The organism is Psychromonas sp. Urea-02u-13 (assembly GCF_002835995.1).
Classification (GTDB): domain Bacteria; phylum Pseudomonadota; class Gammaproteobacteria; order Enterobacterales; family Psychromonadaceae; genus Psychromonas.
The window spans coordinates 1-55,045 of record NZ_PJBZ01000058.1 but is presented as its reverse complement, the minus strand read 5'-3'; the positions used below and the strand labels follow the sequence as shown (position 1 = coordinate 55,045).

Sequence of the window (55,045 nt, the reverse complement as noted above, 5' to 3'; positions counted from 1 at the left end):
CCATTTTCTAATGTTGCTATCCGCCGTTTTAATCCACTTAACACGGCTTTAACATTCAGGTAAATCTATGAGTATTCGAGTAGCAAATGAAAATGATGTTTCCAAAATATGCTCCCTTGTAATATCTCTTTCGCATTTTTACTTAGAAAGTATTGAAAGCGAGTTACCTGATTGGTTTGCTGAAACGCTGACGGAAAAAGCATTTTTAAATAGAATCATAAACGAAGAATATCAAAACTTTGTTTATGAAATTCATGGGGAAATAGTGGGTTATTTGGCATTAAAAGGAAATAGTCATTTATACCATCTATTTGTTGCCGAAAATCATCAAGGCAAAGGCATTTCTAAGAGCCTGTGGAGCTATGCTCGAAATGTCTGCATAGCTGAAATATATACGCTCAGATCATCCCTATTCGCAATTCCAATTTATCAAAACTTTGGTTTCAAAATGGTTGGTGATGCAGGAGAAAAAGATGGCATTGGCTTTCAATCAATGGAATTACGAGTATGAAACGTTAGTAGGGATTTAAACGCAGTGTGATGTGCCATTGGCGTGACGGAGAAACTATTCTATTTTCTAATTTATTGAGCAGGCAATGAAAAATGAAATAAAAAAAGATACACGTAGAGCTGATTATTTAAGTTATGACCAGATTGCGACTAGAGTGGAAGCATTCGTTTCAGATGTTAAAACTAAAGATTTTGATGGGATTCTTATCTTGCTTAGAGGCGGTAGCTTTGCAGGTATGCATTTGTCATTTTTGACGGGGCTGAATGTCTACTTTGTCGAATATCATCGCCCAACTAGAAAGGTTTCGTGGAAGGGAGATCCTCCACCTCTTTATTCTAATGTTTTAGTTGTTGAAGACTTCGCCGGTAGTGGCACAACGCTACAGGATACCCTTACTTTTTTAGAGCAAAAGTATACCTCCTCCACGTTTGTGGTTTGTAAAGACAGATTATCTCGCTTACAAGACCCCACATATTGTTGCTTTGAATTAGAGGATGAAGAAAAACGATTTATTGTCCCATGGGAGAAGCATGAGTACGAAAACAATGTTTGCTAGTGGTGATTTTTCAGTTCATTCTCCACTATAAGCAATAGTTTCAGTCCGTTTAAACCTCCGTGAGTTATCTTTCCATTATTTATTTTCCTGCCTACAGGTCACTTTTTCTTGATGTTTATGTTGCTTTTTTGATCTTTGGGCATATTATGCCTGAAGCGTATTTAAGTTAATCATTTCGACTATTTGAATAAATCATGGGAGTTATGTATGGATAGTTTCTTAAAAAAATCAGCTCGATTGTTCAAAACTATATTTTATTATCAAGCTGATACAACCGATAATATTGATAACAAGTGGGACAAACTGCCGACTGTTAGTGAATATATCGTTCAATATCCAGAGCATTCGGATGCAGCTAATGAAACGATTAAATGCCGATTTTGTAGTTCATCGAATATTAAATTTCAACCTCTAATGCATAGTCGAGATCGCAGAGAGAAGCATTTTTGTGGCGCTTGTAAACGAACGCTGTATAAAAGTTTTGCAGATGTTTAGTGAAGGGAGTCGCTATTTGAAGATATCGTTGAAGCACTTCGTATATAAATTCGATACAGTTAATAAGGCTATTAAACGGAAAGCTATCAGTTGGTCATCACACTGCCATGATAGCGAGTTATTCCTTTCGACTTAGCAATGCACTATGCAGTTTCAATATGGGGCACTTTAAATGGAATTAATTGTAGGTACAGACTCAACCTGGTCTGTAAGAGCTTGGATATGTTTACAACTGGTCAATATAGATGTGTCAGAGCAGGTTATTGATTTGGGATCGGCTAATTATAAATCTGACATTTTAAAATACTCATCGGTAGGTTTAGTGCCTGTGTTAATTGATGAAACGCTTGTTATACATGATTCATTAGCGATAACAGAATATATAAATGAGTCTTCGAATGGTGGCTTATACCCTCGCAATATAAAGGATCGTGCATTAGCCAGAAGCTTATGTGCCGAAATGCACTCGGGTTTTTCGAGTCTTCGTAATCAATGTCCTTTTACGCTGAAACACATCGTCAATAACGTTGAGATAAGTAGCGCGCTTAGCAATGAACTCACGAGAGTTGAAGCGATATTTGAACTGGCAGAGGGCCCATATATGTTTGAGTCTGCTAGTGCGGTAGATGCCTTCTACTCCATTTTGGCATTTCGTCTCAAAAGTTACGGTTTTATCTTTGAAGGAAAAGCAGGGGAATATCAGTATAGTCTTTTAAATTGGTCGCTATTAAAAAAGGCGATCACACAAGCGAAGCACTGGGAAAGCGCATCATAAAAATTTAAACAGAACAAAAGCAGTTGGTTTTTTCTGTTTATTAACACGTTTAGGCGACAATTTTTGTCCGCTAAGGTGGGCGTTATGTATAAATTTAAACTAAGGATGGAACATGCAATTAATTAATGAAGAAGCTAAAACTTATCAGTTTTTAAATGATATGTATGAAGATGGATATTTTCCCAATTATCTTGTTGATAAAGGCAAGAGTATCTTAATCCATTTGTGTTACAAGATTGAAGATGTTCAACCCTCTAGCCTTGAAGATTTATATGAATTAACAAATCAATCCACTAATGAATTCAATGAACTTCAAGTGGAATTTGAGGAAAACGAAAGCGAGATTGAAACGCTTGCAAGAGATTGTATTGCTGTCGATTTTGAGAAAATAGCTAAGATTTATGGCTTTGACGCTGACATTGAAGCATTGACGGCGACTCGTGATTGGTAAGCCGATTCATTGAGAGAAGAGTGAACTTGTACTTGAAAAAATTTCACGAGAAACAATTTGAGGAATTATTTTAGTATTACGCGAGTTAATAAGCACAGTAAGCATTCATTAGTGTAAAACGCTAATGAGTGCTCTGGTCATACAATGGCTGGTGGGCGAAATAACGTGAGTTCGCTTAACACTAGGTCCTCCAAAAAACACTAAACATCAAAAATTCCAGTTTACGTTTAGTGGACACCTGAATGAGCGGAGATGAAAGATCAATTTTTTCGCTATTTTATAAAGCACTGGCTACTCATTTAGAGAAAAATAACCCACCAAAGGCGCAACAACTACCTAGTCAATTTAGCGATCACATCAATAAATACAGTAAACAATGTTAGTCCACTGAGTCCTGTGTTAGCTTTAGATTAATCACTCTATTTCAGAGAAAATAAAGGGTTATATTTCATTGTTAGTGAAACCTCATTTCAAAGAAAAACTCGCTTTATATCAAAAATTATAACCACTACTTTTGACGCTTAATATGAGCATTTATATTTACAGGGAACATTTATGAGTTACGTAGGAATCGCATCAAAGGCAGGAACAACAACGGGCAATATTAAAAAGTTACTTCACACTGGGCATGCTTGCCCAAGCGTAAGTCGCCGACTTGGTACGACCTCGGCTAATATTACCGCCTTTATTAATGGCAAAGTGACACCAAGTATTGCCAAGGTGCTGGGTGCAACAACACCTCACGCACAATTATTAAGAGATGAAATCAGTAAAGAAGCCTCCATTGGTATCATTCTTGGTTTAGCCTGCGGTATTTCAGAAAAGAAATAAGTCCCACGGGTCACTTTTCCTTTACTGACTTTCCTTTGGCTATTCAAAGGAAAGTTCACGCCACCGCTGAAACCACTGCGGTATAAGCTTAATTACCGTATCAACGAGTGATAGACGACCTACGAACCAATGTATTCCAATAATCCTCTAAAAACTTTATCGCGGACATAAAAAAACAGCGACTCAATGAGGCGCTGTTTTTGAATTTACTAATCACTGACAGCTAACCGCTGAAAGCCTGTTTGTTAACCCTTATAAATCTTCGGATTAAACACGTCACGTAACCAGTCACCCAGTAAGTTAATCACTAATACTAAGCTGATTAATACTGCGCCAGGGAAGATTGTTATCCACCATGCACCTGAGAAAATGTATTTAAAACCAATACTGATCAGTGCGCCTAACGAAGGTTGGTCAACGGGCAAACCTAGACCTAAGAACGACAGGGCTGCTTCAGACATAATGGCGTTAGCCACTTGTACCGTTGAGATAACCAAAATAGGTGATAAACAGTTAGGTAGAATATGACGGAACATAATACGTCCCGCTTTAAAACCCATTACTTGGGCCGCTTCTACATACTCTTTTTTCTTTTCTGCTAATACAGAGGCGCGAATGGTACGTGCATATTGTGGCCATTCTGCAACACCAATAATCACCACTAGCATGACCACAGCGTATTCAGCAAAGAACTCAGCACCAAAGCTGGCTTTGAAAATAGCGGTGATAATAATCGCTACCATCATCGTTGAAAACGACAGTTGTACATCGGCAAAACGCATCAAGAAGCTATCAACACGGCCACCAAAATAACCGGCTGATAAACCAATCACGATACCTAAGACTAGCTGTACGGCAACCGCAAGAAAACCAATCATTAGTGATAAACGTGAACCATATAAAATGGTTGATAACACATCACGACCTTGGTCATCGGTACCAAATAAGAAACGTGCATCACCGTCTTCTAACCAAGAAGGTGGTAACTCAGAATCCATAATGTCGATAGCCATTAAGTCGTAAGGGTTAGTCGGGGCAATAATAGGTGCAAATAATGCAGCAATAAAAAAGGCCATAAATAACGCAAAACTAAACATCGCCACTTTGTCACGCTTAAAGTGGTAGATGAAGTCTGAGTTTTTAAAGCTTTCCCAACGGCTAGGAACATGCGAAGAAGTAACAGTATTCATAATTATGCTCCCTTACCAGTAATGTCGACAGTCGGGTTAATAACCCCGTATAACAGATCCACAATGGTATTTGTGGTCACGAAGATAAGGCCAACAAAAATAACATAAGCGGTAATGAGTGGCGTATCAACACGGTTAATCGCTTCTAAGAAGATAAACCCAGTGCCTGGCCATTGGAAAACCGTTTCCGTTAAAATGGTGTAAGCGACCATCGTACCTATTTGTACACCACCGACGGTTAATACCGGCAGCATTGTATTTTTTAGGGCATGTTGGTAATAAATTTTGTTGCTTGCTAACCCTTTTGCTTTAGCAAATTTAATGTATTCAGAGCTTAATGCTTCGAGCATTTCTGAACGTACTAAACGAATGAACAGTGGCATCATAATAGAGGCCAATGAGATACACGGTAAAACAAGGTGTAACAGTCCATCTTTAGTGAGGAAACCTGTTTCCCAGCCTAATATGTTGATCGTGTCACCACGTCCGTAGGAGGGGAGCCAATTGAGTTCGATTGAGAATAAGAACATGAGCATGATAGCGGTTAAGAAAACCGGTACCGAGATGCCTATGCTACTAAGCGCCATGATGATTTTTGTCCAGGTGCTTTTAGGATGAATCGCGGAGTACACGCCGAGTGGAATCGCTAAGAATATAATAATCAGCGTGGCGCCAAATACTAACTCTAGTGTTGCGGGTAGTTTATCTAATATCACCTCTAATGCAGGGCGTTTAAAGAAATAAGATGTGCCTAAGTCACCTTGTACGGCATTACCGATAAAGCGCGTATATTTTTCCATGTACGAGTCATTTAACCCAAGCTCGTCACGCAGTACTTGTCGTTCTTCTTCCGATACTGATTGGCCTACCATCTCGCGCAGTGGATCACCGAGATTATCTTGAATTGCAAATGCCACCAAACTGATGACAAACATCACTATTAGCGCTTGAAAGAGTCGATTGACCAGAAATGTAAACATTCCTTGTTCCCTATAAAATATAAAAATGGGTGGCTTACTGTGTTTTGATTTTCTGTTTTTACAACAGACTAAAACACGGCAAGCTCCCTATTTGTTAATGCCTTGCTAACTGAGCCAAAGCATTAACCTGTACTGCCGTCGTTAGATAACATTATTTACGATATTGTTTAACGACGTTATTTAATCACACTATTTCACTACTTTATTTAACCACTAGGTCGCCAAAGTATGGGAAGTTAAGTGCGTTAACAATAGGTGCTACATCTAGGTTAGATTTTGCGCCCCAAGCAAGGTTCTGCCAGTGAAGTGGTACAAATGCAGCATCTTTATAAAGGATCTGTTCTACTTCTTGTAACATCACTTTACGTTTTGCTGGATCTGTTTCCGCATTTGCTTGGTTAACTAATGCGTCCATTTTTGGATTTGAGTAATGACCACAGTTATAAGCGCCTTTACCAGACTCTTTATCACGTGTCATGGTTAAGAACTCAGAGAGGTTCGCAGAATCTTCTGTATCTGAATGCCAACCGATCATCATCATATCTGCAGAACATTTATCAAACTCAGGCCAGTATTGTGCTTTTGGCATCGTTTTAAGGTCTACTTTAATACCGATTTTAGCGAGCATTGAAGCAGAGGCTTGTGCGATTTGAGCATCATTTACGTAACGGTTATTAGGCGCCATCATCGTTAACGTAAAGCCTTTTTCGTAACCAGCTTCTTTCATTAACTGTTTTGCTTTTTTAAGGTTGTAACGTGGCACTAATGAATCATCGTGACCAGGGTAACCAGCAGGGCTTAATTGACCCGCGGTTGTTGCAAAACCTTTCATGATTTTTTTAACAATACCTTCATTGTTAATAGCATGCACAATCGCTTGGCGAACGCGCACATCTTTTAAAGCTTCATGTGAGTTTTGGTTCATTTGTAATTGAATAATACGTGTACCAGCAACCGTAGTTAAATCGATGTTTTTAGTTTTGATAACACGTTTTTGATCGTTTGGTGCAACAGGATGAATCAAATCAACGTCACCAGAAAGCAGGGCTGCAACACGTGTTGCGTTCTCTTTAATTGGCACCATTGTTAACTTATCAACATTACCTGGTGATTTTGTATCCCAGTAATCTTCAAAACGTTCAAATACCACTTTTACGCCTTGCTCACGTGAAGTCACGATGAATGGGCCTGTACCTGATACGTTTGTTGATGCAAATGAGCTACCGTGCTTAACGATAATTGATTTGTCTTTACCGTCTTTCTCGCCCGAATAGAACTTGCTGTCCATTGGGAAGATATAAGTCGCTGTTTGTAAAACCAGTGGGTAAGGTTCAAATGAAGTAATTTCAACCGTGTAATCGTCGATTTTAACTAATTTTTCGTAAGGGCTAAAAATCGCTTTAAAGTCACCTGATGTTTTTAAACGGTTAAATGTCCACACGACATCATCTGCAGTTAGTTTGTTGCCTGAGTGGAATTTAACGTCTTTGCGTAATGTAAAACGGAAAGTATTATCATCGATACGTTCCCATTTATCAGCAATACGAGCTTCAAAATCAAAGTCTTTTGTAAAACGAACTAGTGGATCAAATAACATATGCGACATTTGCATTACGCCGCCTGATAACTGCTCATGCGGGTCAAGCGTCACTGGGTCTGAATCATAAGCAACTGTTATATCTGCAGCTGCTGCTGAAAAGCTTAATCCTGTCGCTAATAGTGCGATAGCTAGTTTAGTTTTTAAGAACTTCATTTATCTACTCCTGTATGAAAATAAGTTTGGAAATAATTTCCGTTGTCATAATAAGATCGCAGAGTGTTAGGCCTGCGACCACGGCAATTGCCGATTATAGTTTAGTGCGTAGCCCTTTAAATTCAGGCATTAACGAGATCAGATGTTTACTGTAGTCATGTTGCGGGTTAGTAAACAGTTGCTCGGTAGGTGAGACTTCTAATAACGTGCCTTGTTTCATCACACCAATACGATCACATACCTGGCGAATCACCGGTAAATCGTGGCTGATAAATAACATGGTCAGGTTAAGTTCATCCTGTAAGTCTTTTAGTAGGTTTAATATTTGCGCTTGAACTGACACATCTAATGCTGAGGTCGGTTCATCACAAATTAATAGACGTGGGCGTGTAGCAAGTGCACGGGCAATCGAAATACGTTGACGTTGACCACCAGAAAATTCATGGGGATATTTCACGCCAGCCATTTTACCCAGGCCAACATGGTCTAATAAATCATGCACGATAGAGCGAATTTGTGCTTCTGAGCTAGCCTGTTTATGGAAACGAATCGGTTCAGAAATGATGTCGTATATCTTCATACGTGGATTCATTGAGGTATACGGGTTTTGGAAAACCATTTGCATTTGGCGTCTAATCGGACGACGTTCTTTTTCACTTTTAAGCGCGGTTAAATCAATGCCTTCAAAGGTCACTTTACCTTCATTAGGTGGATATAAACCGGCAATCACACGTGCAATAGTTGATTTCCCTGAACCTGACTCGCCCACTAAACCAAAGGTTTCACCTTCGTTAATGTGGAAACTTACATTGTCAGAGGCTTGAACATATTCACGTCTACTTTCAAAAAATGAGTCTTTTGTTTTGAAACGTAAGCTGACGTTTTCAACCGTTAGTAGTGAGCCAGTGTATTCACGTTGGTCTTCACTTTGTCCTAACCAATGTGTTTTCACATCGAGTTTTTCCATCTCATGAGCTTCTTCTATATAACTCACTAATGGAAAACGGTCTAATTTAATATCTGAACGAGGTACAGCAGAAATCAAGCTACGTGTGTAGTCGTGATCTGGGTCGCCTAATACTTTTTCGGTTGGACCAAATTCAACTAAATCACCGCGGTACATTACTGCCACTTTATCGGTCACGTTTGAAACGACACCCATGTCATGTGTCACTAACATACAGCCAACATTTTTCTCGAGACATAAATCTCGGATCAGTTTGAGGATTTGATCTTGAATAGAAACATCTAATGCGGTGGTCGGTTCATCGGCAATAATTAAATCTGGCTCACCAGATAATGCGATAGCAATAACCACACGTTGGCGCATACCACCTGAAAATTGATGCGGATACTGTTTGATACGTAATTCTGGTTCAGGAATGCCCACTTGCTGCATCAGGCTTATTGAGCGCTCAACGGCCTCTTTATAAGTGACATCTAAGTTAGCTTGTATGGTTTCTGTTAATTGACGCTCTACGGTAAATAGCGGGTTTAATGAGGTCATTGGATCTTGGAAGATAAAACCAATTTTATTACCACGTACTTGGCGCATTTGTTCGTTAGATAAACCGGAGATTTTTTCCCCGTCTAAGAAAACTTCACCGTCAGCAATAACACCCGGTGGGCTTAATAAATCAATCACGGCATTACCTACCGTTGATTTCCCTGCACCCGATTCACCAACCACGCCAACAATCTCGCCGCGCTCAATAGAGAAGGAAAGTGATTTAACGGCTGCATGCACGCCATGGCGTGATGGATATTCAATACGTAGGTTTTTAACTTCTAATAATGACATTAAGCAGATCCCTGCAATTTTCTATGAAACGTGAGCAACTAAAAATAATCCTGTTCTGCTATATTTTTTGTGAATTTTTATGCACTTTACGTGCTTGTAACAAAATAATATAAAGAGAGAGTAGCTATGTTAGTGCAATGGGTAACTGTCGACAATTGCCAGAGGGCATTTTTGGCTACCATGTCAAAAAACAAAAACACAGTCAGCGATAACAATGGTGCGGGATTGGGGCTGTTCTGGATGTTTTATTCCGAACTAATTTGCTTTATAAAGTACAGAGTAACACTGGGTAATTGATGGGCGTAATAAACAAAAAAACAGTGTATTTAGAGAAGAGGTTTTTAACTGGATTGTGTTTTTTGATAACAAAAAACTACCTATATTTAGTGGTAAGCTTAGTGTCTGTGGGGTTCTTTGTTTTTTGTTCATTCTGAGATTTTAAATTTCATCATAATTTTCGCTATTTTTATTTTGTTTTTTTATCTTCGCCACAAAAACAAGAAAAGCAGTTGCATTACATAGATTACACTGTTCTTTTTTTTCTTTTAATATCATTGAGAATGATATTTTATTATTTTACCCTTAATTTCACCCTATATTTGCTAATAAGGGCGAATATTGACCATTATGGGCTATTTGCTACTTTTCATGGAGTGCATGAATAGTCACTTTCTTAATGTGGTGGTTTCCCCCCTTTTTAGCGTAAAATAAGGACCGATTAAGCTAAATAGCGGGTTATTCTAAGATTGTAAAATAGCCTTTGGGGGCTGTATTTAGCCCCTTTTAAAAATAATTAGGGCGAATAAACCCCTTAGTCACTTAATTTTTGATGCAAACTGGCGTAATAACTGTCTTCTTTTAATAAGGTTTGATGGGAACCACTGCAGCGTAGTTTGCCTGCTTCCATTAAATAGATATTATCCATTTGGCTCATCGCGGTTAATCGATGGCTGATCATCAAAACACTTTTATGTTGTGCAAACTCAAACAGAAGCGCCAATATTTCACGTTCGGTGCGTTTATCTAGTCCCTCAGTCGGTTCGTCTAATAACAAAATAGGCGCATCGTGTAATAACACGCGGGCAACACCAATACGGCGTTGTTCACCGCCTGATAATTGTCGTCCTCCTTCACCAATCCACGCATCTAATGGGTGATCACCTTGTGTGAGCGCGCCTAATCCTACTTTATGTAATACCGCGGTTAAGACAATATCGTTTTTATCTTGGGCTGCTTTTCGTTGTGCATCATTTTTAAAGTTAAGGGGGGAGTTTTGTTGCTGGGCTAATACCAAGTTACTTCTCAGTGTGCCGCTAAACAGATAAATACGTTGGCTCACTACTGAGATACCAGAGGTGAGGGCACTTTGGCTATATTGTTCAATGGCTAAATCGTCGACTAAAATCTGCCCTGAGTTTGCCTGCCATTCACGGGTGATTAACGATAATAAGGTTGATTTACCACAGCCTGTTTGACCTAATAATGCGACTTTTTCACCGGCTTTAATAGACAAGTTAATACCTGTGAGTATGGATTTATTCTCACCTTCAGTATCGTTTTTAGTGCAGTGGTTGGTATTTGCATCGGGATAACAAAAGTTAATGCCTTTAAATTCAATATTACCTTGTTCAATCAACGCCGTGCTTTGCTCATTAAAGGTAATGTCGGGTGTTTGTTGGAGCACATCATTAATACGTGTGGCCGCCGCGACACAAGAAGATAAATGCTGAAAAGCTCCGGCAATAGGTAATAGCATTTCAATACAAGCTAATACCATAAAGGCAATCATCGCGAGCATTGCGCCGGGAGGCTGATATTGACCAACACCGGATGCCGCAAGATATAGAATCAAAACAACCACTGCGCCATGGCAGAGAATGAGTAATGCTTGGCTAAAAGCCATCACATTTGCCATTGCACGCTGGCTGTCTAATAAATTGGCTTCTGCCTGTGAGAGTTTTTCACGAAAACGCTGCGTTGCCCCAAACAGTGAAATTTCTGCAATGCCTTGAATAAATTCTAAAACCTGTACGCGATAAATACGTTTGTTATGTAATTGTGAGACTCCAGGTTTTCGCCCTAAAAAGTAAAATAACCACGGTAAAACAAGCCACATAAGCAACAAACTGCCACATAAGATCAAGGCCAGTTGTGCATCTATCCAAGCGACAAAAAAGTACATCGCAAGCAACATTAAAAACGCGCTTAACATAGGGGTTAATAAACGCAGGTAGAGATGATCTAAGGTATCGATGTCAGCCACTAAACGATTTAATAAATCCCCTTGGCGTTGACCTTGCAAGTTGGACGCGCTCAGTGGTAAAAGCTTTCGCCATGTCCAAACACGCAATTGTGTGAGTAGTTTAAAGGTGGCTTCGTGGGTTGCTAAGCGTTCACCATAACGACTTGCCGTGCGCATGATCGACAGAAAACGCACACCGCCCCCGGGAGTGAAATAGTTAAAAGCTTGTGCAGTGACTAAGGTTAACCCTGCAACGGCCGTCGCCGATAAAAACCAGCCTGATAATGATAATAAGCCGATACCCGCCATTAAAGTGGTGGTGCTTAATAATAAACCCACACACATCATGAACCATTGTTGTTTAAATAACTTAATAAAAGGAAATAGCGCCTTCATAGGTTTAGCTCCTCTGAATTTGTTGGCCCTATTTCATCCTGTTGCATCTGCTTAAACAAACCAGACTGTAGATTTAAGGTATTAAAATCGCCCTGTTGCACAATCATGCCTTTATCGAGGACCAGTATTCTTTGCATTGATTGGAGTTGATCTAAACGATGGGTGACCATTAAACTCGCCGATGTTTTTGTTGCCTCACTGAGCGCGCTGAAGATCGCTTGCTCACTGTGCTGATCTAAACTGGCCGTGGGTTCATCTAACAAAAATAGTTGCGCATCTTGTGCCAGTGCACGAGCGAGGGCAATACGCTGTGCTTGACCGACAGAAAGGCCTGCCATTTGTTCTGCAATCGCATGATTTACGCCTTGATCTTGTTGTTCAACAAAGTCCCAAATAGCGGCTTTTTGTAAACAGGATTCCACTCTCTGGGCAGATATATTACTATCTCCCATAGTGACATTTTCAAAAATACTGCCATGGAACAGTTGTGGGTCTTGACCTAACCATGCGAGTTGTTGGCGCCACTGAGACTTATCTATTTGATTAAGCTCAACACCATTAATTAATAACGAACCTTGATAAGGTAAAAAACCTAACAGGGCATTTAATAAACTGGTTTTCCCGGAGCCACTTGGTCCAACTAATGCTAATTGCTCTCCTTTTTTAAGGCTAAAGCTCAGCGGCCCGACAAGTTTGATTCCATCGTGACTATAAACATTCAGTTGGCTTGCTTGTAGCGTAATGGGCGCTGTCCAATCTACCGCTTGAATACTGTTTTCCGCTGTATTGTTATTGCTAACATGGTCTGTGGTGTTTATTTGAGTAGGTGTTTCAACTTGATAATCAAGCAACGCTTTTAATTCTTCAGCTGCGCCTATTGCTAGTGCTTTTGCATGGTAATGAGTTCCCATGTCGCGCAGGGGCTGATAAAACTCAGGCGCTAACATTAAGATAAACAAACCGGTAAAGAGGCTAATGCCTTGGCCGTAATCACCAAAATTAAGGTGACCTAAAAAACTAAAACCAAAATAGATCGCTAACACCGCAATGGAAACGGCGCCAAAAAACTCTAAAACCGCAGAGCTTAAAAACGCTAAACGTAAAACAGACATAGTACGTTGACGAAATGATTCAGAAGCTGATTCTATTTCTCTGATTTCAGCTGCACTGCGATTAAACAGTTTTAAGGTTTTTAAACCTTTTAAGCGATCCATAAAATGGCCACTTAACTGTGCTAATGCGCTGAAGTTTTTACGGTTTGCATCGGCAGCGCCCATGCCCACTAAAATCATAAATAGTGGAATCAGTGGTGCCGTGGTTAAAAGAATCAGGCCGGCAGTCCAATTAAGCGAAAAGACCACGATCAAAATACACAGCGGGATAAAACCGGCTAATAACATTTGTGGTAAATAACGTGCGTAAAAATCCTGTAAGTCTTCAATTTGTTCCAACACGATGCTTGCCCAGCTACCTGCGGGTTTGCCTTTAATAAAGGCAGGCCCTAATTCGCTGAGTTTATCTAATACCGCTTTACGAATTTGTAGTCGTAAACGTTTACCCGCTTCAAAACTGCTTCGCTCACGGGCAAAGGCTAATAATGCACGAATAGGGATTAATACTAAGAGTAAAATAAAGTCATTCGTAAAGGCCGACTTGGGTAATTCGCTGATGATAATGCCATGCAGAATAGTCGACAGTAGGTAGGCTTGTAACATTAATGCAAAGCCAGTTAATAAACCAAATAACACCGTTAAATTAAGGAAGAAACCACAGGATGTCTTCTGCTCTTTTAGCCAGGTTGTTAGTTGTTTTTCTAAGGATTTATCCATTTGATTTCTATTGACCTTACTCAAAGACTTTAAAATAAAAATGTGATGCAAGCCAGTATCGCAGGCATTTCATATTAAATAAACCAACAAAAATAGAATTTTAGATTTAATTTTAGGCTGTGTTTTACTAAAAATAGTGGCAATAAAAGTAGGTGTTAATGTGTAACAAAAAACTAACATTTAGGAGGCGTAACGGCGCGGGATGATGTTTTATTTTTACGGCTTGTTAATGGCTTGTTAATGCTTTTCTGCAGTGTTTATAAGGCACGTAATAAAAGGGGGGATTGGTATTTGTTTTAAATAAATTAAATTTTGAGTGTTTTATCAAAGTAATCACTAAAAAGAGGAGGGTAATAACAATAGAAAAAGCGAGTGACTCACATAAAAATAATAGTGAATCACTTGCCTTTGTTATCGGTTTTTATTTTGTGGATCTATTTATAGTTCTATTTCTAGCTGTTTTTCTGCTTAGAAATCGTAACCTACATCAAGCGTAATAGAACGACCTGGTGCAGGCACACGTCCAGCCGGCGATACATCTAAACCACGGAAGTAGTGTTGGTTGTCTAGCAGGTTATTAATAGCCAATCCTACTTTTAAGCTTTGTGTATCACGCTTATAAACTTCTGACGACAAACTTAAGTTAAGCACAGTGTAAGCCGGTAATTCACCCGCTGTGCCTGATTCATTTTCTTCAACAGAGTTCGCTAAATCGGCATAAGACTTACTGTAGTAGTAACCCGATAGGCCAGCATCAACGCCGTTTAGGTTGTAAAATACACTGGCCGATACTTGGTGTTTAGACGCATAAGGTAATTCGTTACCCGCGAATACGCCATCTAGTTGCTCTGTATCTAAGTAGTTATAAGCCGCGCGTAAGGTAAGTAACTCAGTGGGTGCAAACGAACTTTCAAGTTCAACACCTTGGTTGCGTGTTTCACCGATATTAATGAACTGGCTAATGTCTTTGCTGTATTGGATTTTGTTTTCAAAATCAATACGGTACAAAGCGACATTGACCATAGTGTCATCACTTGGTGTGATACGTAAACCCGCTTCATAGTTCCATGATAATTCAGAATCTAAGGTTTGATCCTGTGGCCATAGTTGACTAATTTGTGGCGTTCTTAAGGATTTTTGTGCATTTGCGTAAGAGAAGAGCACATCTGAGAATTCATAACCTAATGTTAATCCAGGTAATATTTCTTGAACGTGGTTTTCTTGTGCATAGGATTGTCCAATGTTAGAGAATTCCATGCGCACATCTTCGTAACGTAATCCTGGTGTCACTGTTAATCGCTCATTCATGAAACCCAGTTTATTACTTACGTAATAAGCCATTGCATTGGTGTCCATGTGCCAATCACGTGGTGAAGTGGTTTCCTGTGTGACGTTATCTGTTTGGTTGAGTTTGTAGTTAATGTCTTCGTTGACGTAACGTACACCGACCACCCAATCTTGGCTTACCGTGCCATCGATATAAAAGTTTGCTCTTGGCTCGATGCCATAAACTTTAAATTCACGTGGCGAAGTACGTAAATCTGTTGCTTCTTGTGTGGTATCACCCCAGTGTGAACCTAAGTTGCCATCGGTATCTTTGCCTTTGTTGTAAAAGTCCCACTGAAAATTACGCTTACTTTGATGGCCAAATGCGGTGATATCAAAACCAGCTGAATCGATGAAACCTAACTTATATAAATTGTGGCTATATTTTAATGAAACACGGGTGGTATCGGCAGCAAACTCATCGTTAGGACGCAATGATTGTGTTCTATCTTGCTCATAAGCTTCGCTATCTAATGCGCCGGGTAATTGCGTTTCTGCATCATAATACTGCACAACGGCTTCTAATTTCTGTGCTTTATTCATCTGCCACGCTGTTTGTAACATCCAGTTTTGTACGTCGGTGTCAGAATGATCACGAAATGATTCACCGGTTAAAAAGTTAGCGCTTAAACGTGCTGAGAAAAATTCATTAAATGCGCCGCCTGTGCTCAGGTAAGTATCAGACAAGAACTTATCATCACCAAATGAAGTGAGACGTTCTCTCACGCTTGTTTGCCATTGTTCAGGGATAGGCTTAGATACTAAGTTAATAACACCGCCAACATTATTAGGTCCGTATTGCACGGCTGCGCCACCACGAATAACATCAATACGGTCAATCATACCAAGTGTTGCTGGGAATAATGATTGTCCGGTATGTCCGTAAGGCGCCAGTGTCATTGGCACACCATCTAATAGAAACTGTGTGTAACCACTACGGCTGCCGTTTAGACCACGAACAGAAACGTTAGGTAAAACACCGGTGCCTGTTTCATCAGCAATCTTAATGCCTGGTACTTGTTGCAGTGCGCTATCAATTGAGCGCGCGCCAGTTTTAGTTAATACTTCCGAAGTCAGTACAGTACGATTACCTTCGTATTTCTTGACCTCTTCAAGCTCAGAATTACCTAATACACCTGCAGTAATCACTAATCTTTCGACATTATCGTTGTCATCTGCTTCTTGTGCGAAGGCATAACTTGATGAGATAGCGGTTAATACTGCAATGGATAATACTTTTACTTTGAAGTTAAAGGGCTTGCTTGTCATGATGTTACTTTCCTTAGTTTTAAAAAATTAGCTTAAAAAATTAGTTTTGAAGATTTTGTTATTGATTTTTTAATTGTTGTAGATGCTGTTTTAGTGCCTTAAACATCAGTCCTCTGTCTTCCCCTGCTAAAAAGGTGGTTACCCCTTTTGCTCGCCATTGTTGTAACTGCCCAGGTAAACGAGGGATGGCACAAAACTTAACGTTTGACTGTGCGCAATGGTGGGCCATCGTAGAAATGGCTTGCTGTACTTCAATGTGGTTGAAATCAGTGCCGTGACCCATCGATAAACTCAGGTCTAACGCGCCCTCTAAAATCATATCGATATGACCCAATTTAAGAATCTCGGGTAAGGACTGAACGCCTTCTTCATCTTCAATCATTAAGGTCAACATCACTTGTTGATTCGCTTGCTGTATATATTCAGATAACGGGATAGTGCCAAAACCGGTATTTTTACCGCCAGTGATGCCACGCTTGCCTATCGGGGGATAGAAGCAGGATTGAATGGCTGTTTGCGCTTCTTTTAAACTACTAACTCGGGAAATAACAATGCCTTGTGCACCCGCATCAAGCGCACGGGTAATGGCAATAGGGCAGGGGCTAGGAACACGTACAAACACGCTAAGGTCAACACTTTCAGCAGCGCGTATTGCGTGCTCTAATATGTCTGGAGAAAACAATAAATGCTCGGTATCAATAATGACAAAGTCATAACCTGCAAAGGCAAACATCTCTGTGATGATCGCTGATGGCACCGAATTTAAGATGCCAAAGATCTCTTCGTTGGCCATTAACTTACTTTTCACTTTATTGCTTTTTAACATTGTTTGTACGAATTGCGGGATTTCCGTAATGATAATCATTACCAATTTTATTGCAAGTGTTTTTGAGAGTTTGTTGGTATTTATTATCATTTAGCATCTGCAGGAGGCAGATGCGACAAGCGTGTTTTTAGCGTGTGAGGGTGATATGAGCGAAGCAATTAGTTTTTAATCAGTCCTTGAGGCACCTTTAATTAAAGTGCTGATTAAAGGTACTGATTAAATCGTGGTTCATTATCAATTCATTTTATAGCGCAATACACATGGGTTTATTAGCGACAGGGTCGTTCATAATGAGTGCGTCGAGGTTGAACACTTCCTTTAATAAGGCATCATTAAAAATTTCTTGAGGGCTATCTTGGGCGATTATTTTGCCTTTTTTCATAACGATTAAATGATCGCAATAACGACTCGCTTGATTAAGATCGTGTAATACCACCACGATAGTTTTACCTTGACGATTCATCGTGCGCATCATCTCCATGAGATCCACTTGATGGGTTAAATCTAAGTAAGTGGTGGGTTCATCAAGCAATACATATTCGGTATCCTGCGCCAATATCATGGCTATCCAAGCGCGTTGACGTTGTCCGCCAGAGAGTGAACTAAGGGCGGTATTAGCAAAATCTTGTAACTCAGTTTCCTGCAGTGCCAATTGCACTTTGTGGTGATCTTGCTCAGATAACTTACCCCAATGTGACAGGTAAGGATTACGGCCAAAATTAACCAATTGTTGTACTGTGATACCTTCCGGTGTGATTGGTGATTGCGCCAAAATAGACAAACGTTGTGCGCGTTTTTTATGGTTTAACTGACTTAAATCTTGATCAACCAGACTCACTGTTCCTGTCGAAGGCGTTAAGCTGCCTGAAATTGACTTTAACAAAGTGGATTTTCCACAGCCATTAGGGCCGATCAGTGCCGTTATTTTACCCTTTGGAATAGTGACATTGAGGTTTTCTAATATGCGTTTTTTCCCGTAACCCACTGTTAAGTTTTCAACGTTAATCATGACTCATCACCTTACCAACCTTTATATCTATGCAGTAAAAAAACAAAATAGGGCGCGCCTAAAATCGCGGTTAATACACCTGCCGGTAGCTCTAATGGAGGTGCTAAGTTTCGTGCGAGTGTATCGGCGCTTAAGACTAATAAGGCGCCAATTAATGCGGCCACTGGGAGCATTAATTTATGCTGTGAACCGACCAGTAAACGCGCTAAATGTGGCGCTAATAAACCCACAAAACCAATGGTGCCACAAACTGCAACACTCACGCTGGCGAGCGCTACGGCGCTTAACAACGCCATTATTTGCAAGCGTTTTGTATCAACACCTAATGCACTCGCGGTTTCATCCCCTAGGGCAAATAAGTCTAAACGCCAAGCAAGGTAATAAGAGAAGGGCACTAGTGTCAGTAACCAGGGTAATAGAGGCCAGATATAATCCCAATTACGCCCCCATAAACTGCCGGTTAACCAAATCATGGCGCTATTGACTTCAATCGGATAAAGCACCAATAAAAAATTAATACAGCTTGATAAAAAAGCGCTGATGGCAATGCCTAGCAAGGCTAAACGCGCGGGGCTAGGTTGATGGCGACTGTTTAACCAGTAAATTAAAAAGGCTGCGGTAAAACCGCCAAGTAAGGCAATAACCGGTAACCATGCGGGGTTAATATCAGGCTGCGTGAGTAATACGGTACAGGCCGCTAATCCTGCGCCACCACTGATGCCCATTAAATCGGGAGAGGCCAGTGGGTTACGAATAATAGCCTGTGTTAATACACCTGAAATGGCGAGGCCCATGCCCACTAAAATAGCGATAAACAAACGCGGTAGGCGATAATGATTAACGATAAAGTCTTGATCGCCCGCGTAAAATAGGGTGCTAACCACAGTGTTCACCGAAAGATGATGGGCGCCATTAAGCAGGCTATAAACAGCCAATATCACTAATAATAAACCGCCACCTGATAATGATTTTTGAAAGCGTGTCATTGCTTTTCTTCCTTAAGCACTAAATAGATAAAAAACGGGGTGCCGATTAATGCGGTAATAATGCCAACCGGTGTTTCTGCTGGTGGCACAATAAATCGTGATAATAAATCTGCCCAGCAAACAAGGGCTGCACCTAATAATCCACTGGCGGGGATCAACATATAATGATTATTGCCAAACAGAGATCGTGCGAGATGTGGGGCAATTAAACCCACAAACACAATAGGGCCGGCAATGGTCACAGAGATAGCGGTGAGCAACAAAACTGCGAGGCAAACGCGTATGCGTAATGCGTTTACATTCATGCCTAAGCTACTTGCGGTTTGTTCGCCAAGTGCATTTAAATTGAGACCCCGAGAGGTTGAGAGTGCAATTAATAGGGCCACTAAACTGACTGGCCAGAGTTGTAACCAATTTTGCCAATCGGCTTCACTGAGTGATCCTGATAACCAATGTAAAAGGGTATGTGCTTTGTCGTCGGAGATAATTAAGGCTGCGCGGGTTAACGAGGTTAATAGCGCGTTAATAGCAATGCCGGCAAGAATCAAACGCAGAGGATTATGATGACTACTTAACCCTCCGCCTAAAAAAAATACTAAAAACCCGCCTAAAGCAGCCCCAATAAAGGTAACCACTTCGATGGGAAAGGCACTGATGAAAGCCACGCCTATACTGCTCAGTGCCATTAAACAGGCTGCCCCAGAGTTAATCGCAAACAGTGTCGGTGAGGCGAGTGGGTTACGTGTTAAACCCTGCATTAAAACACCCGCAACGCCGAGATTTAATCCAATTAAACAAGCAATTAAACTGCGTGGCATACGTAATGACAAAATAACTTGCTGTTTAATACTGCCGCTATCGGGCGATATCAATGCTTGCCAGGCATCATTTAGCGTCAGTGAAAACTCTGATTGGCCAACTAACGACAGGGTAAAACCCAATAATAACATCATATAAAGCACGATGACTTTGGCACTGCTTAATGAGGTTAATGACTTTATTAATGTGAGTAATAAGGAATCTGGAGCGTTTAATGTTTGTTGAATGGTTTTCATTTTTTGACGGCTTGAGTAAGTTGCTCTGCTATTTGCTCGGCTGCTAATAACCCACTGGCTAATGACCATACATTTGCGGATACCGAGACGACTTGTTGTGATTTACTGATAGTGAGCATTTTCCATAAAGGGCTCTTTTGCCATTTGTCTAATACACTGTGATCAGAATATTGTCCGACAAATAACCAATCTGGATTCAGGCTTAACAGTTGTTCAAAACTGCTTTGTAAATAGACTTGTTTATTACTGCTTGGTAATGGACTAGTTAATGCCAACTCCTCAATCACACTGCCCGCGTAAGAGTAAGGGCTATGTAACCACATCCCTTTTTCACTGGTCACGGCAAACTGGAACGAGCCTTTATTGGATAACTTGTTTTTGAAGTCCAACATACGCTTTTTATGCTCGATAAGGCGCTTTTCAACACGCGACTGTTTATCTACGGCTAATGCTATTTTTTCAATAATAAGCAGGTTTTCTTGATAAGTAACACCGCGGCTTTTAAGCATTAACGTAGGGGCAATGCGCGTTAAATCTTGATAGATAGAATGGTGACGACCGCTATCGGCAATAATCAGATCCGGTTTAAGGGCTGCAATCGCCTCTAAACTAGGTTGGTAACGTGACCCAACTGACTGCCAATCCTCAATGTTATCTCTCACTCGTTTAATGACTCGATTCTTATCTCCATCATCGGCAATACCCACGGGGGAAACGCCCGCAATCGCTAATGCATCAACAAAAGAAAAAGCTAATACCACCACTCTTTGTGGCGTTGAATCAAACTCAATAGAGCCAGCATCATGATCAATTTTCAGCGCAAAGGATTGGCTAGAAAACAAAGAAAAACTAAACAGAAAGAGAAGCTTATAAATAACAGAGAAACGCATAGTGGTTAAAGAGCCAAGTGATTTAAAACGTAATGATAATTGATCTCATAAAGTTATTCATTAGTTTTTTTATTTTTATCAACGGGCTAATCATTATTTAAAAACAAATTTAATCTTGACTTTGACTTTAATGTTAATGATAATCATTATCATTGTGTTGGTGGGATGAGTATCACAAAGGTGATACTTTGTTGAACTGGTTTTTTGATAACAAGTCTGTCTTTATAAAAGGAATAATGATGAAACCGATAATGGTCATAATTACGCATGTACAAAACAGGGCGGTAACCGAAGGTTTTATACCTGCAGCATTAAAGCTCGGGTACCAAGTAGTGTTGTTAACCGATCATGGGTTAGATCATAAACATTACTTTTCATTGGTCTGTAATGGGCCGGATCAAATAATAGAGTGTGATGTGTTTAATCCGTTAGCCATCATTGATTTGCTCGATGGACACAATATTAAACCGCAGGTTGTTTTCTCAAACAGTGATCATTTGCAAACATCAAACGCGCTGGTTGCCGACTACTTTTCTTGCCCAGGTAAAAATTGGAAAACCTGTTATCAGGCCAAAAACAAAGCCCAAATGCGTCAAACCTTAACCACGTTAGGTATCGAGAATGTTTGCTCTCAGACCTTGTTTGCCAGTGACCCTTTACCAGAAAATTTAACTTATCCCATTATTGCAAAACCACGTGAAGGTGTTTCTAGTCTTGATGTGGCTTTGTGTGAAAATGAAGCTGCACTGATTGCTTATAAAGACAGATTCAAGAAAAAAAGTATGCCTATTTTACTGGAGTCATACCTTGAAGGGCCATTGTTTACCTTAGAAACCCTAGGTGATGGTGAAAACATTGCTGTGATTGGCGGTTTTGATGTGCAGTTATCGCCCTTGCCTCACTTTATTGAATTAAGTGCTATTTGGAACGGTGAAAACAGCGCCTTGTTTGCCGCTCAAGCATTACAACAAGTCAAAGCCTTTGGCGCTAATTTTGGTGTTTGCCACAGTGAGTTTATTGTTACGGCTAATGGCCCTGTGTTAGTAGAAATAAATTATCGCAGTATTGGTGATGGCAGAGAGTTTTTACTCAATGATTTATTAACCTTTAACTGGTTTGAAAAAATCCTACAACTGCATGCCGGTGAAATATTAGGTGTGCTTAATAATGACTCTGAATGTGCTGTTATCGAATATTTCCCCGCTTATCAAAGTGGTTTATTAAAGAAAAATCAATCAGCCTTCACTAAGCAGTTAGGTGCGACCAATATTAACTACCAGCCTTTAAAAGAAAAAAATCAATACATTACCCTGAGCAATTCCAATAAAGACTATTTGGGGTTATTAACCGCAACAGGGCCGACCTTAAAAGAGATCAAACAAAAAACGGCTTCAATTATTAATGAGCTTATTTGGGAGGTGAACTAATGGCGATGGATAATGCTTATATTAGTCAGCGTATTATTAATACCTGTATACGAGAAAATGTCTGTGAAATTATTTCTCAAGGCTCGGTGATTGATGCTGACTCATTAACGGTCGGTAAACAGTGGCCCCATGAAATGCCAACACATTGGCTTAAAATTAGTCACTTAGATAACGATATTTTTTATGTCGCTATTGCTGAAAGTCATTATATGCAAAGTTGGCAAGCGCCTTATAGTGGATGGTTAAGAGAAACCCAACACAGTGTGGTGTATGAACATGGTTTTAAAGATTGGTTAAACGTGTTGGCCAATAATCTCGAGGAAGAAGATAAACAGTTCTTTTATCATTATATTACTGAAGCTGAATGTGCTGTTGAACATAGAAAACTCGCGCAGATTGCTTATAAAAATCGTTTGCCACAAGTGAAGAGACCGTTAGCGGATTTAACCACTTGGCATGAACAGTTATTATTTTCAGATCAAGTGGCCTCTTATCTGGATCACCCTTATTACCCAACTGCGCGTGCTAAATCGGGCTTTGATCTCGAGGCTTTAAAATCCTACGCGCCAGAGTTTAGTCGTCCTTTTGCTTTAAATTGGGTCGCGATAGACAAACAACTTGTCACTCTAACCAGTGAAACGCCTGACTGCTGGCCTGAGTTTTATGAAGTGGGATTAAACAGTTCTCTGCAAAAAACGCATCAACTGTTCCCTGTTCATCCATTAACTTGCCCAACATTGGACTTTACGCTTGCAGGTATTGTATTAGCGCCACTTAAAGCATTAGAAGTGACTGCAACACTGTCTGTGCGTACGGTCGTTGTGCTGAGCAGTCCTGAAATTCATATTAAATTACCACTTATTATGGCAACACTGGGGGCACGTAATGTACGTCTGATAAAACCGAGCACGTTATACGATGGTGATTGTTTTGAGCAGATATTAACGGATTTAGCGAAACACGATCCTAAGCTTTATGGTTTGTATGATCATTGTGATGAGCAACATGGCGGACACATGGGGGAAAGCAGAGAGCTGGCTTATATTGTGCGTAAATACCCGCAATCGATGCATGATAAACACCTCGTACCTGTGGCTGCATTTGGCAGTGAGATGCCCGATGGACGCATTTATTTAGCGCATTTGATTGACCATTTTTATGCGGGTGATGTGCAGGTTTGGTTGGATCAATATTTAACATTATTACTCAGTGTGCACCTACGATTATGGCTTAAATACGGTATTGCATTAGAGTCTAATCAGCAAAATGCGGTGATTGCTTTTTCTCATCAACAGCCACTCACGTTGATCATGAAAGACAACGATTCAGCACGGTTGTTGGCCGAACGTTACATTAATAATGCGCTAGGGCAGCATGCTCAGCCCAAAACGGAGCAATTAATTGACCCGCGTATCTTAGTGGATAATGAGCAAGCGTTGGCAGACATGTTTACCACTATTACTTTACAGCTTGATATCGCGGCAATTTTTGAAGCGATGGCAAGTTATTACATGATGTCCATTGAACAGCTCTATAAACAATTACGCGAGACATTACAGCATCAGTTGAATCTGCTTGATGAAGAGGGTATTGCAACACAGTTCGCGCGTGATTATTTATTAGCCGCAGAATTCCAGCCCGCTAAATATTTATTGAGTTCTGGTAGTTTGTTAAGCAAGCGTGTTTCGGGTGCTGCTGATATTAATAAGTTTTATGGTCGCAGTGTGCCTAATTTCTTACACGCAGACTTTCAGGTGAAATCAGCATGATGCCAGTTATTTATGCGGTATTGATATGTCATTTTTTGACCGCCTTTACCGCACTGGGTATGCCGTTATTTATGCCGCGTATGTTAGCGAGTTTAATGGAAGGGGATCCTGAATACCTCACGGGTATTATGTTTATTGTACCTGTGTTGTGTGCAGCCTTGACGGCGACATGGTGGGGGCGATTTGCCGATAAGTTTGGTAAAAAACAGTCTTTATTACGTGCGCAACTTGGCTTGATTGTTGGATTTTTACTCTCGGGTTTTGCCGATACATTATGGCTATTTTGTTTAGGCTTAATTGTGCAGGGCCTTTGTGGTGGTACGTTAGCTGCTTCGAATGCTTATTTAAGCAGCAAGTTTAAAGGCGCATCGTTAGCAAAAAGCTTAAACATGACACAGTTGTCAGCACGGCTCGCATTAGTGAGTGCGCCGGTGGTATTGGGGGCATTCACACAAATTGAATCTCCCCTCGATATTTACCGTTATTTGGCGATATTGCCCTGTATTGCTTTTGTGGTGTGTTTGTTTTTAGAAAAAGATGAACTGAGCACAAAGGCAAAAAAATCACCGCTATCATCGCTGCTATCAACAACAGCATCACCAACAACTGCATCATCAGCATCATCAACAGCTGACAGAACAGAGAAAAAGGAGATGTCACAGGTACTGCTATTACAGTTCTTATTCTGTTTTTCGATGGTTGTCACTTTCCCTTATTTCTTACCTTATGTGCAAACATTAGCGACCAGTAGCGACAGCGTGGTGGGCTTTTATTACAGCTTGCCTCACCTTGTTTATATTTTACTGGCGACCAGCGTTGGCAAGCTAACACTGAATGCTCACAAACAAACCCTGATCGGATTACTCATTCTTGGAGTGTCCTGTTTTGGGCAATTTTTACTGAGCAGTAGTGATGGTTTAGTGATTTACCGACTGTTATTTGGTTTGGGTATGTTGCTTAGTTATAGCGGTCTGCATCTTATGTTAAGTGAACGCTTACAACACAATAAAGCGGGATTGAGCTTTGGTCGTTTCGATGCATGGGGAAAATGGGGAGGTGTGTTAGCTGGATTAAGCGCCGGTTATATCAGCCAACAGTTCTCATTACATTGGCCTTTTTTATTAGCCAGCATCGCGTGCCTGCTAGCGGTTATCGTTTTAGTTTTTTATAGAAAGGAGTCATTTAAACATGTCTACCCAACTGCATGATATCAACACATCAACGTCCAACAAATACAAAAATGAAGTAAACCAACGCCTATCTGAAATGAATGCGGTGATGTGTTTATTAAATTGTTACATCCGCGAATATGCGCTTGGTAAAGGAGAGGTAATACTCGACGATCATCAAGCCGATGCACCGGCTTTATTTAAAATGACATCAAATGATTTTAATAAAGCTGATAATTTTAATAACGCTAATGAACATCGACGTATTCGTTTACAGTTTCCTGAATCAAATGCGGTCATTTTGATTAAAGCGGATCAAGTGAGTTTATTAGGGCGAGTTCGTTTTGTTAATCAAGCTTATTTAAAGCACCAAGGTTTAGCATGGCACCCGATTGATGCCAGCACATTAGCGCGTTTAATTGTTGAACATCTTGCTTTGGTCATGGCGACGGACGTTAATACTGAGTTGTTAGAACAAATTCAAAATAGCATCAATATTACCCGTTTATTTATTGAAAATGGCAACCACGCAGATGAAGCGACGGGTTACTCAAGCTTGATTAAATCGGAACAAAGCCTGCTCTGGGGCCATGCAATGCACCCTGCACCTAAGAGCCGTGATGGGGTGACTTTTGATCAACTGATTAGCTGTTCGCCTGAAGTACAGGCTCAATTCCCACTGTATTGGTTTAAAATCGCGCCACAATTTCTTAAACAAATGAGCTGTGATGAATTTCCGCCGGCGGATTTAATCGGGCAAGTTAATCCCACCGATGAGTTGCTTTACCCCTGTCACCCGTGGGAAGTGGAAACGATTCTAAAACAACCTTTGGTTAAAAAAGCCATTAAAGCGGGATTGATTTTTGGCGTTGGCACCTTAGGTAAAAATGTCTTCCCAACCTCATCAGTACGTACGGTTTATTGTGAAAAAACCAATAGTTTTATGAAGTTCTCCATTCATGTGCGTTTAACCAATTGTGTGCGTAAAAATGCTTGGTATGAGTTAGAAAGTGCCGTGCAACTGAGTAAATTAATCAAGCCACATACACAGCAGGCGAAAGAACATTGCCCTAAATTTTCGGTGATGCAAGAGCCGGCAGCTAGCACATTAGATTTGTCATCAATCGCTTCGCCAGATGAACAAGATAATATTAAAGAGGTGATTGAATGTTTTGGCATCTTGTATCGAGATGGCATTAGTCATGAACTGCAACAGCAGTATCAACCAGAGATGGCGGGGGCATTATTTGCTTGGGATAAAAAAGGTGACAGCATTTGTGTAAAACGCATCGAGGTATTAGCCACGCAAAAAAAACTGGATTATGACGCATTAGCAAGTCAATGGTTTGAAGCCTATTTGGATGCCTTGTTACCCGGTGTTTTCCATTATTTCTTCGACCTTGGTATTGCCTTTGAACCGCATTTACAAAATACCGTAGTGGGTTTTGAAAATGGTTTACCGGCGCATATTTGGTTGCGAGATTTAGAGGGCACCAAACTGATGCAATCACATTGGCCTGAGCAATCGCTTACAGAGATGTCTGAGCGTGCGCGCAGTTCTGTTTATTACACTCGCGAGTTAGGTTGGAACCGTATTGCTTATTGCACATTAATTAATAATGTCAGCGAAGCGATTTTCCATCTGGCTAATGGTCATCGCGCATTAGAGTCAACACTGTGGTTAGTGCTCGCTGAAGCTGTTAAAAATTGGCAGATAAAAGAAGAGGCGCAACCAGAGTTACAAGGTTTCCTACGCGGCGAGGCTATTCCGAGTAAAAACAACTTAACCACTCGTTTATTAAAACATGCCGATAGTTTGTCGAGTTATACAAATTTACCGAATCCACTTTTACAGCTGTTGGAAAAATAATGAGCACTCAAATAAACAAAACTATTATTGCCTTAAAAGAAACACAAGCACCAGAAACACCACTCTGTGCATATATTTATGACTTAGCCGCGTTAACGCGACATGCCACAGAGATGATGCAGGTATTACCAAAAAACTGTGAACTCTATTATGCGTCCAAAGCCAATCCTGAAGAGCAGATCTTAAATGCTTTAGCGCCTATTGTTGATGGTTTTGAAGCTGCATCGGGTGGTGAACTTGCTTGGTTACATCAATGTCAGCCACAGGTGCCTTTAATCTTTGGTGGGCCGGGGAAACTGGTCAGCGAATTAGAGCAGGCAATCGAATTAGGCGTTGAAGCGATTCATGTGGAAAGCTTAACTGAGCTAAATCGCATCGCTGAAATTTGTCAGCAAAAAGAGAAAAATTGCCAAATATTATTACGCATGAATATCTCTTTGCAGGGATTACCTGCAACAAAACTGACGATGGGAGGCAAACCCACACCCTTTGGATTAAGTGAAAATGAGTTAGCGGATGCGTTAGCGATGGTAAAGGCTTCAAGCCATATTAAGTTGCTTGGTTTTCACTTTCATTTAATGTCGCATCAACTGGATAGGCAGGTTCATTTAGCGCTGATGAAACTCTATTTCAATACCTTTATTACGTGGAAAAAACGCTATGCGTTAGATGTTAATTTACTCAATGTCGGCGGCGGGATAGGCATTGATTATGCGAACCCTGAGCAACGTTTTGATTGGCGATTATTTTGCCAAGAGCTTGATGTGTTGATTGAAGAATCACAACTCAGCGCCGTTAAAATTCGTTTTGAATGTGGCCGTTATGTGACTGCTGATTGTGGGTTTTACGTGATGCAGGTATTAGATATAAAACATAATCATGGACAGTATTTTGCAGTAGGCCACGGCGGCACACACCACTTTAGAACGCCGGCAGCGCAAAACCATGATCATCCCTTTTTTATTGTGAATGGTGAGCCTGAAAAAGAGATAGAAGGGGGTTTTTCTTCCATCAAAATTAATCAGGAAGCGGTTACCTTAGTGGGGCAGTTATGTACGCCTAAAGATGTATTAGCAACCCAGCAGTATGTTGAAAAACTGCAAATAGGCGATTATCTTGTTTTCACTCAGGCGGGGGCTTACGCGTGGAATATTTCACATCAGAACTTTTTAATGCACGCGCCACCTCGCGTACAATTTATCTGATCCATAAAGCTAATGTATAAAGGCACTGCCATCAGATTGATGAAGGGTAGTGCCTATTTTAAGTCACGACTTCCACCTGATTCTGTCATCAGCCGCGAAATGCGTTTATAAGCACAGCACAAACGCGTAGGATGCACAGCATATTACTTTAAGCAATGAGCCACATTATGTCGATCACTACAGCAGATAACTCTGTTACCCGCGCCTTACTAATTTCTATTCGCACCCCAGATGTTACGCAACTGGAAGTAGACGAATCATTATCTGAATTAGGTCGGTTAGTGACGACCTTAGGATTTGTTGTGGTGGGTAAGCAAACACAGCGCCAACAATCTACCAAACAGCTATCGGTATTAGGCTCAGGCAAACTCGAAGAGTTAGCTGCCTTAACCAACGATGAAGAACTGCCGCCACAAGATGACGTTGAGGTTAATTTTAACCAAGACCAAGTCAGCGATTTATTAGCCGCATCAGAAACGCAAGAGATGGCGAATGTCGTGGTCTTCGATTGTGAATTAAGCCCGAATCAATTACGCAGTGTTGAACTGGCATTAGGCGTTGAAGTTTACGACCGTACCCGCGTTATTATCGAAATATTTAGTAAACATGCCCGTACCCGTACGGCTAAGTTACAAGTAGAAATCGCAAGATTGAACTACTTAACGCCACGTATTCGTGATGAAAACAGTGGTGACCGTGAGCGTCAAAAAGGTAGCTGGATTGGTGAAACGGCTTTTGAAATTAATCGTCGTCGTATTCGCGATAAAATTGCCGATTTAAAACGTGAGTTAATTAAGTTGCAAGGTGAAATGCAAGGTCGTCGTAGTGGCCGTGTAGAGCAACAATGTGTCGCGCTGGTGGGTTACACCAATGCCGGTAAGTCATCATTAATGCGTGCCTTAACTGACTCGGAAGTTTTAGTTGAAGATAAGTTATTTGCGACGTTAGACACAACGGTTCGTACGCTGCAGCCACCGACACAACCACGTATTTTGATTTCTGATACCGTTGGTTTTATTAAAAAGCTACCACATGATTTAGTGGCATCATTCCACTCAACCTTAGAAGAAGCAAAAGATGCTGCTTTACTGCTTTATGTAGTGGATGCATCGGATGTAAACTTCGAATCACAATTAGCGGTGGTTGATCATGTATTAGGCGAGCTAAATGTCGATTTTAGTAACAAGATACTGTTACTTAATAAAGTGGATTGTATTAGCGAAGAACGTCAATTAGAGCTTTTAGAAGAATACCCTGATGCGCTACAAATCAGCACGCGTGATAAGAGCGATGTTGCGATGGTTCATCAAGAAATTCAAACTTTCTTGGAAAAGAAAATGTGTGCTGCTTGTTTTAATATCCCTTATACCGCAAGCGGTATCATGGGTGAGATTCACAGTAAAATGCAAGTTATCGAAGAGCAATATCATGAAGATGGTATGCGCCTAACAGTTAAAGCCAGTCCTGTGGCACTAGAGCGTTTACATAAAATGCTGCAAACGTCTTTTAACAAATAAATAAAAACAGCCTTCAGTTATTAGCTATCAGCTATCAGCTGTCAGTAAGGTCAAGTGCAACGTCAAAAGCGATTCACCACGAAGTGTTTTTAATGTTTTTCTTCGTGGTGAAATGGTTGTGAACTTACTGATAGCTGACGGCTGAAAGCTATCTTTCCTAGCTTGGTAAAATAACAAGACCCAGTGGCTCTAAGAGTTGCTCTTGTTGCCAGTCACAGATTTTCACGCCGTTTAAATTGATACGGCGTGGATCTAATCCGATTAATTCACAATTACTTAAGTCACAAAACTGCATATCAAACTGTTGCCAGCTATCGGCTGAAAACTCACCACGACTTAAATCAGACCCTTTAAAAGAAGCTTGTTGTAGATTAGCGCCTGTCCAACGGTTTTCAAAGAGATCACACTTCTCAATGCATTGTTTTTCAAAGTTGCTATAAGACAAATTACAGCTGGTGATGTAAACAGAACAAAAATAACTTTGATGAGATATCTGATTTACAAAACTGGTTTTACTAAAATTCGCACCTTGTAAATCACAGTCTCTAAACTCCATGCCAAACCCATTGGCACCCTGAAAATTTGCCATGCTCAATTTGCAATGTTTGAAACTCGCATCACGTAAATCGGTGTAGTTAAACTGGCAACCAACATTGTCGCCTACTTCTATAAATTTACAGTTAATAAACTGCGCATCACGCAAGTCTGCACGGCTGAAGTCACACTGATAAAAGAGACACTCTGTAAAAATGGTATCTTGTAATAATTGTTTCGAAAAATCATGCTCTTGAAAGGTTTTTTTGTTGTGTTTCATGTTGTCTCCCAAATGTTCAATAGGGTAAGACTAACACTGTAAAATAGGCAAAATCCAATTTATTAACTCCTTTAAAATCAGCATGTTAAAAACACCTCAAATCACGATTCTAAGGGGGGATAATCGAATGCTAAGCACTGTTTCATTCCTTCATCAGTGTTGCAGACATTGAAAATAGTTTAAATGCTGGATGGGTATGCACCTTAAAATGAAAAACAGGCAATTATATGCTGATTACTATATGATGCAGCGCTATAAGATGAGTGCGCTATCGACTCTCTGTCCCCTAAATTTAAATAGAATTGATTGTTGTTTATGACTATTAGCGTAAAAAATATAGCCGTGCCTGAAATGCCAGAAACGAAAGCCACTTGTTCTGCCTGCCTTGCTGCTTGCTGTAGTTTAGAGGTGTTGATCATTTCTGATACCGGTGTGCCTGAACGCTATATTGATTTTGATGAGTATGGCGGTGAAACTATGTTACGCTTAGAGGAAGATGGCCGTTGTGCCGCGTTAGACCGAGATACACAAATGTGTACTATCTATGAAAATAGACCTTGGATTTGCCGTGAGTTCGAAATGGGCTCTTATGAATGTGAAAATCAATTTAAAGGCAGAAAGCAGATCACATAGAAACTGCTGCTGAGCTTTGAGTAAAAATTGAGATGTTCTTTTTGTTAACTGAATAGTAGAAAAGAACATCCGACGAATCTTTATATGTACGACCCATTATTCTCTGTCATTACTCTCTACCATCACTCTTTACCATTATTTTTTGTCATCAAGACTGGCTTAGATTTCTAGCCCAGTAATATTCTCAACCAAAAAATCCAAGAAGACCCGTGTTTTAACTGAAACCATATCGCGTTTTAAATAAATCGCGTAGGTAGAGCTGAGCTCTTCATAGGGACTTAATACAACCTTGGGCATCACATGAACAAGTGTGCCTTCTGCGAGCTCTTTTTTAACTGCCCAAAAGGGCATTAAGGCTAATCCTGCACCGGTTAATAATAACTGTTTTTGACCATTTACTGAGTTCACTGACAGGGTATTATTGATGTTTAATTTTGTCCGTTGCTCGGCCATTAAATACCAATCTTGCCAACGTGGGTAACTGTAACGAATACATCGATGTTCGTTTAGTTCTTCAGGAATTTGAGGCGTGCCATTATTGGTTAAGTATGCTGGGCTAGCGCATAACATAAAGTTGTTATAAGCCAAGTGTTTAGCAATCATATTGGAGTCTGCTAAACGGCCACTACGAATTGCCACATCAACATTCTCATCAACTAAATCAACAACACGTTCGCTTAACTCAAGCTTGATATCAATATTCGGGTACAACGCCATAAACTTTGCCATTAACGGCAATATGATGCTTTCACCAAAGCCGACTGTCATATTCACTTGCAGTTTACCTTTAGGCGTTTCTTGTAAATCATTCACCGCACGTTTAGCTTCATCAAACTCTGAAACAATACGCTGAGAAAATTCATAATACTTTTGGCCCGCTTCGGTTAAACCTGTATTGCGGGTAGTTTTATTTAATAGCCGTACCCCAAGCTCTTTTTCAAGCACCGCCAATTGCCGTGAGATAGATGAAGGTTGCACATCAAAGATGCGACTCGCTTCAGAGATACTGCCTGTTTCTACTACACAGTTAAAATACTGTAGCCGATTCAATGAACTCATTTTTATTTCCTTATCACGCTACTTGATAATGCCATCAGCCATCAGCTAGTAGCTATCAGCTAGTAGCTATCAGCTATCAGCCATCAGCTATCAGCTAGTAGCTATCAGCTATCAGCTATCAGCTAGTAGCTAGTAGCTAGTAGCTAGTAGCTAGTAGCTAGTAGCTAGTAGCTAGTAGCTAGTAGCTATCAGCTAGTAGCTATCAGCTAGTAGCTATCAGCTAGTAGCTATCAGCTATCAGCTATCAGCTATCAGCTAGTAGCTAGTAGCTATCAGCTATCAGCTATCAGCTATCAGCTATCAGCTAGTAGCTATCAGCATGTGATGGATTTTAGATTGGCGTTGCTTAAAAGGCAAAGGTAATTTGTTATTTGGGTAATGGTTTGCTCTGCTGACAACACATAGAATAGCCCCACTGAAACGAACTAGTCGCTGAAAGTAGCGAAGAAACAACGTTCCCAATACATTTTAAGCGCGTTCCTAAGTACTTTATAAGCACTTCATAAGTGATACGCCAAGTAACTAAACAAAATAAGAGAGCAAAAATATGAAAGCAATGATCATTAAAGAAATCGGTTCTTCTGACGTTTTTCAACTTGTTGAAAAAGCAAAACCCGTTGCCAAAGCAGGGCACATGGTTGTTGAAGTTAAAGCAAGCAGCGTTAACCCATTAGACGTTATGTTACGTTCAATCGAACTGCCTTGGTCTGCAAACTTACCTGAAGTATTACACGGGGATGTTGCTGGTATTGTTGTAGAAGTAGCCAGTGATGTGACTAACTTTAAAGTGGGCGATGAAGTTTACGGTATGGCGGGTGGTATTAACGGTGTTGATGGCGCATTGGCTGAATTCATGTTGGTTGACGCGCGTTTAATGGCTCAAAAACCAACAACATTAACCATGAAACAAGCCGCTGCATTACCGCTTGTTGCTATTACTTCTTATGAAGCATTAGTACAAAAAATGAATGTTCAAGCGGGTGATAACGTACTTATTCATGGCGCAACAGGGGGTGTTGGTCATATTGCTGTTCAGTTAGCAAAAGTATTAGGTGCAAACGTAACAACAACTTACGGCACTGCAAACGAAGCGCTAGCAAAAACATTAGGCGCCGATAACCTCGTTGATTACAGCAAACAATCAGTAGCAGAATATGTTGCTGCTTATACCGATGGACAGGGTTTTGATAAAATCTTTGATACGGTTGCCGGTGATAATATTGAGAAATCTTTCGAAGCTGCTAAATTTAATGGCCACGTAGCGACTATTTTACCGATTGCTGATCCACTACAAATTGCACTTAAAAGCTTGTCATTTCATAGTGTGTTAATGCTTGTGCCACTTTGCCACGGTATTAACCATGCCGCACACGGTGCTATTTTGACTGAGATTGCTGAATACGTTGATGCAGGTAAAATCACTCCTATCATCGATGCAAGTGACTACTCGATTTGGGAAGTCGCACAAGCACATGATCATCACTCGTCAGGTAAAGCGGTCGGTAAAATCACACTAACTGCATAAATAAAATAATATAAAGCGAGGCCTGTTCTTTGATAATGAAGAGCAGGCCTTTTTTTGTTATTAATATTACAAAGTAAGCGCTAGTCGTAGGTTATTCTTCATCTTGGCGTGTTAAACAGTATTGATAGAGATGATGATAAGCAGGTAATAGGGTGCTTTGAATTTGCTCTGTAGAATCTTGAACTAACAGGCTATCACCAATCACAATATCGCAGTTAAAAGGTACAAATAATCCTTCGCCACGGGGTAATGAACGGCCTAAACCATGCATCACAATCGGTGTTATTGGTACGTGACCATGTTCCTTTGAAAGGTAATAAATACCTTTTTTAAGACTAGATAGTTGCTCTGGTTCACCACGTGAACCTTCTGGAAATACGACCAGAATATCGCCGTTATCTAACGCCTCTAAGCAGTCTGAAAAAATCTCATCTCGATTGGTTCCTCCTTTTCTATCCAGTGGAATAATGCCAATCACATTTAATGAAAACCACGCTAACAATTTATTTGATAAGAAATAATCAGCAGCCGCAACAGGGCGTACCTTATGTATTTTGGATAAGGGGTATAGACTAATTAATACCATCGTATCAAGGTGACTATTATGGTTAGGTGCTAATAAAGCAGGGCCCTTTAGGGGGAGTTTTTCTCTGAAAGTGATATTTAAACCCAAGATAATAAATACAATCGGTTTAATGAACAGTGCAAAGAATAATACTTTTAGAATACGTGTCATCATAATTAGTAGTGTAAAAAATAGAGGTAATGGAAGAAAAGAGGCGCGGTGTAAATGAGGCTATCAATGCGATCTAAAATGCCGCCATGACCTGGAATTAATTGGCTACTGTCTTTGATGTTTAAATCGCGTTTAACCGATGACAATACAACATCGCCAAAAAATCCACCAATGCAAATGATTAACCCTGCACCTAGTCCTTCTATCCAAGTCAGAGGCGTGAGGTAAGGGGCGATAAAACCAGAGGTAATAGTGAGAGTCACTAAACCTCCGATAAAACCTTCCCATGTTTTATTAGGGCTTACTTTAGGGATTATCTTGTGTTTACCAAGCATTTTTCCCCAGATGTATTGGCATACATCGTTGAATTGCGTCATAAATATCAAGTATAAAATAAGACCAACACCACCTCCGAGGGCATTCTTTTCAGGCAATACCAGTAAAAAGGCGATATGGCTAACCGAAAAGACCGTTAACATCACCGACCAATGCAATACACCAGCTGATTTTATAAAACCTTTTGTTTCTCCAATTAAGACCATTCGAATGGGAATAAAGAGGAAAACATAAATAGGGATGAAAATAATGAACATGCCAAAGTAAGCTTGGCTGACCCAGTAATATTGCAGTGGAATAGAAAGGTATAACCAAAAAACAGCACGCCTATCTACCATGCGCATTGGCACAATTGATAAAAATTCTTTTAATGCTAAAAAGCTTAAAAAAGCAAAGAACACTATGGTTGCTGTTTCGCTAAAAATAAACACAAAAAACATGATGCCTATCATCCACCACCATGACTGAATACGTTGGCGTAGCTCAGTGTAATCAGTATTAGGTGAACGAAGCTTTAATATTAAACGAATCGTTGTTGCGATAACTAACAGGGCAAACACTGTGAGCATTGCATATTTTGAATGTAAGGGGATATTTGCAAACATGTTAATTTCCTTGCTCTGTGCTGTTCAAACGTGTTGTTAAAAATTGTTGGTATAAATCAATGTTGATACGCATATATTTTGATTGTACGTAACGAGGCCTGGTTGTTTGTAGCATCTGTTCTATCTCCCTGGGGCTCTTCTTGTTAAATAACATCCAAGCCCAAATCACTAATACTGATCGCGACAAACCTAATGCACAGTGAATATAAACACCCTGTTGCTTGTTATTTTCGATGAGCATCACCGCTTCATGTAATGCACCTGGCGATTGAATGGTTTGATCAAGAAAATTTAATCGATGCTCTGGAAGTTTGGTTTTATTAAACTGTAATTCGCTGGCTAAATTGATCACCTGTTTAAGGTGCAATTCAGAGAGTTGTTTGTATTCATTCGGTGCCGGAAAACGGCCAAAATAAATACCCTCATCTACTTTGGCTAATAAAGGCAATGAACGCTTATAAAATAGCCATGATAATTTACAACCTAAAAAATAGGGTAAAAATACTATCCATTGCACTAAATTGGCTTTATTACCTGCCTTCACAAGCAGGTTATTTAAGCCGAAGGCATACACTAAGCTGACACTTAATAGTGATAAAAAGGGGTATAAAAACCATATGCCGACTTTAAAAGAAAGCGTCATCAGAAGAATGCTCGCGACTAAAAAATATAACGCCATTTTTAGATGTCTGGGTGTCATAAAACAATTTAACAGCCATTTACTACGGGTTGGGTTAAGTAAAGTCACGGCAGAAAAGCCAACCAGTAAACCTGTTGGTAAATCAATAAAATGATGTTGGAATACAAACAGGGTGGAGATGATTATTAATAATAACCAACTACCTAATAGTGTTTTTAACCAGAGGGGCTTGATGTGTTGCTGCATGCTAAACCAAAATACAATCGCAAAGCTGACATGTAATGAAGGTAATTGGTTAAAGGGTTTATCCGCCTCTAACAAGGTAAACAAAAATGGGAACTGGGTAATATCAGGTTTTGCATAGGAAAACTGCAATGGCATAACAATAAATATGCTTACCGAAAGTAATACAATAAAAGCAACACGCAGGGCAAGTGTGCGTAATTCAAGGCGTGTTTGAGCGAGTAAAAAGGCAATCACAAAAACAATATCAGACGACATATAGGGTACGATAAAGAGCTCGATAAAGGGAATCTGACTTTCCCATGAAAATAACCACGCCGGGTGTGGCGCAGTTAAACTCGCTAGCTCATTGGCTGAACCGTATAACAAAAAGAATAGTATGCCGAGGTATAGTAGCCACACAATACGTTCTTTGAGTGTGGATGATGCTTGCATTGAAGCATCGTAGTGTACCTGGCTACTTTGGGATTGAATCGTATTTGTCATTATGCAACGGACTCATTTTTATTAATCGCCGTTATATCAACATTTAATGGTTCAGCACTTTTAGGTGTAAAAGTGGCCGCCGAAACGGTAAAAATTCCCCAGTCATCTATCAGCATATTGTCTTTTTTAAAGCCAAAGTGAGCAAAAATATTATCTAATTCATATTGGCTACGACGGCGCATTATCCATTTACTTTGCTGGTGGTTGCCTAATACGTTAGCTATTTGATGTAATTGTGGGTGCCAAGGTTGCCCTGTATAAATAAGCTGTGTATTAGCATTAATAATTGAGCAAAGCCCTTTAATCGCTTTGCTAATGAGTTCGTTGTCTGGGAACAGTTCAAATACACCAGAAATCACCACAATATTAGGACTAAACTCATCCCGTTCATAATTATCAAGGTCAAAAGCATCACACTGGCTGTAACTGATATTTTCTAATCCACGCTCTTTTGCAAGTGCACGACCTTGTTCTACATTTTGTATTTGGTAATCGCGTACTTGAATATTCACATCACGATATTGATTCGCAATTTCAATTAAATAACGTGCAGGACCGCCTGCAATATCAAGAATATTAACCTTTTGTCCCTCTGCTTGTAAGGCTTGTATCTTTTCTTCTAATAATTTTATTGTATGTTTTTTGCGCTGGCGTATGCCTTTCCAACCGATGCTATTCAGGTAACCTTTATCGATGAAACGACCGATTGCACCTGCACCCTGTGGTTCATTTTTATAGACATGATCTAAAGTGACCCCTGAATCAAAGCCGTATTGCAAACCAATTTTCATACCTTTACTTAAAAAACCTAAGTATTTCATTGAGGTACGCTGAAGCAGGAAGTTTGCATTAGAAAGTAACGGTAATGTGCCATAGCTAATTTGATCACACTCTTGTTGGGCAATTTTAATTAACTGTTGACGTTGGCAAGGTTGGCTTAATGTAAAAGATTGCTCTGCAAACTGCGCTATTTCATCAATCGCTGTTTGTGCATTTTCTTCGTATAAAACCCCATGGAAAAAGTGTTCTAGCAATACAAAACGTTTATTCTCAGAGGATAATCGCGCATAAAAATCACCCTGTACTTTAGAATCAACAACATAATCTTTACCTGCTGAAAGGACTAATGTTGGCACCGTGATCATGGCTGCATCATTAACAATACGCTCACCAGTCTCTAATAATGTGGTCAGTTGTCTTGCTGGAATATGGGGCGTAATAAGATCATCGCTATCGTATTTCTGCTGTTCACTTTTATCGTGGGTTAAGTATTTTGATTTTACATAGGAAGTAATGTTGAGTCTTGGCAATAGTTTTACTGCCTGTGTTAAAGCGGGTTTTGCAAAGGGGATATAGAGTTTAATTTTAAACGCTGGTGCGACTAATGCCATTCCATTAATGCTGGGCGCATAATCATGTACCCAAGTCGATGCAACAACACCGGCCACTGAGTTAGCCACTACAAAAATATCTTTCTGTTGTTTGTTTTCCTGTATGCAAACAAAATGTGCAAAGGCATCTAAATCACGCACTAAATCCATAAATTCAAACGTGGCGGGTAAATCGGTCATGCCATGGCCACGGTTATCAAATGAATAAATCGTGTAACCATGAAAGGCTTTATTGTTAGCAATACTCTGCAGACGCAAAGAGTGCTCATGCCCTCTATGTAATAGTAATAAAATCTTACCATTATTGGTTTCTTCATTGTGCCAACGACGGTAAAAGAGTGGCTTTTTATCAAAGCTTACAAACGTACCTGTTTGCATTTCCATCGTATTTGATTTTATTGTGTCTTGTTGCCCTGAATCCATATCGTTTACACTCATCTGCTTAGTATCCTTTAATTTTATGATAAAACGCGATATTTCAATTTTTAAGCTGCTAAATGGTTATTGGCAACCTCTGTCCATGCGACGAAATAGGGTGAATAAACCAAGCAGACTAACGATGCCTAAATAGATGGAAATCCACAGTGTATTAATGAGATTAAAACTTAATAATATGGCTAAGAAACTGATCACAAATGCACGATCACTTTTACCCATAGGACCATCATAGCGACGTGTTTTTGTTAAGGTTTGTGCGACCACTCCGGCCATTTCTGTAAAAACACCAATAATGACAAATGCCACTAAAAAACTAGCAGAAACACCTGCAACATAAGCGAGCGGAAGGTACATCACGACATCGGCCATTACATCTGTCATTTCATTGAGCATTGCGCCTTTTTTGGTCTGCTGATTATATTCACGTGCGAGCATGCCATCGATGGCATTAAGCGCCATGCGCAATAATAAAATAATTGGCAGTACTAATAATGTCCAAGTAAGGGAGTGACTAAAGTAGATAAACACACCACAGCATAATGATAAAATCATTGCAGATAGGGTGACTTGATTAGGCGTTATATTCGCGCGGGCAAGTTTCGCGACGATTGGCCTAAGTAAATTTTGAAACTTAGGTTTTAGGTCATAAATGGTTAACATACTAAAATCTCATCTTTGCGTTTAGTTATTCATTAAATAAACGTGATTAATCAATGGTGAAGGAGAGGATATTTTATGAAGTATTACATTCAATAATTTTTAAAAATAACCTTCAATTATAATATCTGCAACAATATCATCTAAAGCTGATTATCTGTTGTTTTGTCACGCAAAAGTCACATGATTAATCGTTTTTTTTGGAAAGTGCTTGTTGATATGTTTTTTATATAATAAATGCGTATCTGATAGCAGTAAATAAGCTCATTTTTTTAAGTTCAGTTGCTGTTCGTACTCATTTTCATTATTAGAACAATTAAGTTTTTTTGTCGCCTTAAAGCATCCCCCCCAAAAAAAATTATCACTGCATTACCCCCTGTAAAAATCTAATAGCGTGTTATAGTTCACACTTTGTGATTACGATGTATTTCAAGTGGGCTGTTTGATGGAAAAAGTAAAAAGTTTTAAAGCGATGTTGTCAGTGTTTGATTTCCTAATGACATTACTGATTGTAGGTGTGATGGCATGGTTCATATTCACCGGTATTAATGCCACGCAGCAAGCAGGATTTGTGATTATTGGTTTATCATTAATTGGAGGTTTAGTGGCCTGGATGGCTAAGGTTTTACTTTTTGGTTTATCTTACTCTGTGATTGCTATTGCAGAAAATACGGCACCAGAAAAAGAACAACTTGGCAGTTATAACGACTTGGTGAAAGCTAATCGCGTTCAAAGTAAATGTTAATGCCTTACTGCATCGTAAGTTTCTTCGCAGTGGTTGCGCTTGCCTGTTCAAGTGCTGGTTTAATCTTTCTATAAAGGTTATTGGTATCTGTTGTAAACGCCTTACCGGTAACTATTCAGTCGAATAGTTACCGTCTATCTTATTGATTACCTTCATCCAAGTTAAAGCACATTCATCAAGTTAAGCAGCATTCATCAAGGTTAATTTGATAGCAATAAGCATCAAGGCTAATCCTGCTACTTTATCAATCTTTTGTTTATGACGATTAAAAAAAGGTAATAAGGTGGGATGTGATAACAGCACTGCAACGCTGCTAAACCAGATCAAATGTGTCAGCATAATGATCAACCCATAACTTATCTGCATCACTAAAGGCGTTTCAAGAGAGACCACTTGCGTGAAAATACTTAAGAAAAAGATAGGTGCTTTAGGGTTGAGCAGATTACATGTTAGCCCTAAACGTAAGGCTGCTAACGGTGACATATTGGCTGTTTTATTGTCTTGATCATCGGTTAATAATTCACGAGTTGTTAATAACTGCCAGCTAATATAAATAAGGTAAGCCGCGCCACAATATTTTATCGCCGTGAATAACCACGCTGAATTTGCAATGATGACCGCTAATCCTGCAATCGAATAACTGGCATGAATACAAATAGATAAACAGACGCCAAGGGTGGTGTATAAACCGGCTAAACGGCCATTACGAATACTCGTGCGAGTCACCATCACAAAATCAGCACCAGGCAAAACCGCCATAAAAAGTGCAAAACTGCTCACCGCGATTATTTCTGTCATATAACTACTTATTAACAATTCCATATTTACCTCATTGGCTATTTAGTCGATGAATCTAAGAAAACATGCCTGCGCCACACATTTTTTATTGTGTAACTATGTTAATTTATGAGGAATTTAAAGCAATACATCTATTTGTAAAAGGACTTGTGCGCAGTGGACACAAATAAACTTATCCCTTTGTTACCTGATATGGCGATTTTTGTCACTGTGGTTGAGCAGGGAAACTTCAGTAAAGCAGCTAGAAAAATCGGCGTAACGCCTTCTGCGGTGAGCCGTCAAATAAGCCGTTTAGAGGATGCATTAGGCATCAAACTATTACAGCGTACAACACGACAGTTAGCGTTGACTGAGTCGGGACAAATCACCTTTGATTATTGTAAGCAGATGGTGGAATCAGCAGAACAAGCGGTGAATGCCAGTGGTTCTGCAACCTCGACTGTGACTGGGTTATTAAGAGTGGCGGCACCTAAGTCCTTGGCCAGTCGTGTATTACGGCCTATTTTTACTGAATTTTTAAAATGTTATCCCGATATTCAACTGCATTTAAAAGTCACCGATAGGGTGTTAGATCCTATTCATGATGGCGTGGATTTTTTAATTCATATTAATGACAGCCCGATTGAAGCCCTGGTTAACGTTAAAATTGGTCGTGTTGAGCAGGTGATATGCGCCAGTCCTGATTTTTTAAAAACGCATAAAGCCCCAACACACCCCGATGATTTAAAACATTTACCCTGTATCTCGTTAGGAGAAAACTCAACGGATAATCGTTGGCGCTTTAAGAAAGAAAACCAGCAAGCCACTGTGCAGGTGAGTGGCTCTTATTTATTGAATCACAGTGAAATGCGTCGTGATGCAATTGAGCAGGGCTTTGGCATTGGATCATTGCCAGATTACACCGCGTTGCAGGGCATACAAGCAGGCACATTAATTCCAATATTAGAAGATTGGCAACTACAAGGTAACTACCACGGCGATATGTGTTTGCAGTATGTGCAGAGTAAATATATGCCTAATAAAAACCGTGTGTTTATTGATTTCATGAAGGAAAAATTACTGATTATTACAGAGAACTAAAGCAGTTAATCTAAATGTGTGTATTTTTTTTGATAGCTTGAAACACGTTTTAAATAATTTTGAGTTTCAACGCGATGATGGCGTTGCGTGATAAACCAATAAGCCTCAGCAGGGGTCATATTGTTCAAACGATTAATCGCCTCTGTGCGACTGCCTTTGGGGCTTAAGCTTTTAAATAAATTACCCGCTCCCCCGTTATAACTGGCAATGACTGCATATTGGCGTGTTGTTGCATTTTTTATTTTATGTAAATAACGATTACCTAAAATCGCTAAATAGGCACTACCCACTTCAACATTATTGGCGGTATTAAACAGATAGGATTCTGTTGGTACATGATCATAACCTTCAATACGCTGAAAATATTCCCTGCCGGCTTGGCGCTGCAAAATTTGCATTAACCCGATGGCATTAGAGCTCGAACGTGCTTTAGGGTTAAACGCAGATTCAGTTTCAATGACACCATAAATAAGGGAGATAGGAATTTGATGACGGCGACTTGCAGAGGCCACCAAATCATAATATTTGATACTGGATATTTTTGTATGGTCACGGCTTAAATAGATGCGTGTTTTATAATTATCGGGGCGGTTATTGGCATTATTTTTAATTAAATAATCGGCAAAACGTAATGCTCGCCAATTGCTATTAATCGCTTGTTTATCTTGATCTAATATCTGTTCATAGAAAAAAGGTTTGCCTGATTTAGATTGCAAACCAAAGTCATGGGCGGTGTTCGGGTCGATATCGTTTGGGTCAACTTGCGTTAACAGGGTTTTGACAATAGCCTTTTTTAAGGTCTGTTCGCTGTTGGCAATCACTTCAATAATACCGCGTCTAAAATCCACGGTGACACTGCTATTTTCATCTTGGCTCAGAGATAAAATAGTAGGATCTTTACCCGCCATATCGAGTAATACTGCCTGCACATCGGTGCTGTAATCTTCAAATGCTAAGGGTTCAATCTCGACTTCATTCACTGTGCTAAATGCATCACTATTATCGCCTGCCATATCCAGTAATACTTTTTGCACATCTTCTTGGTATTGAGAAAGGTGGATTTCATCGGCGCTTAAATATAACGGCGAGATAAATAACATGAATAAAAAAGAATAACCGACTGACCGTTTTTTGCTGAATGTCACTGTCTATTACGCCTTAATATAATTTTTATGCATGAGCCATAGGCCGATTAATAGGAAGGTTTCATTTTATAGATAATTTAAGCGCGGTGGTTATTTAACTGTTGAGAGGGGGATCTTTCTCTCTTTTATGTATTCCTTTAACAATAAAGCTTATTAATAACTATTATCATTTAACGTTTTGTTATAATATAACGTTTTGTTACTATATAACACTTTAGGTGTTATTCAATTCAGTTATTTATTAAGGTTATTTATGAAAGAGAATATTCACCCTAAATATCAAGACGTTGCTTTTCACGATACCGCGGCCGATCACTACATTATTGTTGGTTCTTCGCTGCAAACGGATAAAACCGTGGAGTTAGAGGGTAAGACCTATCCCTATTTTCCGATTGATATTTCCAGTGCCTCGCATCCTTTTTATACCGGTAAACAAAGCGTGGCAACACAGGATGGTCGTGTCGCTAAATTTAATAATCGTTTTGGTAAATTAAAGGCTTAGGGGATCATTATGAAAGTATTAAGTTCGCTAAAAAGTGCTAAAAAACGTCACCCTGATTGCCAAATCGTCAGGCGTAAAGGCAAGTTATTTGTTATTTGTAAAACCAACCCGCGGTTTAAAGCACGACAGGGTTAGTTTTGTTGATGGCGTGAACACATGGGATGTTTGCGCCATGACTGCTATTACTACGATTACCACTTTAGATAAGACACTGATTTACCTTATTATTAACAGCAAGCCCTTCAGATTTTACTCTTCCGCATTTGTTTTCTAATACTTACTGATTAATTGATTTAATATTGATAACATCCAATTGATTTTGATCCTCTTTAACTCTCAGCGAATGAGCAATATAAGGAAATAAACATGTCTGAATACAGTGCAACGGTAAAATGGCAACGTCAGCAACAGGAAACCTTTATTGATAATAAATACAGCCGAGGCCATTTGTGGGTATTTGATGGCGGTGTTGAAGTACCTGCCTCATCATCACCCTCTATTTTGCCAGTACCACTTTCAGTTGCCGAGAATGTTGATCCTGAAGAAGCATTTGTCGCTTCACTTTCAAGTTGTCATATGTTGTTTTTTTTATCGATAGCAGCGAAAGCAAAATTGGTCATAGAAAGTTATAACGATCCGGCTGTCGGGATATTAGAAAAAGATAGCGAAGGTAAAATGTCGATGACTCAGGTTTTTTTACGACCAAAAATTATTTTTTCAGGGCCACCTCCAAGTTATCAGCAGCTTGAAATTATGCATCATCAAGCCCATGAATTATGTTTTATCGCCAACTCGGTTAAAACACAGATTGTTACTGAAATCATCGAGTAACTGAAATCATTGAATACGGTGTTATTTCTTAAAAATCACTCATATCATTGCGCTAGGTAAATGTTTTGCTGAGGCGCTTTCTTTACACTGCTTTTTAGTTAGTTAGTTAGTTAGTTAGTTAGTTAGTTAGTTAGTTAGTCAGCTCTGTTATTTTTCATTCAATATTTTAAGGAATAAAATGCTTACAGGTAAACGTATTGTGATTGTTGGAGGCAGTGCCGGAATTGGTTTAAGAGTGGCAGAACAGTTGATTGGCGCTGGAGCAACCTTGATTATTGTAGGGCGCACGCAAGAAAAAATTATCGAAGCAAAAAAGAAATTAACCAGTGATGTGTCTGTCTATCAACTTGATGCCAGTAACGAAACCGAGGTGATTCATTTTTTTGAACAAATTGGTCATTTTGATCACCTTATTTCAACCATTAAACACCCACATGTGACCGGTGATTTTGCAACAACCAGTAGCAAAGATTTAAGAATCGCCTTTGATACTAAATACTGGGGACAACATAACTTAGTGCAACACGGGTTAAAAAACATCAATGAAGGTGGCTCTTTTATCCTTACCTCTGGCATTGCTTCCCGTCGTAGTTACCCAGGATTTTCAGCCACTGCCGCTATGAATGGCGCGATTGAATCCTTGGTTAAATCGTTATCTGTTGAGCTTGCCCCAATTCGTATTAATGCCGTTTGTCCGGGATTTATAGAGCGCTTTAGTGATGATAAACAGCGATTAGAAACGGTTAAAAAATTAGGGGCTCGTTTACCACTAAAGCATTTAGGGGAGCAAAACGAAGTGGCTAAAGCGTATGTGTTTCTTTTACAAAATAACTATGCAAGTGGCACTATTATCGATATTGATGGGGCTGAATTGTGTAGTTAATCATGGCCTAATAAGCATCTGTTTTTGAGATTATTGTTACTAGACTGGGTGTTTATCTTTGTGCAAGATAAGGTTTTTTATATTGGCGAATAATAATGACTAAACAACTCTTTTCTTTACTTTTTCTACTGAGCTCCAATGTTGCTTTTAGCGCGAATTTATCTACTCAGCTACAAATAAGTGCGCTTTCAGAGAACCTTTACCTAGTGAAGTCGTTTAAAGAAATCGTAAACAGTTATGAGGGTGATAAACCCATGCTGATTGATGCCAACTCATTAATCTATGTTGATAATAAAGATGCCTACCTGATTGATACCCCTTGGAATGAAACGGATATGCCGGTGTTAATGGCATGGATTGATAAACAAGGTTTAACCTTAAAAACGACAATAGTGACTCATTTTCATGAAGACCAAACGGCTGGCCTCGCTTATTTAAGCGCACATGGTTACCAGAGTTATGCCTCAGAGCAAACGAATGCTTTGCTCAAAAAAGATAAAAAAGCACCGGCAACTGATACTTTTTCTAGCCCTGAGTTTGCATTACTGGCCGGTAAAATAGAAGCCTATTATCCCGGTGCTGGACACTCGACTGATAACTTAGTCGTTTGGTTGCCAACGGAGCAAGCACTCGTTGGAGGCTGTTTATTACGTGCGAATGAGGCTAAAACGATAGGTTGGATTGGTGATGCGAATACTGAAAAATGGCATCAGTCAGTGAAGAATGTACAACAGCGTTATAGCGATAGTAAATACGTGATTCCGGGCCATGGTGATGTTGGCCAAGGGCAAAGTATTATTCGTCATACTTTATCTATTACTCAGCCTTATGAGACTGAGTTAGCGCACTAAGCCAGTACTAATGAGCCACGTATTAAGCAGTAAAAATCGCTTAATACGTGGCGTTTGTGGCTAACCTATATTTTTAAGAAGATGACGATATCCCCTTTTTTACTCTGCATGCACACACTGCCACAGCGCACTCTCTCCTGAAACGACTACAACACCCTCCTGAAACTACTAAAATGTAATTTGAATGCGTCAAATAAAATAAAATGTTTTTTGTGTTTTAAATCAGATGTTTATGAGTTTATTTGGTTAGTTAATTCCACTTGAATCTGATTTTGTTCAAATAAAATGAACAAACTAGACTGTTATCTGAAATAGTTTTATTAGCTGCCCTTTGCTAACTTATAGGGAGAGAAAAAACACGTGTAACGAATGATAGTGAAGGGGGAATGATGAAAATAATTAATGTCGTTAATAACCAAGCGACTCAAGATGGCGATGGTGTCAACATTGCGCGTATTGCTGATTTTTCAACATTAACCCTTGATCCCTATTTAATGATTGATGAAATAAAATCAGCCAATGAAAATGATTATGTAGGCGGTTTCCTGAGCATCCACACCGTGGCATCGATACTTTCACTTATATGATTGAGGGTGGTTTTACCCATCAAGACCAGCTAGGTAATAAAGCCACCATTAAAGAGGGTGGCGTGCAGTGGATGAGCACTGGCTCAGGTGTAATGCATTCAGAGATGCCGGTATTAAGTGAGAATAAAAACATTCATGGTTTTCAGATTTGGCTGAACTTACCTGCAGCCGACAAAATGCGTCCGGCAATATACCAAGATGCTAATCACCAAGATTTACCGGTATTAAATAATGACCAAGGTGCCTCGCTGAAATTGTTAGCGGGGGAGTGGTCTTTTGCACAACAAACAGCAAGTTCACCGTTACAACAATTAGCCGGTGATGGTGCGATTGCTGATTTAACCCTGAAGGCTAATGCTACCGCTGAGCTTGATTTATCGCACTTTACTCAGGTTTTAATCTTGATCCATTAAGGCGCTATCAAGGTATCTTCAACCTTAACTAATAAAGTCAAAGCCGGGCAGTTAGTGGTGATTGATAGTGCTGAGTTATTACAATTACAAGCGGATGAAAATGGTGCGGGACTGCTGATGTTAGCGGGTAATAAAATCAATGAAGAGATTGTGCATAGGGGGCCTTTTGTGATGAATACACAGGCACAAATGCAACAAACCATTCGCGATTATCAAGCGGGTAAATTTGGCAAGATTAACTAACCCCTCCATGAAATTAGCACTAAGCATACGATATTTTACTTTGTTTTATAATCATTAGGAGCAGGAAATGGGATTATTAGTCAACGGGTTATGGCAAGATCAGTGGTATGAAACAAAAGAAAGTAAAGGCGCTTTCCAACGAGAAGAAGCGCAGTTACGCAATTGGTTAACGGTGGATGGTAGCGCAGGTCCGACGGGAGAAGGCGGGTTTAAAGCGGAAAAAGATCGTTATCATTTATATGTTTCTTTAGCGTGTCCTTGGGCGCATCGCACGTTAATATTTCGTGAGCTAAAAGGGCTACAAGATATTATCCCTGTTTCCGTGGTCAGTACTGATATGTCTGAATTTGGTTGGAGTTTTGACCAACAAACGGGCAGTACAGGTGATCACTTATTTGCCTTAGATTTTATGCATCAACTGTATACAAAAAATAAAACGGATTATACGGGGCGAGTGACCGTACCGGTATTATGGGATAAAAAGTTAAAGCGTATTGTCAGTAACGAGTCCTCTGAAATTATCCGTATGTTTAATAGTGCATTTAATGCCATCACCGATAATCATTTAGATTTTTATCCTGAAGCGCTACGCAGTAAAGTTGATGAAATTAATGAATGGGTTTATTCAGATATCAATAATGGCGTTTACCGCTGTGGTTTTGCAACCACACAAAAAGCCTATGAACAGGCGTATCATCAGCTCTTTAATGCGCTGGATAAAGTAGAAGCTATCCTCGCAAAACAAGCTTACCTCGCAGGAGAGCAAGTGAGTGAGGCGGATTGGCGTTTATTCACCACACTGATTCGTTTTGATAGTGTTTATTTTGGACACTTCAAATGTAATCAGCGTCAAATTGAAGACTATAAAAATATCAGCCACTATTTGCGTCAGTTGTACCAAGTTGCGGGTATCAAAGAGACGGTTAATCAAGAACATATTAAACGCCATTATTACTTTAGCCATACTATGATCAATCCCACACAGGTTGTGCCACTGGGGCCCAATATTGATTATGATCGCGCACATAACCGTTTAAAGAATCACTAAATCAGTATTAATAAACACCGCATAACACTTGAAAAATCAGATGAAGATCCCAATATGAAAACTATCTAACAAGTGATAATATTTAAGGCGCTAATAACAGCGCCTTTGTTAATTTGATAAAGAAGCCCATGAATAAAATACGTGCAAGAGTTAATTTAAAAGTTGGTTTACACAGTGATATCGATGCTGAGATCGCGACCTTTAAGGTCTTTGATGAAAACCATGAGCATATTGCATTAATTTTTCAGCAGGCTGATAAAAATCAAAAGACACCCTTAGTGCGTATGCATTCAGAGTGTTTAACCGGTGATGTATTTCATTCGTCACGTTGTGATTGTGGTGAGCAGTTAGATGAAACCATCAACCTGATGAAAGACCAAGGTGGTATTATTCTTTATCTTCGCCAAGAAGGCCGTGGTATTGGTTTGTACAACAAAATGGATGCTTACGTATTACAAAGCCAAGGCATGGATACTTACCAAGCGAATAAACATTTAGGTTTTGCTGAAGATGCACGTAGTTTTGAAGATGCGGCGACTATGTTAGAAGCACTTGCGATTACTGATTTGCGTTTGATTACTAATAATCCTAAAAAATTCAATGCCTTAAAAGATGATTTTAATATCGTTGAACAAGTGAATACCAGTTTGCATTTAAAGGATGATAACGACAGTTACTTGCGCACTAAAAAATCTCACGGTAAGCATGATTTCAATAAAAAATAATCACTGCTGATTTTCAACAAAAGATAATTAATACTGATTTTCACTAATATGTGGCGACTATGAATCTTAATTTATTACGAATTTTTGACGCGGTGGCCACAACGGGTAGTGTTAATCTTGCTGCTGAATTATTGGATATGACCCCGCCAGCGGTCAGCCAAGCATTAAGTAAATTACGCGAGCAATATCAAGACCCGCTTTTTATTCGCCAAGGGCGCGGTATTATCCCCACCAACTTTGCTCTCGAATTACACGCAGAAATTCAACCTCCATTGAAGCTATTATTAAATAGCGTGCAATCTAAGCAAGCCTTCTCAGCGAGCACCAGTCAGCGTACTTTTCGTATCTCAAGCCATACTGATATTGACCAAATGTTAGTGCCATTTTTGCATGTTTATAAAAATAAACATGCCCCAAATATAAACATTATCATCAGTCCTGATTATCAAGATATCAGCGCGCGCCAAGATGATTTGCGACTGCGTAAAGTAGACTTTATTTTTGCCACAAGGCCAATACAAGATCGCGGTTATCATAATCACTTATTAACCGAGCAACCGCTGGTGGTGGTATGTAAAAGTCAGCACCCACGTATTAAAGATGAATTATCTGAAAGCCAATTTTTTTCTGAAAGACATCTTAGTTGGATAAAACAATCAAACGGTATTATGAACAGCAATGAAAGTGCCGCCTCGAAGCTTGATAAGCGTGACATTGCTTATCATGCTGACTCTGTTTTTTCTGCGTTAATCATGGCTGCGCAAACGGATTGGTTATGTGTCGCGGGTTTATGGCATGCACAACAGCTTGCTGACTTTGGGCAGATAAAAACCTTTAAAGTACCGTTTAATACTAACCCCATCCCTATTTATATGTCTTGGCATCAGCAATCTGATCCCGGTCAAGAATGGCTAAAAAACGCCATTATTGAAGCCTTTAAAGGTAAATGAAAGATAACTAACAATTTTGTGAATTAAGTTTTACTTAATTAACATTTACCTTTTTGACTATCGTTCCTGCCCTTTATCCCCTCTATCATCACCTTACTTACAACAAGTTACTTACAGCAAGTTACACCATTCTTGTTCACGATAGAGGTTATCTATGCCATATAAAAAAGTGTCATATAAAGAAACGTCATGCAAACAAGCACCACCTAAAAACGGTTTTTTTAAGAAAACAATATTAACCACGGTTATGCTCACTATTTTAACGCCAACGTTTGTTTCTGCAGCACCTACAGCGCAAGAAAAACCGGCAACCACATTTACCATTGATAAAAATAACCAACTGAAAAGTTATTTAGACTTTGATAATAAAAGTGATTTTGAAGATGCAAAACGTGGTTTTATTGCAAAATGGCCAGAAGATACCATTAAAGACAGCGATGGTAAGGTTGTTTGGGATTTCAGTAAATATGACTTTATCGACCAAGATAAAGGTGCAGAAAACATTAACCCATCTTTATTACGCCAGGCTAAATTAAACAATCAAGATGGCTTATTTAAAGTCGCTGATGGCGTTTATCAAGTACGTGGTTTCGATTTATCGGTAATGTCATTTATTCGTAGTGATAATGGTTGGATTGTTATTGATCCGCTCATTTCTGAAGAAACCTCTCGTGCAGGCTTAAAACTATTACAAGAAAACATCGATGATAGCCCCGTCGTTTCGGTGATATTTACTCACTCGCATGTTGATCACTTTGGCGGTATTTGGGGGGTGACCAGTAAAGAAGCAATAGAAAGCGGCAAAGTATCTGTTGTGGCACCAGAAGGTTTCTTTGAGCACTCTATTGCAGAGAACCTCATGGCAGGTAATGTTATGTCGCGTCGCTCTTCTTATATGTACGGCAACTTACTTGAAGCAAGCAGCACAGGCCAAGTTGATGGCGGATTAGGTAAAACAACCTCAACGGGAAAAATCGGCATTGTTGATGCTACTATCGAAGCAACAACAACCGGTGAAGTATTAAAGGTTGATGGTTTAGATATTGAAGTATTAATGACGCCTGAGTCTGAAGCTCCCTCTGAGTTTATTTTTTACTTCCCTAAATATAAAACCATGATGGCAGCGGAAGTAATGACTCATACGATTCATAATATCTCCACATTACGTGGTGCTAAAACACGTGATGCTTCTGCATGGGCGGGTTATATTGATCAAGCAATTCGTACCTTCGGAGATAAAACTGAAATTATGATTGCCTCTCATCATTGGCCGACCTGGGGTCAAGATAAGATTGAAAATCAGTTAGAAAAAACACGTGATATGTACAAATTTGTACACGATCAAACCTTAAATTTAGCCAATCAAGGTTACACACCTAATGAGATTTCAGATAAATTAACACTGCCAGAGTCTTTAGATAAGGAATGGTACAACCGCGGTTATTACGGCAGTGTCTCGCATAATGCGCGTGCAACTTATGACTTCTACTTTGGCGCGTGGTGGGACGGTAACCCTGCAAACCTTAATCCATTAACACCTGAGGAAGAGGGTAGCAACTATGTTAAAGCCATTGGTGGCGAAGACAAAGTGATGGATATTGCTGAACAAGCGATTGAAAAAGGAGAGTATCGTTGGGCTGTGACGCTATTAAACAACATTACTTTTTCTAATCCAGAAAACATGGAAGCGCGTTATTTAGAAGCGGATGCGATGGAGCAATTAGGTTATCAATCGGAATCGGGCCCATGGCGCAACTATTACCTGGGTGGTGCAAAAGAGTTACGCCAAGGTATTAAAGCGGTCGCAACACCAAAAACTGATTCTATTGCGGTGAACATGCCCTTTGCACAGTTCCTTAATTACTTGAGTGTGACGGTTAAACCTGAAGTGGCAGAGGGTTTAGATTACAAAGTAAATATCAACGTTAAAGACGATGGTAAATACTCAATGAATTTAAGTAACTCAACCTTAAAATCTTACTCTGATACGCAGTTTAAAGAGGCTGATTTTAGTATTAACTTAAGTCGTGATTCATTTGAAAAAATGATTTCTAAAAAATCAAACCTTAAAGCTGAAATGAAAGCGGGACGATTGACCGTGACAGACCAAGCTAAATTTAAAAAGATGATGTCTGTCTTTGGTACGTTTGAGTTATGGTTTGGTGTGGTTACTCCATAAAGGTTACGCCATAAAAGTTACTCCATAAAAGTTACGCCGTAAGCTTATCGGTATAACTCTGTCTGAATATAAGCTTTATATTCAGACACTAAAAACGTGGCGATGCCACGTTTTTTATTTTTCATCAAGAAGTTTTAGCAAGATTCCAACCCACATTACCCGCCTATCTCCCCTTTAATATTGCCTTATTAATAAACCGCGACTGTCTTTTTATTTACTACAAAAAACATTCAAAATTTTATTATCCTTAACACAATGATTTTCCTGAGTTTCGGTATAAACTTGACGATACTTAGCGTACTTGAATGCCTCCCGCATCGAGACTATTACGCCTCTTAAAGGAATCATTATGTTAGAAATAGCCGTTATCTACCTTGCAGCCGCCATTGTTGCGGTGCCTATTGCTAAACGATTAGGCTTAGGCTCTGTATTAGGTTATCTATTAGCGGGGATTTTAATCGGGCCTTTTTTATTAGGGTTTGTGGGAGACCAAACAGACATTATGCACTTTGCTGAGTTTGGTGTGGTCATGATGCTATTTTTAGTCGGATTAGAGCTACAACCGGCGCGATTATGGAAATTACGCCACTCCATTATTGGTCTGGGTGGTTTGCAAGTATCGCTCACTACCTTACTCATTTTTTGTGTGGTCTTTTATGGTTTTGGCCTGCAGTGGCAAGCTGCACTAGCGATTGGGTTAATGCTCGCGTTGTCATCAACCGCGATTGTATTACAAACCTTAAGCGAAAAAGGCTGGATAAAACAAGAAGCAGGGCAGAGCGCCTTTTCTGTTTTACTGTTTCAAGATATTGCGGTTATTCCCATTCTTGCTTTGTTACCGTTGTTAGCATTCCAAGATATTACCCATACGACAGGCACGGGGCATAACCTTATTGAAGGTTTCCCTGTTTATGTGCAGGTAGCTATTTCGCTAGGGGTTATTAGCGCGATCGTGCTCGCAGGTAAGTACGTTTCTGCACCATTATTTCGTTATATTGCAGAAACAAGATTACGTGAAATATTTACAGTATTTGCTTTGTTCTTGGTTATTTCGATTGCTTTGATCATGCAAAATATTGGTTTGTCGCCTGCATTAGGCACTTTTTTAGCAGGCGTTGTCTTAGCAGAAAGTGAGTTTAGACATGAGTTAGAAGTCGATATAGAGCCTTTTAAAGGCTTGCTTTTAGGGCTGTTCTTTATCGCAGTCGGGGCCTCTATTGATTTCCCGCTGTTATTTGAAAATGCGTTGTTAGTGATCAGTTTGGTTGCGGGTTTAATTATTATTAAAGTGGCTGTGTTAGCACTGTTAGCGCGATTATTTAAAATGCACAGCAAACAAAAATTGCTATTTACCTTAGCGTTGGCGCAAGGTGGTGAGTTTGCATTTGTTTTATTATCACTGACCACATCGTTAAATATTTTAAATCCTGAGCAAACTAAAATCACTACGCTGGTGGTTGCTATATCTATGTTATGCGCGCCAATATTATTAATGATGTATGAAAAACACGTTAATAACAGTGCGAATAAAGCGCCTGAGTTTGACGATGTAAAGGATATGACGGCAGCACAAAATGTGATTATTGCTGGTTATGGACGTTTCGGGCAAATTGTTGGGCGTTTATTACATGCACAGGGATATCATTTATCGGTGCTTGACCATAGCCCTGCGCAAATTGAGATGTTACGTCGTTTTGATACGGAAGTTTTTTATGGGGATGCTGCACGTAAAGACTTACTAGAAGCCTCGGGTGCAAGCGAAGCACAGCTCTTAGTGGTGGCGGTTGATGAAGTTGATAAAAGTATCGAAATTATTGAGATGGCACAAAAATATTATCCTAATTTAAAAATAGCGGCACGTGCCATTGATCGCCGTCATGCATATCAATTAATGCATTTAAATGTCCATGCTTTTAAACGTGAAACCTTTGATTCAGCGGTTAATTTAGGTATTGATGCGTTGAAATTATTGGGTAATAACCAACAATCGGCAGAGCGTGCAGGTAAGTTATTCTGTCAGCATGATAGTGATACGTTACAAAGCCTGGCAGATACTTGGGGTGATGATAAACAATATGGCATCGCGGTACGTCAACATCTTGAAGACCTTCAGTTGGTATTGGATAACGATAAAAAAGAACAAGAAAAGCTTAATACCTGTCACGGTGAAAACTGTGAGCAGGCTAAGTAAACACTAAATAAAGCGTTGTAGTTGCTGCTGTAGTTCAATTGATGAATCGATGAACTACAGCGCTTTTCTTTTGCATTTATACTGATTCCTGCCTGTGTATTTCCATTCCATATTGATTAACTTTCCCCCATAAAGTAAAGCTATATCACTTAATTTTAACTATGGCACGAGCCTATTTGTGTA

Annotated in this window: 47 protein-coding genes and 1 pseudogene; 27 read left to right on the top strand and 21 right to left on the bottom strand. The window is 39.7% G+C overall.

Translation table 11 applies throughout. The annotated features are described in order from the left end of the window. The first annotated feature begins 67 nt into the window (after positions 1-67). The 6 genes from CXF74_RS10365 (at position 68) to CXF74_RS10340 (ending at position 3,619) form a co-directional block, all read left to right on the top strand. Positions 68-511, top strand: coding sequence for a GNAT family N-acetyltransferase (locus CXF74_RS10365; RefSeq protein WP_101082374.1), 444 nt, complete (start codon positions 68-70; stop codon positions 509-511). 85 nt (positions 512-596) lie between these two features. Next, the gene (locus tag CXF74_RS10360; RefSeq protein WP_101082373.1) at positions 597-1,067 is read left to right on the top strand and encodes a hypothetical protein; all 471 of its coding nucleotides are present in this window, start codon (positions 597-599) and stop codon (positions 1,065-1,067) included. Positions 1,068-1,274: 207 nt separating this feature from the next. Further along, positions 1,275-1,562, top strand: coding sequence for a hypothetical protein (locus tag CXF74_RS10355; protein WP_101082372.1), 288 nt, complete (start codon positions 1,275-1,277; stop codon positions 1,560-1,562). Positions 1,563-1,734: 172 nt separating this feature from the next. Continuing rightward, positions 1,735-2,337 (top strand): glutathione S-transferase, encoded by a 603-nt coding sequence (locus CXF74_RS10350; RefSeq protein WP_101082371.1) that lies wholly within the window; start codon positions 1,735-1,737, stop codon positions 2,335-2,337. Positions 2,338-2,449: 112 nt separating this feature from the next. After that, positions 2,450-2,788 carry a DUF5713 family protein gene (locus CXF74_RS10345; protein ID WP_101082370.1) on the top strand — a complete coding sequence of 113 codons (339 nt, stop codon included), beginning with the start codon at positions 2,450-2,452 and terminating at the stop codon, positions 2,786-2,788. Positions 2,789-3,343: 555 nt separating this feature from the next. Next, positions 3,344-3,619 carry a hypothetical protein gene (locus CXF74_RS10340; protein WP_101082369.1) on the top strand — a complete coding sequence of 92 codons (276 nt, stop codon included), beginning with the start codon at positions 3,344-3,346 and terminating at the stop codon, positions 3,617-3,619. Between the two features lie 245 nt (positions 3,620-3,864). Here CXF74_RS10340 and CXF74_RS10335 read toward each other — a convergent pair whose 3' ends face one another. The 12 genes from CXF74_RS10335 to CXF74_RS10280 form a co-directional block, all read right to left on the bottom strand. Further along, entirely contained in the window at positions 3,865-4,809 is a 945-nt protein-coding gene (locus tag CXF74_RS10335; protein WP_101082368.1) for an ABC transporter permease, read from the bottom strand. A 2-nt stretch (positions 4,810-4,811) separates the two neighbouring features. Then, complete coding sequence (locus CXF74_RS10330) at positions 4,812-5,789, bottom strand: ABC transporter permease (protein ID WP_101082367.1); 978 nt, start codon at positions 5,787-5,789, stop codon at positions 4,812-4,814. Between the two features lie 202 nt (positions 5,790-5,991). After that, positions 5,992-7,542, bottom strand: a complete 1,551-nt coding sequence (locus CXF74_RS10325) for an ABC transporter substrate-binding protein (RefSeq protein WP_101082366.1) — start codon at positions 7,540-7,542, stop codon at positions 5,992-5,994. 94 nt (positions 7,543-7,636) lie between these two features. After that, positions 7,637-9,343, bottom strand: a complete 1,707-nt coding sequence (locus tag CXF74_RS10320) for a dipeptide ABC transporter ATP-binding protein (RefSeq protein WP_101082365.1) — start codon at positions 9,341-9,343, stop codon at positions 7,637-7,639. A gap of 811 nt (positions 9,344-10,154) precedes the next feature. Continuing rightward, positions 10,155-11,981, bottom strand: a complete 1,827-nt coding sequence (gene cydC, locus CXF74_RS10315) for a heme ABC transporter ATP-binding protein/permease CydC (RefSeq protein WP_101082364.1) — start codon at positions 11,979-11,981, stop codon at positions 10,155-10,157. Further along, positions 11,978-13,810, bottom strand: coding sequence for a heme ABC transporter permease/ATP-binding protein CydD (gene cydD / locus CXF74_RS10310; RefSeq protein ID WP_101082363.1), 1,833 nt, complete (start codon positions 13,808-13,810; stop codon positions 11,978-11,980). Before cydD ends, cydC begins: the two co-directional genes overlap by 4 nt. Before the next feature lie 468 nt (positions 13,811-14,278). Further along, positions 14,279-16,405, bottom strand: coding sequence for a TonB-dependent receptor family protein (locus CXF74_RS10305; protein ID WP_101082362.1), 2,127 nt, complete (start codon positions 16,403-16,405; stop codon positions 14,279-14,281). A 58-nt stretch (positions 16,406-16,463) separates the two neighbouring features. Continuing rightward, positions 16,464-17,270 (bottom strand): HpcH/HpaI aldolase family protein, encoded by an 807-nt coding sequence (locus tag CXF74_RS10300; RefSeq protein ID WP_232772495.1) that lies wholly within the window; start codon positions 17,268-17,270, stop codon positions 16,464-16,466. Between the two features lie 205 nt (positions 17,271-17,475). Further along, positions 17,476-18,240, bottom strand: coding sequence for a Fe(3+) dicitrate ABC transporter ATP-binding protein FecE (gene fecE, locus CXF74_RS10295; RefSeq protein ID WP_101082361.1), 765 nt, complete (start codon positions 18,238-18,240; stop codon positions 17,476-17,478). Positions 18,241-18,251: 11 nt separating this feature from the next. After that, positions 18,252-19,226, bottom strand: coding sequence for a FecCD family ABC transporter permease (locus tag CXF74_RS10290; protein WP_101082360.1), 975 nt, complete (start codon positions 19,224-19,226; stop codon positions 18,252-18,254). Continuing rightward, positions 19,223-20,281, bottom strand: coding sequence for a FecCD family ABC transporter permease (locus tag CXF74_RS10285; RefSeq protein WP_232772494.1), 1,059 nt, complete (start codon positions 20,279-20,281; stop codon positions 19,223-19,225). The genes CXF74_RS10290 and CXF74_RS10285 overlap by 4 nt, the downstream gene beginning before the upstream one ends. Then, complete coding sequence (locus tag CXF74_RS10280) at positions 20,278-21,171, bottom strand: Fe(3+) dicitrate ABC transporter substrate-binding protein (protein ID WP_101082359.1); 894 nt, start codon at positions 21,169-21,171, stop codon at positions 20,278-20,280. Before CXF74_RS10280 ends, CXF74_RS10285 begins: the two co-directional genes overlap by 4 nt. Positions 21,172-21,410: 239 nt before the next feature. Here CXF74_RS10280 and CXF74_RS10275 point away from each other — a divergent pair, with 239 nt between their 5' ends. The 6 genes from CXF74_RS10275 to hflX all read left to right on the top strand — a co-directional run bounded on the left by CXF74_RS10275 (position 21,411) and on the right by hflX (position 30,128). After that, positions 21,411-22,598 carry an ATP-grasp domain-containing protein gene (locus CXF74_RS10275; RefSeq protein WP_101082358.1) on the top strand — a complete coding sequence of 396 codons (1,188 nt, stop codon included), beginning with the start codon at positions 21,411-21,413 and terminating at the stop codon, positions 22,596-22,598. After that, on the top strand, positions 22,598-24,367 hold the full coding sequence (locus tag CXF74_RS10270; RefSeq protein WP_101082357.1) for an IucA/IucC family protein: 1,770 nt from the start codon (positions 22,598-22,600) through the stop codon (positions 24,365-24,367). Before CXF74_RS10275 ends, CXF74_RS10270 begins: the two co-directional genes overlap by 1 nt. Then, entirely contained in the window at positions 24,364-25,575 is a 1,212-nt protein-coding gene (locus CXF74_RS10265; RefSeq protein ID WP_101082356.1) for an MFS transporter, read from the top strand. Before CXF74_RS10270 ends, CXF74_RS10265 begins: the two co-directional genes overlap by 4 nt. After that, positions 25,556-27,406, top strand: a complete 1,851-nt coding sequence (locus CXF74_RS10260) for an IucA/IucC family protein (RefSeq protein WP_101082355.1) — start codon at positions 25,556-25,558, stop codon at positions 27,404-27,406. Before CXF74_RS10265 ends, CXF74_RS10260 begins: the two co-directional genes overlap by 20 nt. Next, entirely contained in the window at positions 27,406-28,611 is a 1,206-nt protein-coding gene (locus tag CXF74_RS10255; RefSeq protein ID WP_101082354.1) for a type III PLP-dependent enzyme, read from the top strand. Before CXF74_RS10260 ends, CXF74_RS10255 begins: the two co-directional genes overlap by 1 nt. Before the next feature lie 167 nt (positions 28,612-28,778). Then, positions 28,779-30,128 (top strand): GTPase HflX, encoded by a 1,350-nt coding sequence (gene hflX / locus CXF74_RS10250; RefSeq protein ID WP_101082353.1) that lies wholly within the window; start codon positions 28,779-28,781, stop codon positions 30,126-30,128. A gap of 157 nt (positions 30,129-30,285) precedes the next feature. Here hflX and CXF74_RS10245 read toward each other — a convergent pair whose 3' ends face one another. After that, on the bottom strand, positions 30,286-30,942 hold the full coding sequence (locus CXF74_RS10245; protein WP_101082352.1) for a Qnr family pentapeptide repeat protein: 657 nt from the start codon (positions 30,940-30,942) through the stop codon (positions 30,286-30,288). A 315-nt stretch (positions 30,943-31,257) separates the two neighbouring features. Between CXF74_RS10245 and CXF74_RS10240 the strand changes: the two genes are divergently transcribed. Beyond that, on the top strand, positions 31,258-31,575 hold the full coding sequence (locus CXF74_RS10240; RefSeq protein WP_101082351.1) for a YkgJ family cysteine cluster protein: 318 nt from the start codon (positions 31,258-31,260) through the stop codon (positions 31,573-31,575). 159 nt (positions 31,576-31,734) lie between these two features. Here the strand turns inward: CXF74_RS10240 and CXF74_RS10235 are convergent, their stop codons facing one another. Then, positions 31,735-32,634: a LysR family transcriptional regulator gene (locus CXF74_RS10235; protein WP_101082350.1), complete on the bottom strand. Its 900-nt coding sequence runs from the start codon at positions 32,632-32,634 to the stop codon at positions 31,735-31,737. A gap of 547 nt (positions 32,635-33,181) precedes the next feature. On the opposite strand from CXF74_RS10235, the gene CXF74_RS10230 reads away from it, so the two are divergent. Beyond that, entirely contained in the window at positions 33,182-34,159 is a 978-nt protein-coding gene (locus tag CXF74_RS10230) for a zinc-dependent alcohol dehydrogenase family protein (protein WP_101082349.1), read from the top strand. Between the two features lie 91 nt (positions 34,160-34,250). Here CXF74_RS10230 and CXF74_RS10225 read toward each other — a convergent pair whose 3' ends face one another. The 5 genes from CXF74_RS10225 to CXF74_RS10205 form a co-directional block, all read right to left on the bottom strand. Then, the gene (locus CXF74_RS10225) at positions 34,251-34,898 is read right to left on the bottom strand and encodes a lysophospholipid acyltransferase family protein (protein WP_198552828.1); all 648 of its coding nucleotides are present in this window, start codon (positions 34,896-34,898) and stop codon (positions 34,251-34,253) included. Positions 34,899-34,900: 2 nt separating this feature from the next. Next, entirely contained in the window at positions 34,901-35,836 is a 936-nt protein-coding gene (locus CXF74_RS10220; RefSeq protein WP_101082348.1) for a phosphatidate cytidylyltransferase, read from the bottom strand. A gap of 1 nt (position 35,837) precedes the next feature. Next, entirely contained in the window at positions 35,838-37,205 is a 1,368-nt protein-coding gene (locus CXF74_RS10215; protein WP_101082347.1) for a phosphatase PAP2 family protein, read from the bottom strand. Then, complete coding sequence (locus CXF74_RS10210) at positions 37,205-39,034, bottom strand: bifunctional alpha/beta hydrolase/class I SAM-dependent methyltransferase (protein ID WP_198552827.1); 1,830 nt, start codon at positions 39,032-39,034, stop codon at positions 37,205-37,207. The genes CXF74_RS10215 and CXF74_RS10210 overlap by 1 nt, the downstream gene beginning before the upstream one ends. Before the next feature lie 63 nt (positions 39,035-39,097). Further along, complete coding sequence (locus CXF74_RS10205; protein ID WP_101082346.1) at positions 39,098-39,694, bottom strand: CDP-alcohol phosphatidyltransferase family protein; 597 nt, start codon at positions 39,692-39,694, stop codon at positions 39,098-39,100. Positions 39,695-40,136: 442 nt separating this feature from the next. On the opposite strand from CXF74_RS10205, the gene CXF74_RS10200 reads away from it, so the two are divergent. Beyond that, positions 40,137-40,436, top strand: a complete 300-nt coding sequence (locus CXF74_RS10200) for a hypothetical protein (RefSeq protein WP_101082345.1) — start codon at positions 40,137-40,139, stop codon at positions 40,434-40,436. 180 nt (positions 40,437-40,616) lie between these two features. On the opposite strand, the gene CXF74_RS10195 is transcribed toward CXF74_RS10200, so the two are convergent. Beyond that, positions 40,617-41,258: a LysE family translocator gene (locus CXF74_RS10195; protein WP_101082344.1), complete on the bottom strand. Its 642-nt coding sequence runs from the start codon at positions 41,256-41,258 to the stop codon at positions 40,617-40,619. A 132-nt stretch (positions 41,259-41,390) separates the two neighbouring features. Between CXF74_RS10195 and CXF74_RS10190 the strand changes: the two genes are divergently transcribed. Then, positions 41,391-42,314 (top strand): LysR family transcriptional regulator, encoded by a 924-nt coding sequence (locus CXF74_RS10190; RefSeq protein WP_101082343.1) that lies wholly within the window; start codon positions 41,391-41,393, stop codon positions 42,312-42,314. A 5-nt stretch (positions 42,315-42,319) separates the two neighbouring features. On the opposite strand, the gene CXF74_RS10185 is transcribed toward CXF74_RS10190, so the two are convergent. Next, the gene (locus tag CXF74_RS10185) at positions 42,320-43,459 is read right to left on the bottom strand and encodes a murein transglycosylase domain-containing protein (protein ID WP_101082342.1); all 1,140 of its coding nucleotides are present in this window, start codon (positions 43,457-43,459) and stop codon (positions 42,320-42,322) included. Between the two features lie 253 nt (positions 43,460-43,712). Between CXF74_RS10185 and CXF74_RS10180 the strand changes: the two genes are divergently transcribed. The 11 genes and pseudogenes from CXF74_RS10180 to CXF74_RS10130 all read left to right on the top strand — a co-directional run bounded on the left by CXF74_RS10180 (position 43,713) and on the right by CXF74_RS10130 (position 54,862). Beyond that, entirely contained in the window at positions 43,713-43,961 is a 249-nt protein-coding gene (locus tag CXF74_RS10180) for a type B 50S ribosomal protein L31 (protein ID WP_101082341.1), read from the top strand. 9 nt (positions 43,962-43,970) lie between these two features. Next, positions 43,971-44,096 (top strand): type B 50S ribosomal protein L36, encoded by a 126-nt coding sequence (gene ykgO / locus CXF74_RS10175; protein ID WP_101082340.1) that lies wholly within the window; start codon positions 43,971-43,973, stop codon positions 44,094-44,096. A gap of 231 nt (positions 44,097-44,327) precedes the next feature. Beyond that, positions 44,328-44,792, top strand: a complete 465-nt coding sequence (locus CXF74_RS10170) for an OsmC family protein (protein WP_101082339.1) — start codon at positions 44,328-44,330, stop codon at positions 44,790-44,792. A gap of 178 nt (positions 44,793-44,970) precedes the next feature. Beyond that, the gene (locus tag CXF74_RS10165) at positions 44,971-45,675 is read left to right on the top strand and encodes an SDR family oxidoreductase (RefSeq protein WP_101082338.1); all 705 of its coding nucleotides are present in this window, start codon (positions 44,971-44,973) and stop codon (positions 45,673-45,675) included. Positions 45,676-45,770: 95 nt separating this feature from the next. Beyond that, positions 45,771-46,526: a subclass B1 metallo-beta-lactamase gene (gene bla / locus CXF74_RS10160; protein WP_101082337.1), complete on the top strand. Its 756-nt coding sequence runs from the start codon at positions 45,771-45,773 to the stop codon at positions 46,524-46,526. 389 nt (positions 46,527-46,915) lie between these two features. Next, positions 46,916-47,769: pseudogene (locus tag CXF74_RS10155) on the top strand (pirin family protein). Positions 47,770-47,836: 67 nt separating this feature from the next. Continuing rightward, positions 47,837-48,817, top strand: a complete 981-nt coding sequence (locus CXF74_RS10150; protein ID WP_101082336.1) for a glutathione S-transferase family protein — start codon at positions 47,837-47,839, stop codon at positions 48,815-48,817. Between the two features lie 128 nt (positions 48,818-48,945). After that, complete coding sequence (gene ribA / locus CXF74_RS10145; protein ID WP_101082335.1) at positions 48,946-49,542, top strand: GTP cyclohydrolase II RibA; 597 nt, start codon at positions 48,946-48,948, stop codon at positions 49,540-49,542. Between the two features lie 59 nt (positions 49,543-49,601). Continuing rightward, positions 49,602-50,492: a LysR family transcriptional regulator gene (locus tag CXF74_RS10140; RefSeq protein ID WP_101082334.1), complete on the top strand. Its 891-nt coding sequence runs from the start codon at positions 49,602-49,604 to the stop codon at positions 50,490-50,492. Positions 50,493-50,646: 154 nt separating this feature from the next. Further along, complete coding sequence (locus CXF74_RS10135) at positions 50,647-52,671, top strand: alkyl/aryl-sulfatase (protein ID WP_101082333.1); 2,025 nt, start codon at positions 50,647-50,649, stop codon at positions 52,669-52,671. A gap of 349 nt (positions 52,672-53,020) precedes the next feature. Continuing rightward, the gene (locus tag CXF74_RS10130; RefSeq protein WP_101082332.1) at positions 53,021-54,862 is read left to right on the top strand and encodes a monovalent cation:proton antiporter-2 (CPA2) family protein; all 1,842 of its coding nucleotides are present in this window, start codon (positions 53,021-53,023) and stop codon (positions 54,860-54,862) included. Positions 54,863-55,045 lie beyond the last annotated feature (183 nt).

Bases quoted from the DNA above. Each gene is read 5' to 3' on its own strand.
- hflX (WP_101082353.1), top strand. From the start codon at position 28,779: ATGTCGATCACTACAGCAGATAACTCTGTTACCCGCGCCTTACTAATT.
- CXF74_RS10235 (WP_101082350.1), bottom strand. From the start codon at position 32,634: ATGAGTTCATTGAATCGGCTACAGTATTTTAACTGTGTAGTAGAAACA.
- CXF74_RS10195 (WP_101082344.1), bottom strand. From the start codon at position 41,258: ATGGAATTGTTAATAAGTAGTTATATGACAGAAATAATCGCGGTGAGC.
- CXF74_RS10230 (WP_101082349.1), top strand. From the start codon at position 33,182: ATGAAAGCAATGATCATTAAAGAAATCGGTTCTTCTGACGTTTTTCAA.
- CXF74_RS10165 (WP_101082338.1), top strand. From the start codon at position 44,971: ATGCTTACAGGTAAACGTATTGTGATTGTTGGAGGCAGTGCCGGAATT.
- CXF74_RS10210 (WP_198552827.1), bottom strand. From the start codon at position 39,034: ATGAGTGTAAACGATATGGATTCAGGGCAACAAGACACAATAAAATCA.
- CXF74_RS10300 (WP_232772495.1), bottom strand. From the start codon at position 17,270: ATGATTATCATTACGGAAATCCCGCAATTCGTACAAACAATGTTAAAA.
- CXF74_RS10205 (WP_101082346.1), bottom strand. From the start codon at position 39,694: ATGTTAACCATTTATGACCTAAAACCTAAGTTTCAAAATTTACTTAGG.
- CXF74_RS10225 (WP_198552828.1), bottom strand. From the start codon at position 34,898: ATGATGACACGTATTCTAAAAGTATTATTCTTTGCACTGTTCATTAAA.
- CXF74_RS10280 (WP_101082359.1), bottom strand. From the start codon at position 21,171: ATGCGTTTCTCTGTTATTTATAAGCTTCTCTTTCTGTTTAGTTTTTCT.
- CXF74_RS10290 (WP_101082360.1), bottom strand. From the start codon at position 19,226: ATGACACGCTTTCAAAAATCATTATCAGGTGGCGGTTTATTATTAGTG.
- CXF74_RS10275 (WP_101082358.1), top strand. From the start codon at position 21,411: ATGAAACCGATAATGGTCATAATTACGCATGTACAAAACAGGGCGGTA.
- CXF74_RS10340 (WP_101082369.1), top strand. From the start codon at position 3,344: ATGAGTTACGTAGGAATCGCATCAAAGGCAGGAACAACAACGGGCAAT.
- CXF74_RS10240 (WP_101082351.1), top strand. From the start codon at position 31,258: ATGACTATTAGCGTAAAAAATATAGCCGTGCCTGAAATGCCAGAAACG.
- CXF74_RS10325 (WP_101082366.1), bottom strand. From the start codon at position 7,542: ATGAAGTTCTTAAAAACTAAACTAGCTATCGCACTATTAGCGACAGGA.
- CXF74_RS10255 (WP_101082354.1), top strand. From the start codon at position 27,406: ATGAGCACTCAAATAAACAAAACTATTATTGCCTTAAAAGAAACACAA.
- CXF74_RS10265 (WP_101082356.1), top strand. From the start codon at position 24,364: ATGATGCCAGTTATTTATGCGGTATTGATATGTCATTTTTTGACCGCC.
- ykgO (WP_101082340.1), top strand. From the start codon at position 43,971: ATGAAAGTATTAAGTTCGCTAAAAAGTGCTAAAAAACGTCACCCTGAT.
- CXF74_RS10260 (WP_101082355.1), top strand. From the start codon at position 25,556: ATGTCTACCCAACTGCATGATATCAACACATCAACGTCCAACAAATAC.
- CXF74_RS10330 (WP_101082367.1), bottom strand. From the start codon at position 5,789: ATGTTTACATTTCTGGTCAATCGACTCTTTCAAGCGCTAATAGTGATG.
- CXF74_RS10350 (WP_101082371.1), top strand. From the start codon at position 1,735: ATGGAATTAATTGTAGGTACAGACTCAACCTGGTCTGTAAGAGCTTGG.
- cydC (WP_101082364.1), bottom strand. From the start codon at position 11,981: ATGAAGGCGCTATTTCCTTTTATTAAGTTATTTAAACAACAATGGTTC.
- CXF74_RS10170 (WP_101082339.1), top strand. From the start codon at position 44,328: ATGTCTGAATACAGTGCAACGGTAAAATGGCAACGTCAGCAACAGGAA.
- CXF74_RS10365 (WP_101082374.1), top strand. From the start codon at position 68: ATGAGTATTCGAGTAGCAAATGAAAATGATGTTTCCAAAATATGCTCC.
- fecE (WP_101082361.1), bottom strand. From the start codon at position 18,240: ATGATTAACGTTGAAAACTTAACAGTGGGTTACGGGAAAAAACGCATA.
- CXF74_RS10200 (WP_101082345.1), top strand. From the start codon at position 40,137: ATGGAAAAAGTAAAAAGTTTTAAAGCGATGTTGTCAGTGTTTGATTTC.
- CXF74_RS10320 (WP_101082365.1), bottom strand. From the start codon at position 9,343: ATGTCATTATTAGAAGTTAAAAACCTACGTATTGAATATCCATCACGC.
- CXF74_RS10180 (WP_101082341.1), top strand. From the start codon at position 43,713: ATGAAAGAGAATATTCACCCTAAATATCAAGACGTTGCTTTTCACGAT.
- CXF74_RS10135 (WP_101082333.1), top strand. From the start codon at position 50,647: ATGCCATATAAAAAAGTGTCATATAAAGAAACGTCATGCAAACAAGCA.
- CXF74_RS10220 (WP_101082348.1), bottom strand. From the start codon at position 35,836: ATGTTTGCAAATATCCCCTTACATTCAAAATATGCAATGCTCACAGTG.
- bla (WP_101082337.1), top strand. From the start codon at position 45,771: ATGACTAAACAACTCTTTTCTTTACTTTTTCTACTGAGCTCCAATGTT.
- cydD (WP_101082363.1), bottom strand. From the start codon at position 13,810: ATGGATAAATCCTTAGAAAAACAACTAACAACCTGGCTAAAAGAGCAG.
- CXF74_RS10335 (WP_101082368.1), bottom strand. From the start codon at position 4,809: ATGAATACTGTTACTTCTTCGCATGTTCCTAGCCGTTGGGAAAGCTTT.
- CXF74_RS10130 (WP_101082332.1), top strand. From the start codon at position 53,021: ATGTTAGAAATAGCCGTTATCTACCTTGCAGCCGCCATTGTTGCGGTG.
- CXF74_RS10345 (WP_101082370.1), top strand. From the start codon at position 2,450: ATGCAATTAATTAATGAAGAAGCTAAAACTTATCAGTTTTTAAATGAT.
- CXF74_RS10215 (WP_101082347.1), bottom strand. From the start codon at position 37,205: ATGACAAATACGATTCAATCCCAAAGTAGCCAGGTACACTACGATGCT.
- ribA (WP_101082335.1), top strand. From the start codon at position 48,946: ATGAATAAAATACGTGCAAGAGTTAATTTAAAAGTTGGTTTACACAGT.
- CXF74_RS10360 (WP_101082373.1), top strand. From the start codon at position 597: ATGAAAAATGAAATAAAAAAAGATACACGTAGAGCTGATTATTTAAGT.
- CXF74_RS10305 (WP_101082362.1), bottom strand. From the start codon at position 16,405: ATGACAAGCAAGCCCTTTAACTTCAAAGTAAAAGTATTATCCATTGCA.
- CXF74_RS10285 (WP_232772494.1), bottom strand. From the start codon at position 20,281: ATGAAAACCATTCAACAAACATTAAACGCTCCAGATTCCTTATTACTC.
- CXF74_RS10150 (WP_101082336.1), top strand. From the start codon at position 47,837: ATGGGATTATTAGTCAACGGGTTATGGCAAGATCAGTGGTATGAAACA.
- CXF74_RS10245 (WP_101082352.1), bottom strand. From the start codon at position 30,942: ATGAAACACAACAAAAAAACCTTTCAAGAGCATGATTTTTCGAAACAA.
- CXF74_RS10270 (WP_101082357.1), top strand. From the start codon at position 22,598: ATGGCGATGGATAATGCTTATATTAGTCAGCGTATTATTAATACCTGT.
- CXF74_RS10355 (WP_101082372.1), top strand. From the start codon at position 1,275: ATGGATAGTTTCTTAAAAAAATCAGCTCGATTGTTCAAAACTATATTT.
- CXF74_RS10140 (WP_101082334.1), top strand. From the start codon at position 49,602: ATGAATCTTAATTTATTACGAATTTTTGACGCGGTGGCCACAACGGGT.